Below are 54692 nucleotides of genomic sequence, written 5' to 3' on the forward strand. Positions count from 1 at the left end.
GGCCATCCAGACGAACATGTAGATGCACAGTTCCTGGGCCCAGCTGGTATTGATTTGAATCAGGAAGTCCTGCACGACCGGTATCGGCAAGCCTGCCAGGTAGCGGTGCACGACCGCGACGAAGATGATGAAGGTGGCTGCGCCCATCAGGGACGCGATCAGCCACTCTTCCAGGTGATCCAGAAATTTCATGGTGGACTTTCAAAGAATGCGGGTACGCTGGCACCCGCGCAGGACGCGCAGGTGCCGTTGCTACAGAAAGACAGGATGTCCCTGACAGCCGCGCCGGGTGGCGTGGCCAGCGCGATTACTTCGCGCTTTCCTTGTTGATGGCCGAGATCAGATCCTTGCCGATGCGCCCTTCCATGGCCTTTTGCACGGGCGCCAGCGCACGGCGCCACTCGGCTTGTTCCTGCACCGTCAAGGTATAGATCTGCGTCTTGCCCGCTTTCTTGATGGCCTCGAGGGCCTGGTCGTTGTCACGCTGGGCGATGGCTTTTTCAAACGTGGTCGCTTCGCGCATGGCTTTTTCCAGCTGGCCGCGGATATCGGGCGGCAAGCCATCCCAGAATTTCTTGTTGACGATGACGGCATAGCCCAGGTAACCGTGGTTCGACACGGTCACGTGCTTTTGCACTTCATGCATCTTTTGCGTGTACATATTCGATGGCGGATTTTCGGTGCCGTCGACCACGCCCGTCTGCAGCGCCTGATACACTTCCGAGAAGGCCAGCACCTGCGGATTGGCGCCCAGCGCGCGCATTTGCGCGTCGAGCACCTTGGACGACTGGATGCGCATCTTCAAGCCCTTGAAGTCGGCCGGGTTGTGCAGCGGCTTGTTGGCCGACATCACCTTGAAGCCATTGTCCCAGTAGGCCAGACCCGTGATACCCTTGGGTTCCAGTTTCTTCAGCAGGCTCTTGCCGATTTCGCCTTCGGTGACGTTGTACAGCGCCGTCTTGGTGGGGAAGATGTAGGGCAAGTCGAAGGCTTCGAATTCTTTCACGCCCAGCGGGCCGAACTTGGCCAGCGACGGCGCCAGCATCTGGACGGCGCCCAGCTGCAGCGCTTCGAGTTCTTCCTTGTCCTTGTATAGCTGGCTGTTCGGGTACAGTTCGACCTTGACCTTGCCATTCGTGGCTTTTTCAGCCAGCTGCTTGAAGCGCTCGGCGGCCTGGCCTTTCGGCGTGTCGGTCGCCACGACGTGGCTGAACTTGATGACGATGGGGGCTTGCGCGTAAGCGTGGGCGCCGGCGGTGGCGCCGATGGCCGCGCACAGCGCGACGAACATGGTTTTCATCTGCATTCTTGTCTCCTGGATGGTTTTTGAAAAAACTTTATTATTTGTCTACTTCAATATTGTGCCAAAGAAACTGCCCCGGCTATTGTGGTTAACCACAATAGCCAGCTCCCGATAAGCCGCTACCCTGCCAGCCATGCCGACTCCCCCCACCCTTGCACGCCGCTTCAAGCTATCGAGCCCAATGCGCTGGCTGCTGCCCGTCATCCTGCTGCTGCTGTTCCTGTCCATCCTGTTCTGGCTGCCCTGGCAGGCGCGCCAGATGGAAAGCAACGAACGCCAGGAGCAGCTGATCGCCGACACCCTGTGGGTAGAGCAAACCATCCGCTTCCAGCTGGCGCGCAACGAGGAAAGCCTGTTCAACCTGGGCGTGGACATCGCCAACGCCTCGCTGGGCGCGGAAAAAGTGCACGAACGGCTGCAGCAGATGTTGCGCAATGGCCGCGAACTGCAGCGCGTGCTGTGGCTCGACACCAGCGGCAAGGTGCTGGCCAGCAGCGACAACAGCCTGCCGCATGCGCTGTCGTTTTCACCGGCCTCGCTGACGGCGGCCGACAATGCGCGCCGTCTGCACCGGGGCCAATACGCCCAGCCTTCGCAGCAAAGCGGTTTTCCCGACGCGCCGCCGGGCGCCATGCTGATGGATTACCACCAGCCCCTGTTCGACGGCCAGCGCTACGTGGGCAGCCTGGTGGCCACTTACCAGATCAGCAGCCTGCTCGATGAAATGGTACCGTGGTGGTTCGCCCAGGATAACCAGATTTCGCTGATCGACCGCGACGACAAGGTGCTGGCGCGGCGCGCCGCCGCCGGTCCCGGCCACGGCGTGTACACGCACAAGCGCGCGCTCGACGTGCCCGGCGCCACCATCATCCTGTTTACCGACAGCGTGAAAAGCCAGCCCAAGCTGCTGCCCAATTTGCTGGTCGGCTCCGTCATCGCCCTGTCGCTGGGTTTGCTGTGGAGCTTGCTGGCCCTGTGGCGGCATATTTCGCGCCGCCTGGTGGCCGAAGGGGCGTTGCGCCAGCAGATGCTGTTTCGCACGGCGATGGAAAACTCGCTGGTGACGGGCATGCGCGCGCGCGACCTGGAAGGCCGCGTCACGTATGTGAATCCAGCCTTCTGCCAGATCGTCGGCTATCCGGCCGAGGAAATCCTGGGCCGTTTGCCACCCATGCCCTACTGGGTGCCGGAAGCACTGGAGGAGTACCAGCAGCGCTTCGTCAAGGCGCTGGCCGGCAATCCCACGCCGCAGTTCGAAACCTATTTCCAACGCCCCGACGGCACGCGCGTGGCCGTGCTGATCTTCGAAGCGCCGCTGGTGGACAAGAACGGCAAGCAGACAGGCTGGATGGGCTCCGTGCTCGACATCTCGGACCGCAAACGGGTCGAGGAACTGAATCGCCAGCAGCAGGAAAAACTGCAAACCAGTTCGCGCCTGGCCACCATGGGCGAGCTGGCCTCGATGCTGGCGCATGAACTGAACCAGCCGCTGGCGGCCATCTCCAGCTACACGACAGGGGCCTTGAATTTGATCCGCCGCGCCATCGAGCATGGCGCGCCCGTCGATCCGAACACCCTGAGGCCGGCGCTGGAGCAGGCCGGTGCACAAGCGCAGCGGGCCGGCCAGATCATCCGCAGCGTGCATGATTTCGTGCGCAAGAGCGAACCGCAGCGCCAGGATATCGCCATCCGCACCGTGATCGACGGCATCCGCGCGCTGATCGACCTGCAGGCACGCAAATACTATGTCACCATCCAGGAAGAGCTGCCGCCGGACCTGCCGCTGCTGCGCGCCGACCCCGTGATGATCGAACAAGTCCTGCTGAACCTGACTCGCAACGCCATCGAGGCGATGCAGGACGCGGCGCCCGGACGGCGTATCATGCGCCTGCGGGCCAGCCACGACGCGCAGCAGGGCATGGTGACGGTGGACGTGATCGACCATGGCCACGGCATTGCGCAAGACGTGGCCGAGCGGCTGTTTTCGCCGTTTTTCTCGACCAAGTCCGAAGGCATGGGCATGGGCCTGAACATCTGCCGCACCGCGATTGAATTTCACGGCGGCGCGCTGACCTTCGGCGCCAACCCCGCTGGCGGTACGATCTTTACATTCAGCGTGCCGGCCGCGCCGCGCACTAAGCACCAAGCACCAAGCACTAACCAATAACCAATAACGACGAGCCGGAGACACCATGCTACATATCATCGACGACGAAGAGGTCGTACGCGACTCGCTGTCCTGGCTGGCCGCCTCGCGCAGCATCGACGCGCGCATCTACGCCAGCGCGCAGCAATTCCTCGATAGCCTCGACGGCAACTTCGACGCCGCCGGCGACTGCGTGCTGCTCGACGTGCGCATGCCCGACATGAACGGCATCGCCCTGTTCGACCAGCTGGTCAAGCGCGACCTGACGGCGCGCCTGCCGGTGATTTTCCTCACCGGCCACGGCGACGTGCCGATGGCCGTCGACAGCCTGAAACGGGGCGCCTTCGATTTCTTTGAAAAGCCGTTCAACGACAACGACCTGATGGACCGCGTGCAACAGGGCCTGGCCAATTCGCGCCAGGCGGGCGAACTGGCTGCCGTGCACGCGCGCCTGGCGACCCTGTCGACGCGCGAACGCGAAGTGCTGGACCTGATTTTGGCGGGCAAGATGAACAAGGTGGTGGCCGACAAGCTGGGCATCAGCATGCGCACCGTGGAAGTCCACCGCGCGCATATCTTCGACAAAATGCAGGTCAAGACGGCGGTGGAGCTGGCGGGGTTGTTGAAGTGATGCTGCGGGTGATGTCGGATTACGCTGCGCTAATCCGACCTACGATCTCATTCGCAGCGTAGGTCGGGTTAGCGCGCAGCGCGTAACCCGACACCATCACTCATCATGATGCTCGTGATGCTCCGCCGCCCCATGCTTCCAGTAACTGGCCACATGCAGGTGCTGCTTCGGCACACCGGCGTCAATAAAGTGCCCGCGCAAGCCCTGCACCTGCGCATGCTCGCACGCCACCCACACGTAACCGTCGCCATCCTGCGGCAAGGCGACCTGCGCCAACGCTTCCAATAGCAGCGGCCCCTTGCGGCCATTGCGCGCCACCCAGCGCACGTCCAGCTGCGCCGCGCACTCGAGCGCGATCTGTTCGCCGTCTTCGACGATTTCGATCACGGCCATCGCCCGCGCCGTGGCCGGCAGCTGCTCCAGGCGGCGGGCAATCGCCGGCAAGGCCGTCTGGTCACCCACCAGCACATACCAGTCGAAATCAAGCGGCACCAGCATCGAGCCGCGCGGTCCGCCCACGCCCAGGGTCTGGCCAGGCGCGGCTTGCGCCGCCCACAGCGATGCGGGGCCATCACCATGCAGTACAAAGTCGATTTCCAGCTCGCGCCGTTCGGCGTCATAACGGCGCGGCGTGTAGTTGCGGGCGATGGGGCGCGCGCCTGGCGCGTACTGGATCGGGTTGGCGCCATTGCCCAGCACGGGAAACACGGGGCTAGCCTGCCCCGGGGCGGGGAAGAACAGTTTCACGTGATCGTCGTGCGCCGGCGAGACAAAGCCGTCCAGGTCGTCGCCGGCCAGGGTGATGCGGCGCATGTGCGGCGTCAGTTGCTCGGTGCGCACGACGGTGAGCACGCGCAGTTTCAAGTCATGCCGCACGCGCTCGATAGCGTGCGGACGTGGTGCGGCAGGTGAGGCAGTAGTCATTGCTTGTCCTTGTAAAGTGGGCTCAGTGGCCATCGACGATGGCGTTCGCCGCCTGTTCCAGCACGGCGGAGACGCGCTCGGCTTCGGCCTCGCTCCAGCTGCTCTTGTTCAGCAACAGCGCATGCTTGAGCGTGTGCATGGCCTGGTGCACGCGCTCGGGCAAGGCCTTGCGCGCCTGGACGCGGGCGAACATGTCGAGGCGGGCCAGGATGCCGTCCACCTGGGCGCGGTTCTCGTCGAGATAGGCGCGCCCCAGCTCCGTGATCGTATAGAGCTTCTTGCCGCTGGCGCTTTCGGAGGACGTCACATGGTCCTGCTCTTCCAGCAGGGTCAGGGTCGGATACACGGCGCCCGGGCTGGGGGCGTAGGCGCCGCCGCAACGCTCTTCGATGGCCTTGATGATTTCATAGCCGTGGCGGGGGCTGATTTCGATCAGCGCCAGCACGATCAACGGCAGGTCGCCGCGGCCGAAGACGCGCTCGGCCCGCTCACCGCGCCCTCGTCCACCTGGGCCACCGGGGCCGCCATGGCCCATGCCGTCGCCGCGCTCGTCGAAGCCGCGCGGACCACGGCCATGCATGAAGTATTCGTGGCGATGTTCGTCGCGATGCTCGCCATGATGGTGGTGGTGATGTTGGCCGCAATGGCCGTGTTCTGCGTGATGTGAGTTTCTCATGTTTTCTCTTTAAAGATATATCGTTAGTAGGTATCGCCATTTTATAACGATATATCGATAAGTCAAGGAGAAATTTGTTATGCTCTTCTTTTCCCACTCCATACGCCCATGCCATGCCTGACAAAACCGCCTTTGAGAAGATGTATGTAAAAAATGCCAAGGCCCTGGCCGTACTCAATGACGGCAGCGAGCATGGGCAATTGCTGGCGCAGTTGCCTGCGGAGCGGCTGGTACGGGACGGTGAAAATGCCGACTGGCTATTGCTGTTCGCGCGCAGCCGCGCGGAACTGGAGCAGTATCTGCCGCTGGCGCAGGCGCGCCTGGCGCCCGGCGGCGCGGTCTGGGTGGCGTACCGCAAGGGTGGCGCGAAGGCGGGCAGCGACATCCACCGCGACGATATCCGCGGTTTTGCGCAAACAATAGGGCTCGACAGCGTGGCGATGGTCGCCATCGACGCCGACTGGTCGGCGCTGCGCCTGAAACAAGGCTAAACGAAGGTCAGGCGACGCCGTGCAGCGCCAGCGCCCATTCGACGTGCTCACGCACGATGGCAGACGGGTGCTCGCGGCGCGACAGCAGGGCCGCGACGATGTCGGCCTGACCCTTGGCCTTGGCGGCCGCGTTGCCCATGCCGACGGCCAGGTTGCGCAGCCAGCGTTCGTGGCCGATGCGGCGGATCGCGCTGCCTTCCATGCGGCGGTTGAATTCCTCTTCCGTCCAGGCGAACAGCTGCACCATGCCGGCGCTGCCCAGGCTGTGGCGCTCGTCGAAGTCGGGTACCACGGCGCGCTGGGCGAACTTGTTCCACGGGCAGACGGTCTGGCAATCGTCGCAGCCGTACACCTTGTTGCCGATCAAGGGGCGCATCTCGACGGGAATGGAACCCTTCAATTCGATGGTCAGGTAGGAAATGCAGCGGCGCGCGTCGAGCTGGTACGGCCCCAGGATGGCTTGCGTCGGGCACACCGTGATGCACGCCGAGCACTGGCCGCAGCGCGGAGTCTCCGGCGGATCGACGGGCAGCGGCACGTCGATGAGGATCTCGCCGAGAAAAAAGAAGGAGCCGCCCTGGCGGTTGATCAGCAAGGTGTGCTTGCCGCGCCAGCCCAGCCCTCCCTTTTGCGCCAGCTCGACTTCCATCACGGGCGCCGAATCGCTGAAGACGCGGTAGCCGAAGTCGCCGATCTCGCCGCGGATAAGTTCGGCCAGCTGCTGCAGGCGCGAACGCATGACCTTGTGGTAGTCGCGGCCCCGCGCATACACGGAGATCACGGCCGCCGACGGATCGGCGTCGCGCGCCGCCTCGTGCGTGCGCCAGTCTGGACCCAGCGCCGGCGGCAGATAATTCATGCGCGCGCTGATGGCGCGCACCGTGCCCGGCACCAGTTCGGCCGGGCGCGCGCGCTTCATGCCGTGGCTGGCCATGTAATCCATTTCGCCGTGATACCCTGCATCGAGCCAGGCTTGCAAGGGCGCTTCCATGTGCGACAAGTCCACGTCGGCGATGCGCACCTCGGCAAAACCGAGCTCGCGCCCCCATTCTTTAATGGTGCGTGCCAGGACGGCGAGATCGGTGACGGTGGCGGACATAGGGGACTTTACGGAAAACGGCAGGCGCGCGGGCGGTTACAATGACAGCAGCCTCCATTTTATGCGATACCGAAGATCATGACCGAACACTTCAAAGCCCACCTCCACGATGAAGCCGGCACCGCCGCGCTGGGCGCCGCGCTGGCGCGCGCGCTGGCGCCCGGCCTGGCGATCTACCTGCACGGCGACCTGGGTGCCGGCAAGACGGCCCTCACGCGCGCCCTGCTGCACGCGGCCGGCCATGCGGGCCACGTGAAAAGCCCCACTTACACCTTGTCCGAACCGTACACGGTGCAGCTCGATGGCCAGAGCGTCAACGTCATCCACTTCGACCTGTACCGCATGGGCAGTGCCGAGGAATTTCTCGATGCCGGTTTTCGCGAAGACTTCGACGGCCGCAATATCTGCATCGTCGAATGGCCCGAGAAAGCCGAACCGGTGCTGCCACCGGCCGACCTGAATATTTATTTGAACGTTGCGGGTACAGGACGTGATGTAGAATTGCAAGCGTCTTCTGAATTGGGTCTGTCATGCCTTCACCGTCTCAAATTCGCCCCGAACCTTTGATCTCCTCGCCCATCACCCGGCGCACGGTACTCAAGGCCGGCGGCACCCTGCTGTTGTCCGTGTTCGCGCCCATGTCGGCGATGGCAGCGCAAATTCTCGCCGTGCGCGTCTGGCCGGCCGAGGACTACACGCGCGTCACCCTGGAAAACGACAGCATCCTGAAGGCGACCCACTTCATCGTCAAGGACCCGGAACGGCTGGTGGTCGACATCGAAGGACTGGAGCTCAATCCCACCTTGAAAGGCCTGGTGGCGAAGATCCAGTCGAACGACCCGTACATCAAGCAGGTGCGCGTGGGCCAGAACCGGCCCAACGTGGTGCGCCTGGTCTTCGACCTGAAGGAAGAAGTCACGCCGCAGCTGTTTACCCTGCCGCCGGCCGGCTCCTACAACCACCGTTTGATCTTCGATCTGTATCCCGTGCACGAGCCGGACCTGATCGCGCAGATGATCGAAAAGGGCGACTGGTCGAGCGACCCGGCCAAGCCCTTGATGTCCGACACGCATACGCCGCCACCCGCGCTGCCCCTGCCCGACAGCGGCAAGCCGCCCGTGGCCGTCGCGCCGCCGGTGGCGTCCATCGTGCCGCCCGTGCCCGATATCCGCCCGGAACAGCGCCCCGAAGCGCGCCCGCTGCCGGGCCAGAAAGTGGTGCGCATGATTACCATCGCGCTCGACCCCGGCCACGGCGGCGAAGACCCGGGCGCCATGGGCAGCCGCGGCAGCCGCGAAAAAGACGTGGTGCTGGCCATCGCCAAGCGCCTGAAAACCAAGCTGGAACTGCAACCGAACATGCGCGTCATGCTCACGCGCGACGCCGATTTCTTCGTCCCGCTGGGCATGCGCGTGGAAAAGGCGCGCAAGGTGCAGGCCGACCTGTTCGTCTCGATCCATGCCGATGCATTCATCCAGCCGACGGCGCGCGGCTCGTCCGTCTTCGTGCTGTCCGAAAAGGGTGCCACCTCGACGGCTGCGCGCTGGCTGGCCAACAAGGAAAACCAGGCCGACCTGATCGGCGGCGTGAACGTAAAGAACCACGACAAGCAGCTGGCCAGCGTGCTGCTCGACCTGTCGACGACGGCGCAGATCAATGACAGCATGAAGCTGGGCAAGGCCGTGCTGCGCGAAATCGGCGGCATCAACCGCCTGCACAAGGGCTCCGTCGAGCAGGCCGGCTTCGCCGTGCTGAAAGCGCCGGATATCCCCTCCATCCTGATCGAGACGGCCTTCATTTCGAATCCGGAAGAAGAAGCCAAGCTGACCGACAACGGCTACCAGGACCAGATGGCCGACGCCATCGTCACGGGCATCAAGAATTACTTTGCCAAGAATCCGCCGCTGGCGAAAAGCCGATTGACCTGACATGGACACCCGCATGAACAAGAGTACTTTCGGCGAGTTGCCTGCCGTGACCATCCGCGCCGCCGATGGCGCGCAGGCTACCGTCACCCTGTATGGCGGCCACCTGGTCGCGTGGCAGACCAGCGATGGCCAGGAGCGCCTGTTCTGCAGCCGCGATTCCGCCCTCGACGGCAGCCGCGCCATCCGTGGCGGCGTACCCGTGATCTTCCCCCAATTCGGCGCGCGCGGCACGGGCATGCGCCACGGCTTTGCGCGCGTGGCGACCTGGCAGCTGGAATCGACCGGCGACGCCGATGGCGCCGCATGGGCGCAATTCATCCTGCAGCACACGGACCTGCCGGATGCAATCGCCACCACCTGGCCCTGGGCCTTCACCCTGCGCCTGCGCGTGGCGGTGCAAGGCCTATCGCTGGAACTGCAGCTGTCCGTGCACAACACGGGCGAGCAGGCATTTCCGTTCTCGGCCGCCCTGCACAGCTATTTTGCGATCGATCAATTGGGCGAGGCGCGCATAGGCGGCCTGCAGCGCGTGCGCTATTCGGACGAGACGCCGCAGGATGCCTTGCAGGCGGAAGAGCTGTTGCAATTCGCGGACAAGCTCGATCGCATCTACTACCAGCTGCCGGGCGCCTTGACCCTGCAGTCTGGCAGCCACACCCTGCGCCTGGAGCAGCAGGGCTTTACGGATGCCGTCGTATGGAACCCGGGCGCGCAAGACGCGGCCGCCCTGCCCGACCTGGCCGACGACGAATACCAGCGCTTCATCTGCATCGAGCCGGCCCTGATCCAGCCCGATACGCTCGCGGCTGGGGCGCAATGGACCGGCCGCCAGCACCTCGAATTTATTTAATTCGACTCTTTGATGATGCGTCCGTTGGCTGGTTGAATCGGCCGCGCATTCAAGGGATACAAGCGGCTGAACAGCGCCATCTGCGCTGGCGACGCCTGCACCGGCTGCTTCATCACCAGCCACAGTACGCCCTCGCTGCACGGCGGCGAAGTCATCGATCCCATGTAGGTGTAGTAATCGCGCCGCGCCGGCAGCATCTCGGCCGGATCGAGCAGGATGGTCGGCTGCATGGTCTCGAATTTTTCCAGCGGCAGGTTATTCCACACCGTCTGGATGGTCGCTTGCGGCGCACCGCGTTCCAGCAGCAGGGCCAGCACGGCCAGCCGGCCTTCCGCATCGCGGTGTACCAGGTGCACCACCATTTCAAACGCCTTGCCATTGATGCGCTCTTCGGACGGGCGGTGGAAATGGAATTGCTGCAGCTCGAACATGCGGTTCTGCACCGTGATGTAATTGCCGCCACTCACGCCCACCTGTACCGTGTGGCCATTGTCGACCACATTGAACGATGACGGGTGGTAGTCAAAGCTGATCTGCTCGAGTTCCACTTTCATGCCATCACGGATATCGATCGGCGACTGGCGGCTGCCATTGCCGCACTTGGCCCAGTCGACATTAATCTTGCTCCAGCTGGCCGGGCCGCTGTCGCCCTCGTACGACCAGTGCGTGCCGCGCGCCACGGGAGGTGGCGGCGGTGGCGCCGCTTTCACCACTGCGGCGCGCTTGGCGCGGGCGGCGGCGCGGGCCGCCTGGGTGGCGCGCATTTCCGCCAGGCGCGCCGCGATACGTTCGGACAGGTCGACTTCAGCCGCTTCTTCCTTCTCGCGCGCCGTGGGCGCGACGACGACAGGCGCCTTGACCTCCTTCTTGCCCTCCTTGCCCTTCACCGATTCGGTCAGGGTTTTCATGGCGGCCGCGCGCGCCGACGCCGACATGGGCGCGGATGTGCTGGCGCTCGCCGCAGCGGGGGCATCTTTGGCGCTTGCCATGACCGCCATCGCGGCAAGGCTGCAAGCTAACAGGGCGCTCAAATGTCGCATGGAAATCCAGAAAGTGAGAACACCCTCTGGTTTACGGCTGGAAAGCAACAAAACTTGAATCAGCGGGGGAGTAAAACAGAAATGCGCAGAAATGCGGAGAAGAAAGCTAATCCAAGGCCAGCTGCGGACGGCGCCGCAGCGTGCTTGCCCTGGATCAACGCAGCATCAAGCCGACTTGCCGACCATGCGCTTGTAGAGTTTCCACATGCCGCCCAGTACCACCGGCACCACGGCGGCGCCGACACCGATCAGCACGATCAAGGTCAGGTGGTCGCGGATCCACGGGATATTGCCGAAGAAATAGCCTGCCGTCACCAGACCGACCACCCACAACAGGGCACCCGTCACGTTGTACATCTGGAAGCGCGCATGCGTCATGTCGGAAATGCCGGCCACGAACGGCGCGAAGGTGCGCACCACCGGCACGAAACGGGCCAGGATGATGGTCTTGCCACCGTGCTTTTCAAAGAATTCATGCGTGCGGCGCATGGCATCCTTGTTAATCCAGCGGTAATCGTGGGTGAACACCCTTTGCCCGATGGCCTCGCCTATCCAGTAATTGAGCGTGTTGCCCGTGACCGCAGCCGTCACCAGCAAGGCAATCAGCAAGCCCAGGTGCATCTGTCCCGTCGCGCAAAACGCGCCGGCGATAAAGAGTAAAGTATCCCCAGGGAAGAAGAACAGCACCACGAGGCCTGTCTCGCAAAAAATAATGGCAAACAGCACTGCATACACGAGGGTACCGTACTGCTCGATCAAGAGACCCAGCGTCTTGTCGACATGCACGATCATGTCGAGGAATTGCACAAAATCCATATATTTTTCCCTAAAGGTAGCGGCGGAATCATACACCACCCGGCCAGCGCAACGGCAGTCCCCTGCCCGATATTTGAGGATTAATTATGTGCAGCCCTTGCGCGCGAGGCATTTTAAGTAAAGGTTAAGGAAACGCCGCCTCGGCAGGCCACTATCAGTATTGCTATCTGCAATGTTTTTCCAACGAAATATTGCCATTCCGGTATACACTTTCTGACCGGCGCAATCCGCGCCGACCAGGAGAGAATATGTATCTGCATTCACTGAGCGGCCTGAGCATGGCCACCGTGCTGGGCCTTGCCCAGTTGTCCGCCCACGCGGCGCCGGTCCAGATCAAGGCGCCCGCCGAACTGCCCGCCAAGGCGACCTTGGCCGACGTGATCAAGGCCTCGCAGCCGTCCGACTGGCGTGTGCTGGACCCGGACAACACGCTGTACATGGACATTCCCGCCGGCCGCGTGGTGATCGAACTGGCGCCCGACTTCGCGCCCAAGCACGTGGCCAATATCAAGGCCCTGGTCGCCGAACAGTATTACGACGGCCTGGCCATCACGCGCGCGCAGGACAACTGGGTGGCGCAGTGGGGCGATCCGAACGAGAAAAATCCCAAGCCGATCCAGCATGCCCGGCGCACCCTGCCCGGCGAATTCACGGTCCCTTTGACAAACATCAAGAGCTTCACGCGCCTGCCGGACCTTGACGGCTATGCGCCGCAAGTGGGCCATTCGAACGGATTCCCGTCCGCACGCGATCCGAAAAGCGGCACGGCCTGGCTCACGCATTGCTATGCCACCGTGGGCGTGGGCCGCGACACTGCCAGCGACAGCGGCGGCGGCACCGAGCTGTACGCCGTCATCGGCCAGTCGCCGCGCCACCTGGACCGCGACATCACCGTCGTCGGCAGGGTCGTCGCCGGCATGCCATTGCTGTCGACCCTGCCGCGCGGCACGGCGCCCATGGGCTTTTATGACAGCCCCGAGAAAAACGTGCCGATCAAGGCCATCCGCCTGGCCGCCAGCGTGCCTTTGGCACAGCGCGCGCACCTGGAAGTGATGCGCACCGACAGCGCCGCCTACCAGGCCGTACTGGAAGCCCAGCGCCACCGCGGCGGCCCGTGGAGCAAGGTCACGGCCGGCCACGTTGACCTGTGCAATGCACCGATACCGGTGCGGGAGGTGGGGAAGTAGGCCAACTTTTAGCCCAAGAACAAGGGCTGGGGTCAGACCCGACGGGTCTGACCCCGGTATAATTACCGCATGAACGCTCCCATCACGCCCCACCGCCCGATCCAGGCCCTGCCTGACCAGTTGATTTCGCAAATCGCCGCTGGCGAGGTGGTCGAGCGGCCATCGGCCGTGGTCAAGGAGTTGCTGGAAAACGCGCTCGACTCGGGCGCCACGCAGATCACCGTGCGCCTGGAAGAGGGGGGCGTGAAACGCATTGCGATTACCGACAACGGGCGCGGCATCGATAAAGAGCAGTTGCCGCTGGCCCTGGCGCGCCACGCCACCTCGAAGATCGCCTCCCTGCACGACCTGGAAAACGTGGGCACCCTGGGCTTTCGCGGCGAGGCGCTGGCCTCGATCGCCTCGGTGGCCGCCGTCACCGTGACCTCGCGCACGGCGGACGCCGCCCATGCGTGGGAAATCGTCGGCTCGCATAATGGCAGCGTTTCGCCGTCGTCGGGCGCGCACGGCACCACGGTCGACGTGCAAGACCTGTATTTCAACACGCCCGCGCGGCGCAAATTCCTCAAATCGGAGCAGACGGAATACGGTCACTGCGCCGAAGTCGTGCGCCGCATCGCCCTGGCGCGCCCCGACGTGTCGTTCTCGCTGTCACACAACGGGCGCACCATCGACCAGTGGAATATCAGCGAACTGGCCAAGCGCAGCGCCCACATCCTGGGCAATGACTTCGCCGAAGCGCGCCTGGCGCTGGACGAGTCGGCCGGCACGCTGCGCATCCACGGCTTTGCCGGCTTGCCGACGGCATCGAAGGCGCGCGCCGATGGCCAGTTCTTTTATGTCAACGGGCGCTTCGTGCGCGACAAGCTGCTGGTGCATGCCGTGCGCATGGCCTACCAGGACGTGCTGCATGGCGACCGCTTCCCATCGTACGTGCTGGCACTCGACCTCGACCCGGCGCTGGTCGACGTCAACGTGCACCCGTCGAAGATCGAAGTGCGCTTCCGCGACAGCCGCTCCGTGCACCAGTTCGTCTTCCATGCGGTGCAGCGCGCGCTGGCACAAACGTCGGCCACGGCGTTTGGCAGCGTGCCGGCGCCCCTGCCGGCCGCCTCCAGCCTTGGTGTCAACGACGGCACCCAGGGCGCGGGCGGTCCAGGCATCTGGCGCCGCGAGCAGACGCAGACATCGTTCGGCGCGCAATTCACGAATACCTTTGCACCGGCCTCGCCCGGCGCGGCCCGCCCCTTCTTTGCCGAGGCGCCAGGCGTGGGGCAAGACACGGCGGCCTACGGCGCCCTGTTCGGCGGCGCCGCCGCCAGTTCGCCGGTCACGCAGGTCGAGCCCTACATCGCCTCGCCCGAAGCGATGGCGCGCGAAGAATATCCGCTGGGCTTTGCCCTGGCCCAGCTGCACGGCATTTATATATTGGCGCAAAACACCAAGGGCCTGGTGCTGGTCGACATGCACGCCGCGCACGAGCGCATCCTGTACGAGCAGCTGAAAAACGCGCTGCAGGCGCAAGTGTCGGGCCAGGACATGCAGGTGCAATCCTTGCTGATACCCGTGACGTTCTACGCGGACGCCATCGAAGTGTCGACGGCGAATGAAAACCAGGACACCTTGAAAGCGCTGGGCTTCGACATCGCAGCCCTGTCGCCCACGACGCTGGCCGTGCGCTCCGTGCCGACCCTGCTCAAAAACGCCGACGCGCAAACCCTGGCGCGCGACGTGCTGCGCGACGTGCGCGAATATGGCGGCTCGCGCGTGCTGATCGAGCGCCAGAACGAATTGCTGGGCACCCTGGCCTGCCACACGGCCGTGCGCGCCAACCGCATTCTGTCGGTGCAGGAAATGAACGCCCTCTTGCGCCAGATGGAGAGCACGGAGCGCGCCGACCAGTGCAACCATGGCCGGCCCACGTGGGTGCAGGTCGAAATCAACGCGCTCGATAAACTGTTCCTGCGCGGCCAGTAGATCGGATTAGCGCAAGCGTAATCCGACACTGCAGCGGCGGCATCACGTCGGCTTACGCTTGCGCTAAGCCGACCTACGCACCACCTTACACGAGTCAACATGCACAATACCCCACACCTCCCCCTGGCCGTCGCCATCATGGGCCCCACGGCCAGCGGCAAGACGGCCAGTGCGCTGGCCATCGCGCAAGCCATCCCGTCCGAGATCATTTCCGTCGATTCCGCCCTCGTTTACCGGGGCATGGATATTGGCACGGCCAAGCCGTCGCAAGAAGAACTGGCCCAGGTACCGCATCATCTGATCGACATCATCGACCCGCTCGATGCGTATTCCGTGGCGCAGTTCCGCAACGATACGCTGCGCCTGGTGAGCGAAATCTGCGCGCGCGGCAAGCTGCCACTGCTGGTCGGCGGCACCATGCTGTACTTCAAGGGACTCGCCGATGGCCTCGACGACTTGCCCGGCGCCGATCCTGCCTTGCGCGCCCAATTGGAGGAAGATGCAGCCGCCATCGGCTGGCCCGCCATGCATGCGCGTCTGGCGCAGCAAGACCCCATCACGGCCGCGCGCCTGGCGCCGCAGGACGCGCAGCGCATCGGCCGCGCGCTGGAAATCATCGCGCTGTCCGGCCAGCCCATGTCGGCCCTGCTGGCCCGGCGCGAAAAAACCGTGCTGCCATTTCAATTGCAATCGTTCGCGCTGGAACCGTCGGACCGCGCCGTGCTGCATGCGCGCATCGCCGCGCGCTTCGACCTCATGCTGAAAGACGACGCCCTGCTCGATGAAGTGGAAGGGTTGCGCCGGCGCGGCGACCTGCATCCGGGCCTGCCCTCGATGCGCTGCGTGGGCTACCGCCAGGCGTGGGAGTATCTCGATGGCCGCATCGACCGCGCCACCTTGCGCGAGACGGGCATCATCGCCACGCGCCAGCTGGCCAAACGGCAGCTGACCTGGCTGCGCGCCATGCCGGAACGCAGCGTCATCGATTGCCTGGGCGCTGATCCGGCCTCATCCATGCTGGCGCAGATCCAGCCGTTAATGAAATAATCATGAACGCTGTCGCACACAAAAAATCCACAGATTTTTCATGGCCGGCATTGACAAGGAAATGGGAAGACTGGATAATGCTCGGCTGTTGGGTGATATAGCTCAGTTGGTTAGAGCACAGCATTCATAATGCTGGGGTCGGTGGTTCAAGTCCACCTATCACCACCAAAGAACATCGATCAGGTTTTTTACTGATCAAAACCAGCATCCGGTCTGACCGGTCTGTTTGGTGATATAGCTCAGTTGGTTAGAGCACAGCATTCATAATGCTGGGGTCGGTGGTTCAAGTCCACCTATCACCACCAAGAATTTGCAGTCTGAAAAACCCGCCCCTGCCCCGTGCAGCGGCGGGTTTTTTCATTTCCGGCACCGCCGCGCATGCGGCCTGCGTGCAACACCTGCCCGATCCACAAGCATTGGGGATTGTGGCAAGCCGCCACTGGCGCTTACAATGAGAATAATTCTCATTCATGCCATTGACTAAGCTTATGCCCATCGCCCAGCCCAGCCTGCAACAGCAAGTGCAGTCACTCTACAGCGAGCATCACGGCTGGCTGCTCGGCTGGCTGCGCAAAAAACTCAGCTGCCCGCATGGCGCGGCCGATGTGGCGCAAGATACGTTTGTGCGCATCATCGCCTCGCGCGACGCGCTGTTCGGCATGCGCGAACCGCGCGCCTACTTGTCCACCACGGCAAAGCGCTTGCTGCTCGACCGCGCGCGCCGGCAAATACTCGAGCGTAGCTACCTGGCGGAACTGGCCCTGCTGGCCGACAGCCTGCCCGGCGCGCCATCGCCGGACGAGATCCTGATGGCCGTGCAGGCGCTCGGGCAGATCGCCACGGCGCTGGACGGATTGTCCAGCAAGGCACGCGAAGCCTTTCTGCTGCACTACCTGGAAGAGCAATCGCAGGCCACCGTGGCGGCGCAACTGAACGTCTCCACGCGCATGGTGCAAAAATACCTGGTGCAAGCCTTGCTGGCCTGCCGCCACGCCTGCCCGGCCATGGCGGCATGAATAGCACGCGCCCCGATGTGGCAGCCGAACAGGCCGCCCGCTGGATCGTGCGCCTGAGCGCCGACGACCCGGCCGAGCGCGACACCGCACAGGCCGGCTTCGCCGCGTGGAAGGCGGCCGACCCGCTGCACGCGAGCGCGGCCGCCGGCATGGAAAACCTGCTGCGCCAATTGAGCGCCGTGCGCGAGCCGGCTGGCGGCGACCATCGACCGGCGCGCGCCGCCCTGGCCGCCATCGCGCCAAAGCGTCCCCGCCAGCGTCTGCGCCAGCTGGCCGCCGCCAGCGCCGTGGCCGTGCTGCTGCTGACCGGTGCGCTGCTCATCGGCGAGCGCCCCGCCTACCTGCTGGCCGACCTGCGCAGCCCCACCGGGCAATGGTCCACGCATACCCTGGCCGATGGCAGCCGCCTCACCCTGGCCGGCGGCAGCGCCGTCAACGTGCGTTTCAATGCGGGCGAGCGGCATGTGGAGCTGGTGCGCGGCGACATCCTTGTCGACGTGGCCAAGGATGCGCAGCGCCCCTTCATCGTCGACAGCAAGCAGGCGGCGATCCGCGCGCTGGGTACGCGTTTTAGCGTGCGCAGCGAAGACGGTGCCACCATCCTGAGCATGCTGGAATCCAAGGTGCTGGCGCAGGTGCCGCACCATCCGGCCGTCGTGGTGCAGGCGGGCCAGCGCACGCGCATCACGGACAATGGCGTCGGACCGCTAACAACCATCGATGCGACCAGCGTGCGGGATGCCTGGCGCGCGCGCCAGCTGGTGGTCGACGACTTGCCGCTGGCCGAAGTGCTCGATGAGCTGGCGCGTCACCGCCCCGGCCAGCTGTTTTATGACCGCGCGCAGCTCGCGGGCATCCGCGTGGCCGCAGTGCTGCCGCTGGACGACACGGACAAGGCGCTGCAGCTACTCATCGACAATTTCCCGCAGTTGCGCATGCGCATGCTGACGCGCTACCTGGTGATGGTCGACGCTCCGGCCAAAAAATAAAGGCTATGTCACCGTCAGATGTGGAAATGCTCCCAGCGTTGCTTTCAATAACGTTTCTGGTGAACGGATGCGCCCGGCGTCGAGTATCCAGCGCCATCCCAGGTAGTTCGGCAGGTAACGCGTCGCCACGCCGTGAAAGGGCCGTAGCCAGTCCCGCAGGCGGCGATGATACGCATTGACGTTCTGCACATGGGCCGCGCCCCGCACGCGGATGCCGGCGCGCAAGTTGACGGCCTGATGGCTGATACCCGCCTCCCTGGCGAAGGCCCGGTAGGCGGCATGGCCATCGGTCACCAGCAAAACATCCTTGTCGATGACGGGCAACAAACAATGGTGTAACTGCGCCTTCGTCAGCGCCCCTTTGCCCGTGACAAAATCGAGGGTTTGTCCCGTGCGGTCGCGCGCCACCAGGATACAGACCTGTTCATTGGAAATGCCGCGTTGGGGGGCATGGCCGCCCCGGCGGCGGGCTGGACGCGTCATTCGCCTGGCTCCCTTTTCCGATTCCAGCAGATATGTCAGACAGCACTGTCAAAGGAAGATTCCGGCATTTACCCTACTTACCGATGACAGAGCCAAAAATAATGCGCATTATTTCGCGTGCGTGGTTCCACTTTGCGCATCTCGTGCGTCAAGGCAGCTGAGATCAATCAAAAAAGGCTGTCACCATGTCCGCTCGAATCGTTAACGTTTCCTCACCGCGCGCGCTGCGCACGCGGCTGCATCCATTCGCCCTGGCTGCCCTGCTGCTGGCCGGCGCCGGCCTGCACACCCAGGTGCTGGCCCAGGCCGCGCCGGCGGTCGCCAGCTACGCCATCCCCGCCGGTCCACTGGCCGGCGCCCTGAACCGCTATGCGCAGCAGGCAGGCGTGTCCATCGTTATCGACTCGGCCAAGGTGCAGGGGCTGCACACGGCCGGCCTGCAGGGCCGCCACGCCATCGAGGACGGCTTTGCCGTGCTGCTGCGCGGCAGCGGCTACGCCATCGGCAAGACGGCGACCGGCTATGTACTGGTGGCCGCGCCGGCGTCGGCCCCCACGGCGGCGGCCAGCGCCGCCTCGGCGGCCGAGCGCACCATGCCCTCGATTACCATCGTCGGCCAGGCCGAGCAAGGCGCCACCACGGAAGGCAGCGGCTCCTACACGGCGCGAAAAATCACCCTCGGCAAGGGCGAGCAAGCGATGAAGGAGATGCCGCAATCGGTCAGCGTGCTGACGCGCCAGCGCCTGGACGACCAGGGCATCACGGACTTGCGCGAGGCCGTCAACAACGTCACCGGCGTGGTGGGCGTGCATGGCGTGGGCCCGGGCGTGGTCATCACGGCGCGCGGCTTCCAGATCGACCAGTGGCAGTACGACGGCGTGCCGATCGACCGCAATACCTATGCGCTGGGTAACTGGGGCCAGGAAAACATGGTCATCTACGACCGCCTGGAAGTGCTGCGCGGCGCTTCCAGCCTGCTCGAAGGTACAGGCAGCCCTGGCGGCTCCGTCAACCTGGTGCGCAAGCGTCCGCTGGCCACGCGCCAGGTCGCGTTCACGGCCCGCGCCGGCTCGTGGGACCATTACGGCGCCCAGCTTGACGTCAGCACGCCGCTGAATGCGGACGGCAGCCTGCGCGGACGCGCCATCGTCGATGAAGACGACAGCCACTCCTTCATCGACCAGGTCTGGAGCAGGAACCGCACCGTGTATGCGGCGCTCGACTACGACCTCGGTCCCGCTACCACCCTGGGCCTGGCTGTGAGCAACGTCAACGGGCGTGGCCGCCCGATGTTCGTCGGCCTGGCGCGCTACGCCGACGGCAGCGAACTGGGACTGCCTCGTTCGACCTATACGGGCGCCGACTGGAACCGCAGCAAGGTGGAACAGACCACTGTCAACCTGGACCTGGAGCACCACTTCAACAGCCAGTGGACCTTCAAGACGGCCGCGCTGGGCGTCAATGAAAGCACCAATTCGACCCACCAGCGCATGGCCGGCACCATCAAGGCCGATGGCAGCGGTTCCATGTACGGCGACTTCTCCACCGATTTCAAGAACCAGAAGCGCGGCATCGACGCCTTTGTGCGCGGCAAATTCGATGGCCTGGGCATCGCGCAGGAAGTCGTCGTGGGCGCCAGCTATGTGAAGTTCCATTCCGACGACCGCTATGCGCGCGCCTGGACACAAGGCGCGCAGATCTTCAATATCGATCATCACCGCCCATGGCAGGATTTCGACACCATCGCCGCGCGCGGCGTGAGCTCCAGCAGCACCTACGACATGCGCCAGAAAGGCCTGTACGGCACCTGGAACGGCCAGCTGACAAGCCATCTGAAAGCCCTGCTGGGCGGGCGTTTCAGCTGGTATGACTTCGTGTATGCCCCAATGGGTGGCACAGCGGACACCACCAGCGTCACGGCCAAGTTCACGCCATCGGCAGCCCTGATGTATGCGCTGACGCCGCAATGGTCCACCTACGCCAGCTATGCGGGCGTGTTCCAGCCGCAGACGAACCGCAACGCGGCGGGCCAGATCCTCAAGCCGATCACGGGCGACAGCTACGAAGCGGGCGTCAAGGGCGAACTGCTGGACGGTAAAGTCAATACCTCGCTGGCCATCTTCCGCTACGAGCACAAGGACCGCGCCGTCAACGATTACGCGGCCGGTTTCGCCTGCGACGGCTGGTACTGCTCGCGCGCCTCGGGCAAGGTGCGCAGCCAGGGCCTGGAAGCGGAAGTGGCCGGCGAGGTGGCGCGCGGCCTGCAGCTGTCGGCCGGCTATGCCTATACGACGACGACCTATCTCGACGATCCCGACAACAAAGGCGAGGTCTTCTCGACCTGGACGCCAAAGCACATGCTGCGCCTGTGGTCCGGCTATACCCTGCCAGGTGAGTGGAACAAGTTCAGCGTCGGCGCCGGCGTGAACATGCAAAGCCATACGCTGGACTTCGGCCGCTCGTTCGACGTGGCCGGCTTCTCGCTGTGGAACGCGCGCCTGGCCTGGCAAGCCACGCCGCAGCTGTCGCTGGCCGTCAACGTCAACAACCTGTTCGACAAGCGCTATGTGATCCCGTCCTATAACGACACGGGCGGCAATAACCACTTTGGCGACCCGCGCAACGTGCAACTCACCCTGAAGTACACGCCGAAGTGGTAAACGGATCAGGAGGCTGAGGGCCGGGATTAGCGGCCAGGATGATGGCGCTGCGGAGGCGCCATAAAAAAACCCCGGAAGCTGGATGCCAGCTTCCGGGGTTTTTTACATAGGGGGATTCAGCTAGCGCGGGCGTTTATTCCCACGCTTCCTTGCCTGCCCTCGGCTTGCCCACCATCAGCAGCGCGCCCAGGGTCAGCACGGCGGCCAGCGACAGGTAATAGCCCACATATTGCAAGCCATGGTTGGTGGCCAGCCAGGTGGCGATGTACGGCGCCAGCGAGGCGCCCAAAATGCCCGCCAGGTTGAACGTCAGCGAGGCGCCCGTGTAGCGCACTTCGGGCGGGAACAGCTCGGACAGCATGGTGCCCAGCGGTCCGTAGGTCATGCCCATCAGGCCCAGGCCGACAGCCATGAAGAGCGTCACTTCCCAGGTCACGCCCGAGCCGAACATGGGTGCCAGCACCAGGCCGAAGATGGCGATGGCGACGGAAACCCAGATCATGGTGGCGCGGCGGCCGCGGCGGTCGGCCAGCACGGCCGAAAACGGAATCGTCAAGGCAAAGAACAGCACGGCAAACAGCTGCACGACAAGGAATTCCTTGCGCGTGAAGCCCAGCTTGGTCGTACCCCAGCTCAAGGCAAACACCGTCATCAGGTAGAACAGCACGAAGGTGGCCAGGGCAATGATGGTACCCAGGAACAGCATGCGGCCATGCTGGCGGAACACGGTGGCGACCGGCAGTTTGACGACTTCGTTCTTCTCGATGACTTTCTGGAAGTCCGGTGTTTCCGTGATCTTCAGACGCACATACAGGCCGACGATGACCAGCAGCGCGCTGGCCAGGAAGGGGATGCGCCAGCCATAGCTGAAGAATTGCTCATCGGTCAGGGTTTCGCTGAGCAGCAGGAAGATGCCGCCCGACAGGAAGAAGCCGATCGGCGCGCCCAGTTGCGGGAACATGCCGTACCAGGCGCGTTTGCCCGGTGGCGCGTTTTCCGTGGCCAGCAGCACCGCGCCGCCCCATTCTCCGCCCAGGCCCAGGCCCTGGCCGAAACGGCACAGCGCCAGCAGCAACGGCGCCAGGGTGCCGATGGCGGCATACGTCGGCAGCAAGCCGATGATGACGGTTGAAATACCCATGGTCAGCAAGGCCGCCACGAGAGTGGCCTTGCGGCCGATGCGGTCGCCGAAGTGGCCGAACACGGCCGAGCCGATGGGGCGCGCGAAGAAGGCGATGGCGAACGTGGCCAGCGACTGCAGCACGGCGGCCGACGGGTCGCCGGCTGGGAAGAACAGTTTCGGGAACACCAGCACGGCAGCGGTGGCGTAGATATAAAAGTCAAAGAACTCGATGGTGGTGCCGATCAGGCTGGCGAACAGCACCGTGCCGGGGGAATTTTTCTTGGGGGGGGTGCTCATTTACTGCGCTCCTTGGGGAGGGTGTCTAAAGGCCATTCTCTGGATGTTTTTTCAGGCAGCAGCACAGCACGTTGTCTCCGTGTCGTTCGCATATCATAGCCGTGCACGCACGCATTTGCCGCGCATTTGCTATTAAATTTGCAAACAAAAACAACGGTTTTTGTTGCCGTAGCGAACTACCGGCAACGCGCGCTATCGCGCCGTGATCAGTGCTGATTCAGAGAAACAACGGTCGTGCGCCATCCGGTTACCCGGGGCACGGCAGGAAAAGCGTCAGGGGATGGGCGACGTGTATCAGGCCCGGCGTATCGCCAGGCATTCCGTACCAGACCCGCGCGTCGGCATCGCGGCATCGGTCATTTGTGATGAATCCTTGCCTGCGGCCCCTCCGGGTGGAGCGGGCCGGCGATGATCGCGCTGCATCACGAAAGATGCGGTTGATCTTGCTGTAAGCGGCTTATCATACGCGCAGTGGTGCAGTGCGGCAAGAAGTTGTGTTAGAGCATGCAGTGCGGTGGTGTCGGCTTACGCTGCGCTAAGCCGACCTACGCCGACCTATGCATCAATCAATGCAAAACTCCGCTCAATTTCACTGCTGTCGAGCGGACGCACGAGGCGCGCCACTTCCTGGCCATCTTTCAAAAAGATCAGGGTCGGCCACAGTTTCACCCGGAATGAACGCCCCAGCGCGCGGCCAGGGCCGTCTTCGACGCGGATATGCGGCACCCCGGGGTGCTGCGCAAACGCGGCGGCCAGCGGCGCCTGGGTGGCACGGCAGTGGCCGCACCAGCCCGTGCCAAATTCCAGCAGGGCCGGCCCCGCCAGGGCGTCGATCTCGGCGCGCCTGGGTTGCGCTACAGAATACGTGTCGTTCATCATGCCGCTCTCCTTGATGGCTTAGACCACTTTCATGCGCAAGGTGCCCAGGCCATCGATGGCCCCCACCAGCTCGTCGCCGCGCTGCACGGCTGCCACGCCGGCCGGCGTGCCCGTGTAGATCAGGTCGCCTGGCTGCAGGGTGAAATAGGTCGACAGGTCGGCGATGGTCTCGGCCACGTTCCAGATCAGCATGTCGACGCTGCTGCTTTGACGCAGTTCACCGTTCACGTGCAGGGTGATGGCGGCATGCTGGACGTCGCCCGCCAGCGCGGCCGGGGTGATGGGGCCGATGGGGGCCGAGTGCTCGAAGGCCTTGCCCGTCTCCCACGGACGGCCCTGCTTTTTCGCCGCACCCTGCACGTCGCGGCGCGTCATGTCCAGGCCGATCGCATAACCCCACACATGGCTCAGCGCATCGGCCACGCCGATGTCGCTGCCGCCCTTGCCGATGGCCACCACCAGTTCCATCTCGTGCTGGAAATCCTGCGTTTGCGCCGGATAAGGCAACTCGCCCGTCGTGCCGGCTGGCACGGGCAGCACGGCGTCGTGTGGTTTCATGAAGAAAAACGGCGCCTCGCGGCCCGTGTGTCCCATTTCCTTGGCGTGGTCGACATAGTTGCGGCCCACGCAATAGATACGGTGGACCGGGAAAGTATCAACGCTGCCGGTGACGGGAACGCTGGGCTGGATGGCGGCGGGAATGACATACGACATGAAGACTCCTGATCGGCACGATAAAAGGCGGTGATGAAAAAGGGGACACCGCAGTGTCCCCCATTTTACGACAACGTTACTTCAGCAGTCCCGAGCGGCTCGGGTCCGGCATGCGGATGGCGACGATGAAGGAAATCAGGCACATGACGGTCACGTACCAGTAGAAGTAGTCTTCCACATGCCAGGCCTTGAACTGCAGCGCCACGTATTCGGCCGAACCGCCGAACAGGGCGTTGGCGACCGCGTACGACAGGCCCACGCCCAGCGCGCGCACTTCGACGGGGAACATTTCCGCCTTGATCAAGCCGCTGATCGACGTGTAGAAGCTGATGATCGCCAGCGCGATGATGATCAGGCCAAACGCCGCGTACGGGCTGCTGATGTCTTTCAAGGCATGCATGATCGGCAGCACGCAGAGCGTGGCCAGGCCACCGAAGAACAGCATCGAGGTGCGGCGGCCGATACGGTCGGACAGGGCGCCGAACACCGGTTGCAAAATCATGTAGACGAGCAAGGCGCAGGTCATGACGGCGCTGGCCGTCTTGGTATCCATGCCGGCCGTGTTGACCAGGTATTTCTGCATGTAAGTGGTAAACGTGTAGAACACCAGCGAGCCGCCGGCCGTAAAGCCCAGCACGGTAATGAAGGCGCGCTTGTGCTTGAGCAAGCCGCGCAGGCTGCCCGCATCCTTGTCCTTGCGCTCGCTGGCGGTGGTTGTTTCCGTCAGGGATTTACGCAGGTTCAGCGACACCAGGGCCGCCAGGGCGCCAAACACAAACGGGATGCGCCAGCCCCAGGCACGCAATTCTTCCAGGCTCAAGAGTTGCTGCAAGACCACCAACACCAGCAGCGCCAGCAACTGGCCGCCGATCAGGGTCACGTACTGGAACGAGGCGAAGAAGCCGCGCTTGCCCGATTCCGACACTTCGCTCATGTAGGTGGCGCTGGTGCCGTATTCGCCGCCCACGGACAGGCCCTGGAACAGGCGCGCCACCAGCAGCAGGAACGGCGCGAAGGCGCCGATGGTTTCATACGTGGGCAGCACGGCGATCATCAAGGAACCGCCGCACATCATCAGCACGGAAATCATCATCGACTGGCGGCGGCCGTATTTGTCGGCGATGCGGCCGAACAGCCAGCCGCCCACGGGACGCATGAGGAAGCCGGCGGCAAAGATGCCGGCCGTCTGCAGCAGTTGCGTGGTCGGGTTACCGGAAGGGAAGAAGGCGTGCGAGAAGTACAGCGCGCAGAACGAGTAAATGTAGAAGTCGAACCATTCGACCAGGTTACCGGAGGAAGCGCCAATGATGGCCTTGATGCGCTGCTGGGAAGTCAGCTGCGCAACGTCATGCGGAGTATCGTGGGATGTCATATCAGTCTTCTTGTTCGTGTAAAAAAGCCAGCGCCAGCCAGGTTGCCCGGGCTGGTTTTGCATCATACGCCCTTGCTCCGGGTCAAAAAGCCGCCCGGCATACGCGTTAATACGTAGCGCCGGCCACTTTTTTCGCCTATGGGCGCGCAGTATCTAGACGCGTTCCAGCACCAGCGCGATGCCCTGCCCCACGCCGATGCACATGGTACAGAGCGCATAGCGCCCGCCCGTGCGGTGCAGCTGGTTGACGGCCGTCATGGCCAGACGCGCGCCCGAGGCGCCCAGCGGATGGCCGAGGGCGATGGCGCCGCCGTTCGGGTTGACGCGGACATCATCATCCTGCAAGCCCAGCTGGCGCAGCACGGCCAGGCCTTGTGCGGCAAACGCTTCGTTCAGTTCGATGACGTCGAAGTCGGCCAGGCTCAAACCCGTCATGGCCAGCACTTTCAGGGTGGCGGGCGCGGGGCCGATGCCCATGATGCGCGGCGCCACGCCGGCCGTCGCCATGGCCACGACGCGGGCGCGCGGCGTCAGGCCAAAGCGGACCGCGTTCGCCTCGTCGGCCAACAGCAGCGCCGCCGCGCCATCGTTGACGCCGGACGCGTTGCCGGCCGTGATCGTGCCATCGGCGCGCACGACGGGTTTCAACTTGGCCAGGGTGTCCAGCGTGGTGGCGCGCGGATGCTCGTCGCGGGAGACGACGATGGGCTCGCCCTTCTTTTGTGCGATGCTGACGGGGCAAATTTCGCTGTCGAACACGCCCGCCTGCTGCGCCGCCAGGGCCTTGACCTGGCTGGCCAGCGCGAACGCATCCTGGTCCGCGCGGCTGATGCCAAAATCGCTGGCCACGTTTTCCGCCGTTTCCGGCATCGAATCGACGCCATACTGCGCCTTCATCAAGGGGTTGATGAAGCGCCAGCCGATGGTCGTGTCTTCCATTTTCATGCCGCGCGCAAAGGCGCTGTCCGCCTTGCCCATGACAAACGGTGCGCGGCTCATGCTTTCCACGCCGCCGGCGATCAGCAAGCCCGCCTCGCCGCTCTTGATGAAACGCGCGGCGCTGCCGATGGCGTCCAGGCCCGAGCCGCACAAACGGTTCAGGGTGGCGCCCGGCACGCTGTCGGGCAAGCCGGCCAGCAGGGCCGCCATGCGCGCCACGTTGCGGTTGTCCTCGCCCGCCTGGTTGGCACAGCCGTACAGCACGTCTGTAACAAAAGTCCAGTCCACGTTCGGATTGCGCGCCATCAAGGCACGGATGGGCACGGCGCCCAGGTCGTCAGCGCGCACGCCGGACAGGCTGCCGCCGTAGCGGCCGAATGGCGTGCGCTGGGCGTCGCAAATGTATGCGTGGGTCATGTTCTTTCCTCCAAGAAAGTGGTTTGATGTTGGATTAGCGGGCATCCGTCAGCGGCACGGCCGTCAACGCTTGCAGTTGCGCAAAACTCAAGCCATCGGCCAGCTCGACGACGGTGGCGCCGTTTGGTCCCAGGTCGAGCACGGCCAGGTCGCTGTAGATGCGGCTGACGCAGGCGATGCCCGTAAGCGGATAGCTGCAGGCCAGCACCAGCTTGCTTTCACCGGTCTTGGTCAGCAATTCCATCATGACCCAGGTCTTTTTCGCGCCGATGGCCAGGTCCATGGCCCCGCCCACGGCGGGAATGGCATCCGGCGCGCCCGTGTGCCAGTTGGCCAGGTCGCCCGTGGCAGAGACTTGAAACGCACCCAGCACGCAGATGTCCAGGTGGCCGCCGCGCATCATGGCGAAGCTGTCGGCATGGTGGAAATAGCTGCCGCCCGCCAGCAGCGTGACGGGCTGCTTGCCGGCATTGATCAGGTCGTAGTCTTCCTCGCCCGGCGCCGGCGCGGGGCCCATGCCGATCACGCCGTTTTCGCTGTGCAGGATGATCTCCGCGCCGGCCGGCAAGTGATTCGCCACCAGGGTCGGCAAGCCGATGCCCAGGTTCACGACACTGCCTTCATGGATGTCGGCCGCCACCCTGGCCGCCATTTGATCTCGATTCCATTTATTCACTTGATACTCCTCAGGCAGCTTTAAAGCCGGCGGGGCCGGTGGCCGTGCGCGGCACTTGCACGATGCGCTGCACGAACAGGCCCGGCGTGATGACGTGTTCGGGGTCGATGCTGCCCAAGTCAAGCACCTCGTGCACGGAAGCAATGCTGACCTTCGCGGCCATGGCCATGATGGGGCCGAAGTTGCGCGCCGTCTTGCGGTAAGTCAGGTTGCCCCAGCGGTCGCCCTGCTCCGCCTTGATCAGGGCGAAATCGGCGTGGATGGGCGACTCGAACACATACATGCGGCCATCGATCTCGCGCGTTTCCTTGCCCTTGGCCAGGTCCGTGCCATAGCCGGTGGGCGTGAAAAAGCCGCCGATGCCGGCGCCGGCGGCGCGGATGCGCTCGGCCAGGTTGCCCTGCGGCACCAATTCGAGCTCCAGCTTGCCGGCGCGGTACAGCGCGTCGAAGACGTGGGAATCGGCCTGGCGCGGAAACGAGCAGATGATCTTGCGCACTTGCCCATTTTTCAGCAGGGCGGCCAGGCCCGTATCGCCATTACCCGCATTGTTGTTGACGATGACGAGGTCGCGCGCGCCCTGGGCGATCAAGCCGTCGATCAGCTCGGCCGGCTGGCCCGCGCCGCCGAAGCCGCCAATCATGACGGTGGCGCCATCGTGGATATCGGCCAGCGCATCAAGCACGCTGGAACGCAGTTTGTCGATCATTGCCTGTCTCCTCCAAATCAAACCCACAGTTCATTTGTTCGTATTGCGAACATATATTCGCATTTAGAACTTATTCATGAGAATATGCCTGTTCGGCGCGCTTGTCAATTTGCCGTTTTCGCCAGTGCCATGGCTATAATTGCCACCTTGACCCATTGGAATTGCCATGACCGCACCCCGCAGCACGCCCCTTTCAGCCGAAGACACCCTTGACGCCGACGGCGCGCCGCGTCCTGGCGACAGCTATGTGCAATCGTTCGCGCGCGGCCTGGCCGTGCTGCGCAGCTTTGGCGCAGAGGCGCCGCAACAGACCCTGAGCGAAGTGGCGGAACGCGCGCAGCTGACGCGCGCAGGCGCGCGGCGCATCCTGCTCACCTTGCTGCATCTCGGTTATGTGGAAGCGGACGGGCGGCTGTTCCGTTTGACGCCCAAGGTGCTCGACCTCGGTTATGCCTATCTGTCGTCCTTGCCCGTGTGGACGCAGGCGCAGCCGCTGCTGGAAGAATTGATGCAGACCTTGCGCCAGTCATGCTCGGCCACCGTGCTCGACGGCGACGACATCGTCTACGTCGTGCGCCTGTCCGCGCACCGCACCATGTCGATCAACCTGGGCATCGGCAGCCGCCTGCCCGCCTACTGCACCTCGATGGGACGTGTCTTGCTGTCGGGCCTGGCGCCCGAGGTGCTGCGCCAACGGCTGTCGGCAATGGCGCTGCTGAAAGTCACGCCGGCAACCAAGGTCGATATCGAGGTCTTGATGGAAGAGATTGCGCAAGTGCGGCGCCAGGGCTGGTGCCTGGTGCAGGAAGAGCTGGAACAGGGCTTGATCGCCCTGGCCGCACCCGTGTTCGACCGGGCCGGCAAGGTGGTGGCGGCGATCAATGTCAGCGGCCAGACGGCAGGGCCGTCCGTGGCGCATTTGCTGGAACACAGCTTGCCGAAACTGCTCGATACGGCCAGCCGGGTCAGCGCCCTGGTGCGGGTGCAGCAGTGATTATTTTTTAAACTTCGCGCACGGGTCCGGGCGCGGCTGCGCCGGCATCGTTTGCGTCAAGTCGAACGTGCCCTTGTAGCCGCTGCCGCCCTGCTCCAGGTAGCCGATGCTGCGCACGTTCAGTTGCGGGTCAGCCAGCTTCAGCCAGCGGGGCACGCCGATATCCTTGCGCACATGGTCATTGCCGGCGATCAGCACCACGTCGCGCGGCGCCTGGTCACGGATCAGCTTGGCCATCCAGATATCGCGCGCCACCTGGGCGTTGACGACACCCTTGATCATCATCTCAGGCAGCATATTGCAGCGGGCCGCCTGGACTTCCTTCTGTTGCCCTTCCAAAATATCGGCCGGCACGGGTGCGGCCAGGTAAGTGGCCACCATGGCGGGCGGCATGGCCCATTGGATGCCGTCGCGCACGATGCGCGAAGCATCGGCCGGCGACAGATTGCCGGCGACCAGGGTCAATTGATAGCTGATGACCAGGTCCAGCACGGGCCGGTACAAGCTCCAGTCCCAGCGCGGCTGTTCCATCACGCGGATGATGCAATCGGGGTCGGCGCAATCGCGCGCGGCGCGCGTCAGCAAGGCCTGGTTTTCGCGGTCGAACTGTTCCATGACAATCACGGGACGCCAGCCAGCCGCCAGGCGGCGCTGCAATTCGGCGACGCGCAGGCGCTGGCCTTGCGCATTGTCATGCACTTCCCCCAGCAGCAGCACTTGCGGATTGGGCAAGGTGTCGGCCGCGGGTGCGGGCGCGGGCGGGGCTTCCTTCTTCAGCAAGCTGCCGCAGGCGGCCAGCGCCAGCATGCTGCACAGCAGGGCAGCGCGCGCGCCGGCGCGGAAAATCACGGTTGTCATGTAAGCGGTATCCAAAGTGGCGATGCGCCAGATTGTACCGTCTCAGGCCGGCGCGGGTAGCTTGCGGCGCTCCAGCACTTCAAACAGAAGCATGCCCGCCAGCATCGCACCGGTAAAGATCCAGGCCTTCGGCTGGCCCGCCAGCAGGGAGACGAGGGCGGGACCGGGACAGAAACCGGCAATGCCCCAGCCTGCGCCAAAGGCCAGGCTGCCCAGCAGCAAGCGCCGGTCGATGCGGCGCGACGCCGGCAATTGCATGGGCTCGCCCAGCAGCGCCGTGCTGCGCCGGCGCGCCAGCCAGAAGGCAGGCATGGCCACGGCGATGGCGCCGCCCATCACCAGCGCCAGGGACGGATCCCAGGCGCCGGCCAGGTCGAGGAAACCGAGCACCTTGGCCGGGTTGCTCATGCCGGAGACGATCAGGCCCAGGCCAAAGACGAGGCCGCTCAACAGGGAAAGGAGTAGCTTGCTCATAGGTGGCGCAACAAATAGACGGTGAGGAAACCGGCCGCCATGAAGGCCATGGTGGCCGCCAGCGAACGCGGTGACAGGCGCGACAGGCCGCACACGCCGTGACCGCTGGTGCAGCCGGCGCCATAGCGCACGCCCACGCCCACCAGCAAGCCCGCCACGGTCAGGGCCAACGTGCCCGCCTCGATCTGCACGGGCGGCAAGGTTTGCCACAACTGCCACAGCAGGGGCGTGCCGATCAGCCCGGCAAGAAAGGCGATGCGCCAGCCCAGGTCACCCTGGCGCGGGCGCAGCAAGCCGCCGAGAATGCCGCTGATGCCGGCGATACGCCCATTGAACAGGATCAATAGCGCAGCCGCCAGGCCGATCAGCATGCCGCCGGCCAGCGAAGCCCACGGCGTGAAGTGCTGCCAAGCAATAGTCATGGTCGGCCTCAGTCCGCTTCGTCGTTGAATGGCAGACGCGGCGCGCAGAACTGCGCGTACAGCACTTGCAGCACGGCCAGCACGGGCGCGCTGGCGACGCGATAATAAATCTGCTTGCCATCGCGCCGCGTGGCCACCAGCATCTCTTCGCGCAGCACGCCCAGCTGCTGCGACAGCGTCGGCTGGCCGATGCCCACTTTTTGTTCGAGGTCGCTGACGCAATGTTCGCCCTGCGATAGCTGGCACAGCAGCATCAAACGGTCGGCATTGCCCATGGCCTTGAGCAGCGAGCTGGCCTTATAGGCCGAGCCACGCATGGCGTCGAGGTTGTATTCGGCGTGTTGTGTTGCAACTGTCTCCATCTTGCCCTCCCACAGGCGGTCATATTCATCATCATGCGATAAACAATATACTAATCAATATATTGTTTTCCTGCTGGCGATTCGCACAAAAAAACAACAGTATTTTTCAGCGATAGCGTGCTCATGCAAAGTGTGAGGCAGCGATAGCCAGCACGCTATCAAAATGATAAATATTCGTAATTTAAAGCAAATATGCGTAGCAAAATTGCCACGACTTGTGCTGTAATAAGACCTCATCATAAAAATTGTGATACGCCCCCGCACAGGCGCATTATCCGTCCAGGCGCAGGCCGGTTTCGGCCACGCCGCACGGTGAACCAGGGAGTCAACGATGAAGATTTTTCAGCCGCTATGCGTGGCCGTGCTGGTGCTGTCGGCGTATGCCGGCAATGTGGCCGCCAGCGCGCCTGCCGTGAGCGACGACAGTCTCGCTTTCAGCAACATGACGGACAATCCCGCCTGGGAAACGCCGGACTTGCCGTATGCTCGCCTGCTGACGCAGCACACGACGCTCAATGCGACCCCGCGCTGGCTCAACGCCGGTACGCGCCAAAGCGCACTGGCGCCCCCCACCACCGCCGCCACCACTCCTGCCGTACAACAGCCGAACGTGCCGCCGCCCGTGCCCGAAGCGAGCATGGTCTCGATGCTGCTGGTAGGACTGGGTTTGCTGGCCTTGAGCATGCACGGTGAAAAACAGGAAAAATTCGATGGCTGAGCCCATTCCGGCGGCCAATGCCCTTGCATTAAAAAAATTCCGCCTTGCGCGGAATTTTTTTTACTTGTCCAGCAAGCGGCACACCCTTTCGATATTGCCCACCGGAATACCCGACTTCAGGGCGCGCGCGATGCAGCCCGCCTTGTCCGGCCCCGAGGCGGACATGAGCACGAAGGCCGTGCCCAGGGCGCTGACGGCGAGCAGCAGGATCAGCACGCCCTTGACGATATCCCAGTTCATGGCGTCTCGATGGCCGGCATCAGTGCTCCTTGGAAAATGAGGAGGTGGCTGCCGCCTCGGGCCCGTTCAGCAGCGCATGTAATTTTTGCATGGTGGCCCAGTTGCGCGAGGTGACGCCATCGCCCAGCAGTACACCCAGTGACGCCACCACCTTGCTGGCCAGCACGCCATCGGGACACCAGGCATACGCGGCCCATCGTCCCAGCGCCAGCGCTTCCGGCTGCCACGGCCGCTGCAACAGCGGCGCCAGGCGCTGCACGTCGGCCGGATTGTTCAGCACCAGGGTCAGCAGACGGGCCGCATCGGCCGCCGGCGCCAAGGTGTTTTGTTCGATCAGTTCGGCAAACTGGCCGGCCGACAGCACCGTCACCCGCGCCGCAACGCCCAGTTTCAGCACCAGCGCTTCCTCGATGCGGGCAGCGGCCTCGGCCGGTGCCGCCGCGCCCCCGTCATACACGACGTTGCCGCTGTTGAGTACTGTGCGTACCTGCGCAAAACCCAGGTCGCCCAGCAGCTTGCGCAGGTCGGCCATGGCCACGCGCTTGGCGCGTCCCACATTGATCCCGCGCAAAAGCGCCACTTGCTGACTGTTTTCTGGCTGTGCCATGTCTCTTCTCCTTGCCTATGCCGGGCTGCTGGTACTGTCCGGCAACGGCGTCACCGTGGGCAGGCGCAGCAGGAATGTTGCGCCCTGTCCCAGCGTGCTGCTGACCGTGATGGTGCCGCCAAACTGCTTGGCAATCAAGTTGAACACGATATTCAAGCCCAGGCCCGTGCCGCCCTGTCCCCGCCGCGTGGTGACAAACGGGTCAAACACGCGGTCGAGCATGTCGGGCGCGATACCACGGCCGTTATCGCGCACCTGCATGGCGATCCATTCGCCGTCGCGGCGCACGCCGATATGGATGTTGCCGGCCGTGTCCACATCGAAGGCGTGCTCGACACAGTTCAAGACCAGGTTGGTCAGCACCTGCGCCAGCGCACCCGGATAGCTGTCGAGCATGATGTCAGGCGGGCAATCGATATCGATGCGGATGCGCGTCTTTTTCAGGGTCGGCTGCAGGCTCGAGATCACTTCCCCGATATAGTCGCGCAATTCGAACAAACGGCGCGCCTCACTAACCTGGTCGACGGCGATCTGCTTGAAGCTGTGGATCAGGTGCGCGGCGCGATAGGCATTGTTCATGATCAGCCGTGCGCTCTCGCCGGCCGTTTCCAGGTAGCGCACGATATCGGTTTTCTTCACGCTGCCGCCGGCCACCGCTGCGCTGATGTGATCGGTGGCTTCCTTCAGCACCGAGGCACTGGTCAGCGCGATGCCGACCGGCGTATTGATTTCGTGTGCCACGCCGGCGACCAGGCTGCCCAGCGAAGCCAGGCGCTCCGACTGCAGCAACGATTCCTGCGCGCGGCGCAACTCGTCCATCGCCTGCGCCGTCTCCTGCTGCGAACGACGCGCCATATCTTCCGCCTCGCGGCTGCCCTCGATGATGGACTTGAGCTTGCGCTGCACGGCATTGAAGCCGCGGATTACGTCGCCCAGTTCGTCGCGCCGGTTTTCCGGCAATTCTTCGACCTCGTCGCTGCCGCGCGTGGCCAGGTCGATCAAGCCGTCGCGCAACTGTTTCAAGGGGCCGAAGACGATGCGCAGGCTCAGCGCCAGGGCACCCACCAGGATGATGTCAAGCAGTAATACTTCCAGCACCTTGCGCCACACTTCGCCGCGCAGGGCCGCATCGATCTGCGCGCGGCTGAAATTGACGATGACTTTGCCGACGATCACCGGCTTGCCGCCCGAGGCCAGAGCCACGGCGTCGCGGAACACCAGCGGCGCCTCGACGGGCGTGCCGCCCATGGCCACGTCGGAGGTCAAAGGCACCAGGGTGCCGGCCGCGTCGCGCACTTCACCGGCAAACAGCCCCACGGAAGCGTCGTAGACGCGGATGCCGACCAGCTCCGGCGGCAGCATTTCGGCAGCGACAATGCTGTCGACCTTGGATTTGTCGAGATCCCACAGGGCCGAAGGCAAGCTGGTCTGCAAGCGCGTGAGCACGCCGCTGCGCAGGCGCGCGCTGCCCGATTCAAGTTCCTGGCTCAGTGTATATTGGGTATAGCTGCCAGAAATACCCAGCACCAGGGTGACGATCACGACAAAAAGCAAGGTCAGCCGGACTTGGATACTCACCATCGATCAACACTCCCCGGGCCAGGCCAGCCGCCGGCCCGCGGCGCGGGCGCAGATACGTCAGCAATGCAACTGCCTGTATCAAATGTACGGTATGACATGCTGATTGGCAAGATTTACAGCGACCCCGTTTTCGACAGGGGCATTGATACAGGTTGAGACATTGCGCCATGGCAATGGTAATATCTTGCAATCATCTAAGGAGTCGTCATGACGGTCATGCATCAACATCTCCCCTTGGAACAAGTGCGTCCTGGCATGGTCTTGTCGGATGTCTTGCTCGACGCGCATGGACAAGTGCTGTTGCCGCAAGGCGCGGTACTGACGGAAAACATGCTGTCCCTGATGCCACGCCACGGCATCGCCATGCTGCCGATCCAGGCGCCGCCCCCTTCGCCAGAGGAAGTGGCCGCGCAGCAGGCGGCCGATAGCGCGCGGCTGGCCTACCTGTTCCGCAAGCATGATCCGGACGATCCCGAGGACACCGCCACGACCTTGCTGCGCAACTATGTCACGGCGTATCGCCTGGATACGGGAGAGCCAGCATGAGCACCCAGCTGACGCTCGACGATATCGTCGCCCACCTCGATGACCTGCCTTCCTTGCCTGCCGTCGTCATGGAGTTACTCAACAGCATAGACCAGGAAGACGTCGATATTTCCGTGCTGGCGAAAAAAGTCTCCTACGACCAGGCGCTGACGGCGAAAACCCTGCGCCTGGCCAACTCCTCGCAATATGGCTTGCAGGTCAAGGCCACCACCATCCAGCAGGCGATCACCTACCTGGGTTTCCAGACCACGCGCAGCCTGATCACCTCGGCCGCCATCACGGGCTGCTTCCCGGAAGGGCGCTGCCCCGGCTTCGACGACAAGGCCTTCTGGCGCCATTCGGTCGCGACGGCCGGCTGCGCCAAGGTGCTGGCGCGGCAGATCCGCTTCAACCAGGATTACGCCTTCACGGCCGGCTTGCTGCATAACATCGGTCGCCTGGTGCTGGTCAGCAGCTTTCCCGCACACTACGCGCAAGTCATCGTGTACCAGGCAGCGCACGATTGCAGCCTGCTCGAAGCGGAGCAGGCCGTGCTGGGCGTGGACCACGTGCAGGCGGGCGTGGCACTGGCCGAACACTGGAATTTTTCCGACACCATGCGCCTGGCGCTAGCCAACTACCTGCAGCCGGAAACGCCGGGCGCAGGTTTCCTGGCAGCGCTGATCCACGTCGCCAATGCCATCGTCTGTGCGCTCGACCTGGCGCAGGCGGGCGACGACATGGTGCCGCGCGTCTCGCCGGTGGCCTGGGATGCGCTGGGCCTGAGCGAAGAGACGTATCTGCAACTGTTCCGCGAAACGGAGCTGCGCTACGACGAAATTACCTCGGCGCTGCTGAGCTAAACGCCGCGCCACATGCCAACGGCTCTCGCCGCGAAGCGAAAGCCGTTATGGGTACTGCGGTGTATCCATGCTGCCCGGTCCACACCAGCCTGTTGCCGCCAGCAGTGACGCAAGCGGCACAGTCAGCGTGCAACCGCCACATCAGTGCGCGTAATTCGATTCTTGCGCATCGCCGCGGTCTTCCGCTTTTGGACGGCCCTGGGCGTCGGACAGACGGTATTTGGTGCGGCGGTCGCCCATCAAATCGCGCAGGTCACGGATGCTCATGCCCGTCACCTCGTGCATGCGGATCAGCAGCGAGGCGCCGACCGGCAAGCGGTGATGGCGGATCTTGCTGATGACGGGTGGCGCCACTTCGAGCAAGCGCGACAGGGCTGCGTCGTTTTTCAGCTGCATCTTGCTCAGCAGAATATCCAGCAGGTGATTCGGGTTGTAACTCTCTTGCGATGCTAATGCATGATGTGCCATGATTTTTCCTCGTCTAGTGAATGTTCAAAGAATGCCGATACGAACTTAAGGCTGGCTTAGAGTGTTTAAATAAACGTCTTTCCATCGGACTCAGCCTCCCCTCCGCCTTCCCTCCTTGTCGCACTGCCTGCACAGGACTCGCACAGCCAACGTGCGCAGCTTGCCGCGTGAGTAAATGCACTGCAACCCACTGAAATGAATTGCATATAAAGCAATATACTAGTCCAAACAGGCCGCATCTGCGCCTCGCGCAAACTTCCTGATTGTTAAATATCAATCAAGCTGCTAGTTGGCTTGCCAACGATGCCATTTCAACACATTAGGATGCCAGCGGCCGCACACAAGGCTTTGCAGCAACTTGTTACAAATCAATGGTGTCGCACGGCAATAAATGCTTTACGGCATCGCCGTGCCGGGCGCCGTATTCACGCTGCAATCTTGTCGGCATGCTCAGCACAACATGGCCCGTCCCGGCGATTTACGCTAAACTATGGCCTGAACTTGCAGCGAGCCTGCCAGCGGGCAGCCAGAGGCGCCCGGCCGGTGATCCACCGCCTCCCGCCCCGAGCGGCGCACGGCGCAAGCCCCCTGCCCGGCTTACTTGCCGCCACACTCGTTTGCCCCACTTATTTGTCCCACTTACTTGCCGCCACATTTACCGATAAGCATCCGACTCCATGCAGAAAAAAGTATTCATTAAAACCTTCGGCTGCCAGATGAACGAGTACGACTCGGACAAGATGGCCGACGTACTGGGCGCTTCCGACGGCCTGGTGCGCACCGACACGCCGGAAGATGCCGATGTGATCCTGCTCAACACTTGCTCCGTGCGCGAAAAGGCGCAGGAAAAAGTGTTTTCCGACCTGGGCCGTCTGCGCGAGCTGAAACTGGCCAAGCCGCACCTGCTGATCGGCGTGGGCGGCTGCGTGGCCTCGCAGGAAGGCGACGCCATCGTCAAGCGCGCGCCGTATGTCGACATGGTCTTCGGCCCGCAAACCCTGCACCGCTTGCCGCAAATGATTGAGTTGCGCCGCTCCAGCGGCGCTTCGCAGGTCGACATCAGCTTCCCGGAAATCGAAAAGTTTGACCACATGCCGCCGGCCAAGGTGGACGGCGCATCGGCATTTGTTTCCATCATGGAAGGCTGCAGCAAATATTGCAGCTATTGCGTCGTGCCCTACACGCGCGGCGAGGAAGTGTCGCGCCGCTTCGAAGACGTGCTGACGGAAGTGGCGGGCCTGGCCGCCCAGGGCGTCAAGGAAATCACCCTGCTGGGGCAGAACGTGAACGCCTACCGTGGCGCGATGGAAGGCGGAGACATTGCCGACTTCGCCCTGCTGCTCGAATACGTGGCCGACATTCCCGGCATCGCGCGCATGCGCTTCGTCACCAGCCACCCGAAGGAATTCACGCAACGCCTGATCGACGCCTATGCGAAGATCCCGCAGCTGGTCGACCATCTGTACCTGCCGGCGCAGCACGGTTCCGACAAGATCCTGGGCGCCATGAAACGCGGCTACACGGGCCTAGAATACAAGTCCATCATCCGCCGCATCCGCGCCGTGCGCCCGAACATGGCCATTTCGTCCGACTTCATCGTCGGCTTTCCCGGCGAGACGCAGGCCGACTTCGACGCCATGATGAAGCTGATCGCCGACGTGGGGTTTGACAACAGCTACAGCTTCATCTTCAGCAAGCGCCCCGGCACGCCGGCCGCCAGCCTGGCAGACGATACGCCGCATGAAGTCAAGCTGGCCCGTTTGCAGCAGCTGCAGGCGGCCATCGACGCCAACACGCGCAAGTACAGCCTGGCCATGGTGGGCAGCGTGCAAACCATCCTCGTCGAAGGCCGTTCGAAGAAGGACACCGATGACAGTGAACTGCAAGGCCGCACGGAAAACAACCGCGTCGTCAATTTCGACGCCGGCCCGGACGGCTTGCAACTGATCGGCCAGCTGGTCGACGTGCGCATCACCGAAAGCCACTCCTACACCCTGCGCGGCGAACTCGTCGCCGGCGCTTCCGCATTGAAAAGAGCCAGTTGAAAACCAAAGCCCCGATACAGCCGCATTACTTCATCCCCGAGCCGCTGGACAACACGCGCCTGGCGCATCTGTGCGGGCCGCTCGATGAAAACCTGCGCCAGATTTCCGCTGCCCTCGACGTGACGATCTTCCGCCGCGGCGAGAAATTCATCGTCGGCGGCAGCAATGCCGAACGGGCCGTGGAAATCCTCGACCAGTTCTACGCCATCGCCAACAAGGTCGTGCCGCTGGAAGAAGTGCAACTGGCCCTGGTGGAGCAGCGCGCGGGACTGTCCGCCGCTTCGGAACACCACGTCAACGCGCCTGCCAGCACCTTCGTCGAGCCGGACATCGCCAGCCCCGTGCTGAAAACGCGGCGCAGCGACCTGCGCGGGCGCACGCCGCACCAGATCGCCTACCTGCGCGACATCCTCGAACACGACATCAGCTTCGGCGTGGGTCCGGCCGGCACCGGTAAAACCTATCTGGCCGTCGCCTGCGCCGTCGACGCGCTCGAACGCGACGCCGTCAAGCGCATCATCCTGACGCGCCCCGCCGTCGAAGCGGGCGAGCGCCTGGGCTTCCTGCCGGGCGACCTGGCGCAAAAGGTCGATCCGTATCTGCGGCCCCTGTACGACGCGCTGTACGATTTGCTGGGCTTTGACCGCACGCAAAAACTGTTTGAAAAACAGGTGATCGAGATCGCCCCGCTGGCCTACATGCGCGGACGCACCCTGAACCACGCCTTCGTCATCCTCGATGAAGCGCAGAACACCACCGTCGAACAGATGAAGATGTTTTTGACGCGCATCGGCTTTGGCAGCAAGGCCGTGGTGACGGGCGACGTGACGCAAGTCGACCTGCACAAGAGCCAGACAAGCGGCCTGATCGACGCCGTGCACGTGCTGAAAGACGTGCGCGGCATCGGCTTTACGCAATTTAACAGCAGCGACGTGGTGCGCCACCCGCTCGTCGCGCGCATCGTCGATGCGTATGAAACGGCGCAAGCGGCCGGCGCCAGCGCCGCCCAGTTACTTCCTTTATTGACACCAGCTGCCGCCAAAAATGTCCGAAAAAAATAAACTGTCCTTGTCCGTGCAATACCCGGACGCCCGCCTGGAAACCCTGATCACGCGGCCCAAAGTGCGCCGCTGGGTCAAGGCGGCCCTGTTCGCGCCCGCCGAATTGACCATCCGCTTCGTCGACGCGGAGGAAGGCCGCACCTTGAACCGCGACTACCGCGAAAAAGATTACGCCACCAATGTGCTGACCTTTGCCTACAACGAAGGCGAAGAGTTAAGCGACGACGAGCCGACGCGCGCCGACATCATCCTGTGCACGGACGTGCTGGAAAAGGAAGCGGCGGAACAAAAGAAAAGCGTGGAAGAGCACACGGCCCACCTGATCGTGCATGGCGTGCTGCATGCGCAGGGCTACGACCACATGGATGACGAGGAAGCGGCCGAGATGGAGGGCCTGGAAACGGAGATCCTCGCGAAACTCGGCATCAGCGATCCCTACGCGGACCAAAAATAAGCCGCGCAGCTCGGGTAGGTCGGGGTAGGTCGGGGTAGGTCGGGTTAGCCCGCAGGGCGTAACCCGACAGCCACAATAGCGCCATCAACCACACACGTAACAAGGACACACTATGGGCACTTGGGCCACCGACGCCTTCGGCAACGACTACGCCATGGATTGGGCGCAGGACTTGCACGAATATAAAACCCTGGAACTGGTCGAGACCACGCTCGACAACGTCATCGACAGCCAGGAAGCGGAACTCGAAGCGCCGTTTGCCGCCGAAGCGCTGGCCGCGCTGGAAGTGATCGCGCGCCTGCAAGGCAAGCCCGGAGAAAACGACCCGGCCACGGCGGAAGTGGACGAATGGGTGGCCGCCTGCAAGAAGAAAGTCACGCCGCCGCTGCTGGAAAAGGCACGCCTGGCGTTCGAGCGCATCTTGGCCGAGTCGTCGGAACTGCGCCAGCTGTGGCAGGACAGCGAGCATTTTACGGACTGGCAGGCGGACGTGGCGGCCTTGCGCGCGCGTGTGCTGGGTCAGGACGCCTGAAACGTCGGGCAACGGCGCACTTCGACGTATTAAATTTGCATCAAAAGCGGGGAAATCCGGTATTCCCCCACTTTTGGTGTATCCTATATCCCTTCGCAACAACGGCTCACGCCTCCTATGCCCGAGCACCCTAGTGGCGTCAGAACTGACGTCAAGCCCCACCGGTCACTGTTTGAACGCCTGACCGCACTCATATCCCCCGAGCCAGAGAACCGTGCAGAATTGCTCGATGTTCTACACGATGCGCATGAACGCAAGCTGATCGACGCCGACGCCCTGTCGATGATCGAAGGCGTGTTTCAGGTATCGGATCTCTGTGCGCGCGACATCATGATTCCCCGTTCGCAAATGGATGTCATCGACATCAGCAAGCCGATCGAGGAATGGATGCCGGAAGTCCTGTCCACCGCCCACTCGCGCTTCCCCGCGATCGAAGGCGAGCGCGACAAGGTCATCGGCATCCTGCTGGCGAAAGACTTGCTGCGTTATTACGCAGAAGAAACTTTCGACGTGCGCGACATGCTGCGCCCCGCCATCTTCATCCCCGAATCGAAACGCCTGAATGTGCTGCTGCGCGATTTCCGCGCCAACCACAATCACATGGCCATCGTCGTCGATGAATACAGCGGCGTCGCCGGCCTGATCACCATCGAAGACGTGCTGGAACAGATCGTCGGCGATATCGAGGACGAATACGACTTCGACGAAGCCGAGGACAACATCCTCTCGCTCAAGGAAGGCCAGTTCGGCCCCCGCTGGCGGGTCAAGGCACTGACCGAGATCGAACAGTTCAACGAAGAAGTGGGCAGCCACCTGGTGGACGACGATGTCGACACCATCGGCGGCCTGGTCTCGAAGTACCTGGGCCGCATGGCGCACAAGGGCGACATCTTCGACCTGGGCAATCTGCGCTTCGAGGTGCTGCGCGCCGATGCGCGCCAGGTGCACGTGCTGCTCGTCGAGCGCCTGCCCAATGTGCCGGAACTGGAACTCTGACATGCGCGTGCTGTAAATGCGTTTCAGACGCTTGGATCCCAACGCCCCCGCCAAACCGCCCCGCAGCACGTGGGCGCGCATGCTGACTGCCGCCATCGCCGGCGCCGTCGCCGTGCTGGCATTCGCCCCGTTCGGCTACTGGCCATTGCAAATCCTCAGCCTGGGCATGCTGTTCTACCAGGTGCTGCGCGCGGCAAACGTCAAGGCCGGCGCGCTGATCGGCTGGGCCTACGGCTTCGGCTGGTGCGCGGCCGGCACGCACTGGCTGTATATCTCCATGCACCGCTATGGCGACATGGCCGCACCGATCGCCGCCATCGCCGTGGCCTTGCTGGCCCTCTTGATGGCCATTTACGTGGCCCTGGCCATGGGCGCGGCGGCCTGGCTGCGCCAGCGCTGGGTACTCTCGCTGCCCGCCATGACCCTGCTGGTGCTGCCCGCTACCTGGACGCTGTTCGAATGGACGCGCGGCTGGCTGTTTACGGGTTTCCCGTGGCTGGCCACCGGCTATGCCCACAATACCAGCCCGCTGGGCGGCTTTGCGCCCATCGTCGGATCGTATGGCCTGGGCTGGCTGGCGGCGCTGTCGGCCGGCGCCCTGCTCTTGCTAGTCCACCCCCTGCACCGCACGCGCTGGAGCGCGCTGGCTGGCCTGGTCGCGCTGTATGCGGCCGGCGTTGGCCTGCAGTACGTGAACTGGACCCATCCTGTCGGGCGCCCCATCACGGTGCGCCTGTTGCAGGGCAATGTGCCGCAGCAGCAGAAATTCGACCCCGGCTTCGTGCTGGGCGCCCTGCAGATGTACCAGAATGCCATCACCAGCGCGCCGGCCGACCTGATCGCCACGCCGGAAACGGCCGTCACCGTGCTGCCGCACCAGCTGCCGCCCGGCTATCTGGATAGCCTGGCGACGTATTCGCAGCAGACGGGCAGCACGATTTTGCTCGGCATGCCCGTGCTCGACGAACAGCAGCGCTTCTACAATGCCGCTGTGGGCATCACGCCCAACGGCACGCCGGGTCCGTACTACCAGTACCGCAAGCACCATCTGGTACCGTTCGGAGAATTCGTGCCGCCCGGCCTGCACTGGTTTGTCGCCATGATGGCCATCCCGCTGGGCGACATGGGCCGCGGCGCCGAGGTGCAAGCGCCTTTGGCCGTGCGCGACCAGCTGGTGCTGCCGAATATCTGCTACGAAGACCTGTTTGGCGAAGAAATCGCGGGACAGCTGGCCAGCGCGCACCGCCATGGCAAGCAGTCGGCCTCGGTGCTGTTGAATATCTCGAACCTGGCCTGGTTTGGCGACTCGATCGCCATCCCGCAACATCTGCAAATTTCGCAGATGCGCAGCCTGGAAACGGGCCGCCCCATGCTGCGCTCGACGAACACGGGCGCCACCGCCGTCATCGACGGCAAGGGCGTGGTGCAAAGCCTGCTGCCGCCGGAGCAGCAAGCCACGCTGGCGGCCAAGGTGCAAGGCATGGGCGGCATGACGCCATACATTCTGTATGGCAATAAACTGGTGCTGGCCCTGGCCGCGCTGGCCCTGCTGACGGCCTTCCTGCTGTCGCGCGCCGCCCGCCGTGGCCGCGCTGCGCAGGAATAGTCGGCCGATATTGTCCGAAGAGTCACAGTGGGCCGGCAAAAACCGCTAAAATTAGCAAAACCCCGACCCGGACGCGCTTGTTAGCAGCGTGCGGGCTTCAAGCAAACCTTAACAAAGCGCAGCCTCCCGCGCGGCGAACTCATACGATGCTTACATTTCAACAAATTATCCTGACCTTGCAAACCTATTGGGACAAGCAAGGTTGCGCCCTGCTCCAGCCCTACGACATGGAAGTCGGCGCCGGCACTTTCCACACCGGCACCTTCCTGCGCGCGATCGGCCCGGAACCCTGGCGCGCCGCGTATGTGCAGCCGTCGCGCCGTCCGAAGGATGGCCGCTATGGCGAAAATCCGAACCGCATGCAGCACTACTACCAGTACCAGGTGGTCTTGAAGCCCGCGCCGGAAAACATCCTCGACCTGTATCTGGGTTCGCTGGCCGCCCTGGGCCTGGACTTGCAGCAGAATGACGTGCGCTTCGTCGAAGACGACTGGGAAAGCCCGACCCTGGGCGCCTGGGGCCTGGGCTGGGAAGTCTGGCTGAACGGCATGGAAGTGACCCAATTTACCTACTTCCAGCAAGTGGGCGGCCTCGATTGCAAGCCCGTGCTGGGCGAGATCACCTACGGCATCGAACGCCTGGCCATGTATTTGCAGGGCGTGGAAAACGTGTATGACCTGGTGTGGACCGAGTGGGAAGAAAACGGTGTCACGAAAAAACTGACTTACGGCGACGTCTTCCACCAGAACGAGGTGGAGCAATCGACCTACAACTTCGAGCACGCGAACACGGACCTGCTGTTCGAACAGTTCGGCAACTACGAAGCGGAAGCGAAGCGCCTGATCGAGCTGCAACTGACCCTGCCCGCCTACGAGAAGATCATGAAGGCTTCGCACAGCTTCAATATGCTCGACGCGCGTGGCGCCATCTCGGTGACGGAACGCGCCGCCTATATCGGCCGCGTGCGCACCCTGTCGCGCCTGGTGGCGCAAGCGTATTACGACTCGCGCGAGCGCCTCGGTTTCCCGATGCTGCCCGCCGCAGACCAAACCGCCGCTTGATCGCCTAGCTCATACACCGCCGTACCGGACAAGAACACCATGAACCAAACACTGCTCATCGAACTGCTGACCGAAGAACTGCCGCCGAAAGCGCTGGCCAAACTGGGCGCCGCCTTCACCGCCGGCATCGTCAACGGCCTGAAGGCGCGCGACTTCCTGGAAGCCGACAGCGTCGCCACCAGCTACGCCTCGCCGCGCCGCCTGGCCGTCTCCATCACCAACGTACGCGAAGTCTCGCCCGATAAATCCATCCGTGAAAAAGTCTTGCCCGTCTCCGTGGCACTGGACGCGAACGGCAACGGCACGCCGCCGCTGGCCAAGAAACTGGCCGCGCTGGGCTTCCCCGACCTGACGGTAGCGGACCTGGAACGCGCCGTCGACGGCAAGGCTGAAAGCTTCTTCTACACTTATACGGCGCCGGGCAGCCAGCTCGCCGCTGGCGCGCAGGCGGCATTGACGGAATCGGCCGCCAAGCTGCCGATTCCAAAACTGATGAGCTATCAGCGCCCGGACGGCACCACCGTGCAATTCGTGCGCCCGGCCCACAGCCTGATCGCCCTGCACGGCATCAACGTGCTGCCTTTGACCCTGCTGGGATTGACGGCCGGCCGCACCACCCTGGGCCACCGTTTCCTCACCGACGGCAAGCCTATCACCATCGCGCACGCGGAAAACTATGCGGCCTCGCTGATCCTCAACGCCAGCGTCATCGCCAGCAACGAGGAACGCAAGGAGCGCATCCGCGCCCAGCTGCTGGACAAGGCCGGTGCCGACCAGGTGCTGATGCCCGAAGCGCTGCTCGATGAAGTGACCGCCCTGGTCGAATGGCCGGTCGTGTATGAATGCCACTTCGAGGAAGAATTCCTGGCCGTGCCGCAGGAATGCCTGATCCTCACCATGCAGACGAACCAGAAATACTTCGCCCTGACCGACAGCGAAGGCAAGCTGCGCTCGCGCTTCCTGATCGTCTCCAACATCGAGACGGACACGCCAGAACACATCATCGGCGGCAACGAGCGCGTCGTGCGCCCGCGCCTGTCCGACGCCAAGTTCTTCTTCGAGCAAGACAAGAAGAAGACCCTGGCATCGCGCTTGCCGCTGCTGGCCAACGTCGTTTACCACAACAAGCTGGGCACGCAAGCTGCCCGCACAGAAAGAGTAAAAGCATTAGCCGGCGCCATCGCCGCCAAATTGGCCTACGACGTGGCCCTGGCCGAACGCGGCGCCCTGCTGGCCAAGGCCGATCTGCTGACCGACATGGTCGGTGAATTCCCCGAACTGCAAGGCATCATGGGCACGTATTACGCGCGCCATGACGGCGAGCCGGAAGAAGTGGCGCTGGCCGCCTCCGAGCACTACCAGCCGCGCTTTGCCGGCGACAGCCTGCCATCGACCGCCACCGGCACCGCCGTGGCCCTGGCAGACAAACTTGAAACCCTGGTCGGCATCTGGGCCATCGGCCTGGCGCCGACGGGCGACAAGGACCCGTTCGCGCTGCGCCGCCATGCGCTGGGCGTGCTGCGCATGCTGCTGGAAAAACGTTTGCCTTTGTCGATCCGGGGCTTGCTGGCGGACGCCGCCGCGCAATTCGCAGCCGTGCCCGGCTTCAAGGACCCGGTCGCGGACGTCACCACCTTCATGCTCGATCGCCTGCGCGGCATCCTGCGCGAACGCGGTTTCTCGCCGAATGAAATCGAAGCCGTCGTGGCGCAAAACCCGGACCGCCTGGACGACATCGTGCAGCGCCTGGAAGCCGTGCAGGCGTTTGCCGCCCTGCCGGAAAGCGCCTCGCTGGCCGCCGCCAACAAGCGCATCACCAACATCCTGAAAAAGAACGAGGAAGCGCTCAAGCTGGTTGCCGACAGTGGCGTCAACGTGGCCCTGCTGCAGGACGAAGCGGAGAAAAAACTCGCCGCCGCCGTCTCGCGCGTACAGCCGGAAGTCGACGCGGCCTTCGCCAAGGGCGACTTCACCAGCACCCTGCAAACACTGGCGCAGCTGCGCGACGACGTCGACGGTTTCTTCAACGACGTGATGGTGATGGCCGAGGATGTCGCCCTGCGCAACAACCGCCTGGCCTTGTTGTCGTCGCTGCACGGCATGATGAACCGCGTGGCCGACATTTCCAAGCTGGCGGCATAATGGGCACGCCGGCGCTGAAACTGATTATTCTCGACCGCGACGGCGTCATTAATCATGACTCGCCGGACTTCATCAAGTCGCCGGCCGAATGGCTGCCGATTCCCGGTTCGCTCGAAGCGATCGCCCGCCTGAACCAGGCTGGCTATCGCGTCATCGTCGCCTCGAACCAGTCGGGCATCGCGCGCGAGTACTTCGACATGACGGTGCTGAACGCGATCCACCAGAAGATGCACACCCTGGCGCAGCAGGTGGGCGCCGACATCGACGCCATCTTCTTTTGCCCGCACGCGGGCGCGGACAATTGCGACTGCCGCAAGCCGAAACCGGGCATGTTCCATGAAATCGCGAAGCGCTACAACACCAGCCTGAAAGGCGTGCCCACCGTTGGCGATTCGCTGCGCGACCTGCAGGCAGGTTTCATCAGCGGCTGCGTGCCCTACCTGGTCTTGACGGGCAAGGGTGAAAAAACCAACGAAACGGGCGGCCTGCCGCCCGGTACCCAGGTCTTCCCCGACCTGGCTGCCGTGGTCAGCCACCTGCTCAAGGCGCCAGCAGCGCCAGCGCCCACCGTGGCATTCAGTATCTAATTTTCGGAGAACCGCATTGCGTAATATTTCCCTGTTCCTGCGATCCCTGCTGTTCATGACCATCATGATCGTGGCCACCATCGTCTGGGCCTGCGTGTGCTTTTTTGCCGCGCCATTGAGCTACAACAAGCGCTATTGGGTCACCTCGCGCTGGAACGTGTTTATCCTGTGGTGCGCCAAGGTCATTTGCGGCATCCGCTATGAAGTCAAGGGCGCCGAGAACTTCCCGGATGCGCCGGCCATCGTGCTGTCGAAGCACCAGTCGGCCTGGGAAACCATCTTCCTGCTGCCCAGCCTGCCTCGTCCGCTGGTGTATGTGTTCAAGAAGGAGATCCTGTACATCCCGTTCTTTGGCTGGGCCATGGCTCTGCTGCGCATGATTCCCATCGACCGCAAACAGGGCAAGCATGCCTTCAAGAGCGTGGTCGCGCATGGCAAACGCCGCCTGGCCGATGGCCAATGGATTATCATGTTCCCCGAAGGCACCCGCATCCCCGTGGGCCAGGCGGGCAAGTACAAGAGCGGTGGCACGCGCCTGGCCATTGCCACCGGCGCCGTGGTGGTGCCGATTGCGCATAATTCAGGCGAATGCTGGCCCAAGCAGTCATTCCTCAAACGCCCGGGACTGATCACCGTCTCGATAGGCAAACCGATTTCGCCGGAAGGGCACACCCCGGACAGCATGATGCAACAGGTGGAAAATTGGATAGAATCAGAAATGCGCGTCATTTCGCCTCACGCCTACAACGCTGGCTAGACGGCATCAGCGCGGTCATCCAGGAGCCGACACTGCGCCAGCAGATGAAGACCATCAAGGTCGGCGACCAGCAACTGGATCTGTTCGCGCATGACGTCTCGACCAGCACGCCCCCGGCGGTGCGCCCCACGGCACCGCCAGCGCCGCCCGTGGCACCACCGCTAGTGGCACCCGCGCCACCCATCGTTCGCCCCGTCCCGTCGCCCCTGCCTTCCCCGCCACGCCCTGCCGATGGCCCTCCGCTGCGCCAGCTGCAGCTGGGCAGTCACCTGGTCGAATTCGCCCTGCGCCGTTCCACGCGCCGCTCCATCGGCTTCATGATCGACGATAACGGCTTGCGCGTGACCGCACCCAAGCGCGTCACCCTGGCCGAAATTGACAATGCCATCCGCGCCAAGCAGGGCTGGATCGTCTCGAAGCTGCTGGAACGGGGCGAGCGCAAGGTGCAGCGCCAGCAGCGTCCGCCCGTGGCATGGGTCGATGGCGCCGCGCTGCCCTACCTCGGTGGCGAAATCACCTTGCGATTGCACCAGGCACCGCGCCACCGCGCCAGCTTCCAGCGCGAGACGAATGAACTGCACGTATGGGTCACGCCCACGGGCAGCGAGCAGCAATTGAAGGAAAAAGTGAAGGGCTGGTTCCAGCATGAAGCGCGCCAGCTGTTCGAAGCGCGCCTGGACCTGTATGCGGACAAGCTGGGCGTAAGTTACGACTCGCTGTCACTATCGTCGGCCGGCACACGCTGGGGCAGCTGCACCATCGAGCGCAAGATCCGCCTGAACTGGCGCCTGATCCACTTCGCCCTGCCGCTGATCGACTACGTGGTGGCGCACGAGCTGTCGCACCTGTTGGAAATGAACCACAGCCCTCGCTTCTGGGCCACCGTGGAATCGATCTATCCCGATTACGATGGCGCCAAGCAGGCGCTGAGAAAACGCTCGCAGGAGCTTCCCGTTTTGTTCGCGTAAACAATATTGTTGGCGGCTGTCGGATTACGCTCTGCGAGCTAATCCGACCTACACCCATCACGACAGCAAAGGCTTGATAGCCGCGATGGTGCGCGGCGTGGCGCCCCGGTGCTGCGCCGCGAAAGCCAGCGCCTTTTCTCCCATCGACGATAAACGCAGCGGATCCTGCAGCAAGGCCGACGCTTGCGCCATCAGCGCGTCGGCGTCCGCCACCCGCGCGGCACCGCCGGCGGTGATCGCCTGTTCGGTCACCAGCGCGAAATTGAAGGTGTGCGGGCCGATCAGCACGGGTTTACCCAGGGCCGCCGGCTCGATCAGGTTTTGCCCGCCCAGTGGCAGCAAGCTGCCGCCGACAAAGGCGCAATCGCAGGCCGCGTAGTACGCAAACATCTCGCCCATCGAGTCGCCCAGCAGCACCTGCGTGTCCGCCGCCACAAAATCGTCCTGCGCCAGGCCGGACCTGCGCTGCACGCTCAAGCCGTGCGTCAGCACCAGCTTTTCCACCTCGTCGAAGCGCTGCGGATGGCGCGGCACGATCAGCAGCAGCACGTCAGGCGGCAGGCTGGCACGCGCCAGCGCTTCGAGGAGCAGCTGCTCTTCGCCCTCGCGCGTGCTGGCGCACAGCAGCACGGGACGCGCACCGATGGCGGCGCGCAGCGCCGCCCCCGTCGCCAGGGCCGCCGCGGGCACGACGACGTCGAACTTGATGCTGCCCGTGACGACCACGTCCCGCACGCCCAGCACGCGCACGCGCTCGGCGTCGTCTTGCGTCTGCGCCGCCACCAGGGTGATGCCGCGCGCCGCATCGGTGATGAGCTTGCCCAGGCGCTGCGCCTTGCCCAGCGAACGCTGCGACAAGCGCGCGTTGGCCAGCACCACCGGCACTTTGTAGCGATTGCATTGATGGATCAGATTTGGCCACACTTCCGTCTCCATCAGGATGCAGATACGCGGCGCAAAGTGACGGATGAAACGGGCCGGCATGGCGCCCGTGTCGTACGGCAGGTAGCTTTGCACGAGGCGCGCGCCATGTTTGGCGAACAGGGTTTTACCGGTCGCGCGCCCTGTGGGCGTCATGTGCGTGAGGACGATGCGGGAATCGGGCCATGCGGCCAGCAGCGCATCGATCAGCGGCTCGGCCGCGCGCGTCTCGCCGACGGAGACGGCGTGCAGCCAGAGCGTGGCTGGTGCAGGTGCCAGCTGGCGAGGGTAAAAACCCAGGCGCTCGCCCCAGTGCTGGCGGTAGCCGGGTTCCTGGCGTCCGCGCAGCCACAGCCGCGCCAGTACCAGGGGCAAGGCCAGCCACCAGGCAAGGGTATAAAGAAGTCGCATGATTGTTTAATGTTGAAGTCAGGCGGTTGACGTCAGGCGGGAGGATAGTCGGCCAGCAGGCGCTGTGCCGCGGCCAGCACTTCCGGCACGCCGGGCGGCGCGCCCTTGTCGCCCAGGTTGATGATTTTCGGCGACCAGTTGCCTTCCGTTTTCCACAGCGGCGAATCGGCATAGATTTCCACCGTCGGACGCACAAAGGCGGCGGCGATATGCGTCAGGCCCGTATCGACGCCGACCACCAGCGCCGCGTGGCGCGCCAGCAGGGTGGCATCGCCCATCGACAGCTTCGGCAGCACGCGCGCATTCGGCAGGCCGGCCGCCAGCACTTCTGCTTCGGCCTTTTCCTTGGGCGAACCCCAGGGCAGCAAAATCGGCATGGGCGCGAGCGCATGGCCCAGGGCGATCCAGTTTTCCGGCGCCCATTTCTTGGCGTCCCGCGCCGTGCCGTGGAAATATACGCAATACGGTGCCGCGCCCATCCAGTCCGGGCGCGGCTCGCTGGCTGACACTTCCGGCAAGCCGAAATCGGCCGGCGTATCGAGCGTGTAGCCGAGTGCCGCGGCGGCCACCAGGCGGCCGCGCGCTACCGCATGCGTGCGTGGGTCGAGCGGAATGCTTTTCGTGTGAAAGATGCGCGAGATACCTTCGTAGCCCGAGCCTTCGCTGCCATTCGCCAGGCCGACCTTCTGTCCGCCCGGCGCCAGGCGCGCGGCGCCCATGATGATGCCCGTCTTGAGCAAGCCCTGGGTATCGAACACATAATCGTAGCGCGTCTGGCGCAGGCTGCGGAAGAAGGCGGCGATTTCCGCGCGCGTCTCTTTTTTGCCCAGGCTCTTGCGCCAGCGCCGTAGCGCAAACGGGAAGATCGTCCCCACGCGCGGGTTCAGGCGCACCAGGCTGGTGTAGCCCTCCTCGACCACCCAATCGATGGTCGAGTTCGGGAAATGGCGGGCGATGTCCGCCACCATCGGCAGGTTATGCAGCACGTCGCCCAGAGAAGATACCCGCACCAGCAGGATTTTCAAGGGCGCCTGTGCGCCAGGTTGACCGGCCATGCTGTCAGAACGGCAGAACGGCGTCAGGCTTGGCTGCCAGGATCACGCTCTTGAACTGTCCCTGGATACGCGCCAGGGCTGCCGGCGTTTCCGCCTCGAAGCGCATGACGATCACCGGCGTGGTGTTCGACGAACGGGCCAGGCCGAAGCCGTCCGCGTATTCCACGCGCAAGCCATCGATGGTGATGATCTGTTCATTGCCGGGGAAGACGGCGTCGCGGCGCAGCATGTCCATCAGCGCGACGTTCTCGCCTTCCTGCAGTTCCAGGTGCAGTTCCGGCGTGCTGTCGGACTGCGGCAGAGAGTTCAACAGGGCCGAAGGATCTGCTTCGCGTGTCAGGATTTCCAGCAGGCGCGCAGCCGAATACATGCCGTCGTCGAAACCGTACCAGCGGTCCTTGAAGAAGATATGGCCGCTCATTTCGCCACCCAGCGGCGCACCCGTCTCGCGCAGCTTGGCTTTCACCAGCGAGTGACCCGTCTTGTACATCAACGGCACGCCGCCATGCTTGCTGATCCACGGCGCCAGGTGGCGCGTGCATTTCACGTCGTACAGGATTTGCGCGCCCGGATGGCGGGTCAGCACGTCGGCGGCAAACAGCATCATCTGGCGGTCAGGGTAGATGATCTGCCCATCCTTGGTGACCACGCCCAGGCGGTCGCCATCGCCATCGAAGGCGATGCCGATTTCCGCATCCGTCTCGGCCAGGCAGCGGATCAGGTCTTGCAGGTTTTCCGGATGCGCCGGGTCCGGATGGTGGTTGGGGAAATTGCCATCGACGTCGCAGAACAGTTCGATGACCTCGCAGCCCATGCCGCGGAACAGGTCGCCGGCAAATGCGCCGGCCACGCCATTGCCGCAGTCAACGGCGATCTTGATCGGGCGCGCCAGCTTGACGTCGCCCAGGATGCGCTGCAGGTAGGAGGCGCGGATATCATGGGTGGTGTAGCGTCCCGGCGTGGTACTGGCGCTGCCATCGTGGGCGACGATGCTGTGGTACAGCGCCTGGATCGCTTCGCCGTGGATCGCTTCGCCCGCCAGCACCATCTTGAAGCCGTTGTAATCGGGTGGATTGTGGCTGCCCGTGACCATGATGCCGGAACGCGTGTCGAGCACATTCGTGCCGAAGTAGACCATCGGCGTGGCCACCACGCCCAGGTCGATCACATCGACGCCTGCCGCTTGCAAGCCCTGCGCCAGCGCCGCCGTCAGTTCAGGCCCCGACAGGCGGCCATCGCGGCCGATCACGACCCGCTGCTCACCCTTGGCCAGGGCGGCCTGGCCAAATGCCTGACCGATCTTGTAAGCCACGCTGGCATCGAGGGTTTTGGCGATGATGCCGCGAATATCGTAGGCCTTGAAGATCGTTCTGGACAATGGAAGCATGGTGTGCGCGCTATAAAGTAAGGGTATCGATAAGGTGCCTGGCAAGGTACAGCGCGTGGCTGGCAGCTTGCCACTGCGCCAGGAGTATACCGAATTATACGCGCAGCAGATCGATGGACTTGCCCGATTCCACCCACTGCCTGACCCACAGCGGCTGGCGACCACGGCCTGTCCATTGTTGAGTAGCATTGTCAGGATGGCGGTATCGTACCGCGACTTTGCCCGTGCGCGGGTGCAAGCCGTCGAGTATCAGCTGTTTCAGCGGAATGCCCGCTTGCTGCGCGATGGCCATGATCTGTTCGCGCGCCTTGTTCAAATCTTCACGCTCGCGGCTGTTCAATTCCTGCTTCACATTATCTTCCAGCTTGCGCAATTCCAGCATCGTCATCGTTGACAGATCCATCCCGTATATCCTTTATATTCAATTAAATAATAAAATCACGTGAAATATACTACATTGCATAAAAATCCGCGCACCGTAACGTAATTCCTCGTCGCCTGAATGACGGACCGCGATGTATTTACCGGCTCAACATTAAGATTAAATGAAGAATATGTCGAAACCAATCGTGAAAACATGAATAAAAATGCATAAAATGACATTCCAGCTGGCATGGCATGATCATCGATTCCAGAAAATATGCGAGGCAATTATTATCGCGATAAAGCAGAAAAATATTCAGCTGAAGTAAATGCCCATACAAAATAATCGCGTCCGGCCTTTCCCTTCCGGCCGGCCATTCGCGCAATCCGGCATCAGCCAGAAATGCTCCCGACGACCAAGGGCAGCCATGCTTATAATGCATGCGCGTAGTTCACTTCACCCTGACACATATGAAAACTTACTTTATCGGCGATCTGCAAGGCTGCCATGCACAAACCGTCGAACTGATCGAACGGATCCAGGCGGCAGCGGATGGCCCGTACCGCCTGCTGTTCGCGGGCGACCTGATCAATCGCGGCCCGGCCTCGCTGACCACCCTGCGCCACGTGCACGCGCTGGCGCAGCAAGGCCTGGCCGACAGTGTCCTGGGCAACCATGACTTGCATTTGCTGGCCGTGGCCAACGGCATCCGGCCCGAGCATGCGTCCGATACGCTGACCGAGATCCTCGACGCGCCCGATCGCGACGAGTTGATCACCTGGCTGCGCCAGCGCCCGCTCGCCTTGCAGCGCCAGGGGCATGTGCTCGTGCATGCGGGCTTGCTGCCGCAATGGAGCGCGACCCAGGCTTTGTCCCTGAGCGAGGAAGTGTCGACCATGCTGCGCAGCGATGGCTGGGTGGCATTCCTGCGCAACATGTACGGCAACGAGCCGGCCGCCTGGCGTGACGACCTGCAGGGCGCCGACCGACTGCGCTGTATCGTCAACGCCATGACGCGGCTGCGCTTTTGTACGCCGGACGGTGTGATGGACTTCAAGATGAAGGAGAGCGGCAGCGCGCCGCCAGGCTCCGGTCTGCTGCCGTGGTTCGACGTGCCGGGCCGGCGCAGCGCGGGCGACACTGTCGTCTTCGGCCACTGGTCGGCGCTGGGATTGCAGTTGCGACCCGAGCTGATCGGCCTTGATAGCGGCTGCGTCTGGGGCGGAAAACTGTCGGCCGTGTGCCTGGAAGATCGCTCGCTGCTGCAAGTCGACTGTCCCGCCTTCCAGCGGCACAGTGGAAAACAGTAAGCACTACGGCGCGCATATGCTTAATCGCAATCGGTCGTTGGCCCTGGCGCGCCTGCGCCGTATGATGCAGCTTTTGCCTGTGCCATCCCATGCATCCTGATACCGACAGACTGGCGCGCTGGCTGCTCGGCAGCCTGGAACTCGACACCGCCGTCCTGCATGTGGGCCAGTACTGTGGCCGCTGGCGCGCTTCCACGGCGGGCCGGGAACTGGGCAGCTTTCACCTGGTGCTCGATGGCCACTGCTATTTGCACCTCGATGGCGCGGCGCCGATAGCGCTCGGCCCGCGCGATGGCGTCTTCCTGCTGCGCGACTTGCCGCATTTCCTCAGCCCGCACAGCGATCCGTTGCAGGCGGCAAGCGCGCAAGCCATGCTGCCGCTGCAAACACCCACGCAGCAGCCGGCGACGGCACTGGCCTGCGGCTTCTTTCAATTTCGCGGCGCCCTCTCCGCACTGATCGTCGACTCCTTCCCGCCATATCTGCTGATACGCGGCGACGCGCCCGCCTTCAGCGCCGCCGCTGCGCTGTTCG

56 protein-coding genes, 2 tRNA genes and 1 pseudogene (2 of these 59 cut by a window edge) are annotated in these 54692 nt (G+C 63.5%); 32 read left to right on the forward strand and 27 right to left on the reverse strand.

Translation table 11 applies throughout. The features are described from left to right. Together FJQ89_RS14215 and FJQ89_RS14220 are read right to left on the reverse strand one after the other, a co-directional pair. Positions 1 to 192, reverse strand: partial view of a TRAP transporter small permease gene (locus FJQ89_RS14215; protein ID WP_141170652.1) — the beginning only. 381 nt of this gene lie to the left of the window's left edge; 192 of the gene's 573 nt are visible here — the first part of the coding sequence; the start codon lies at positions 190 to 192; its stop codon lies beyond the left edge, outside the window. Positions 193 to 307: 115 nt separating this feature from the next. Next, positions 308 to 1300 (reverse strand): TRAP transporter substrate-binding protein, encoded by a 993-nt coding sequence (locus tag FJQ89_RS14220; protein WP_423245215.1) that lies wholly within the window; start codon positions 1298 to 1300, stop codon positions 308 to 310. A 136-nt stretch (positions 1301 to 1436) separates the two neighbouring features. Between FJQ89_RS14220 and FJQ89_RS14225 the strand changes: the two genes are divergently transcribed. Both FJQ89_RS14225 and FJQ89_RS14230 read left to right on the forward strand, forming a co-directional pair. Further along, on the forward strand, positions 1437 to 3470 hold the full coding sequence (locus tag FJQ89_RS14225; RefSeq protein WP_243136054.1) for a sensor histidine kinase: 2034 nt from the start codon (positions 1437 to 1439) through the stop codon (positions 3468 to 3470). A gap of 25 nt (positions 3471 to 3495) precedes the next feature. Beyond that, positions 3496 to 4080 (forward strand): response regulator transcription factor, encoded by a 585-nt coding sequence (locus tag FJQ89_RS14230; RefSeq protein WP_141170654.1) that lies wholly within the window; start codon positions 3496 to 3498, stop codon positions 4078 to 4080. Between the two features lie 96 nt (positions 4081 to 4176). Here the strand turns inward: FJQ89_RS14230 and FJQ89_RS14235 are convergent, their stop codons facing one another. Then, the gene (locus FJQ89_RS14235) at positions 4177 to 5004 is read right to left on the reverse strand and encodes a siderophore-interacting protein (RefSeq protein ID WP_141170655.1); all 828 of its coding nucleotides are present in this window, start codon (positions 5002 to 5004) and stop codon (positions 4177 to 4179) included. 22 nt (positions 5005 to 5026) lie between these two features. After that, entirely contained in the window at positions 5027 to 5584 is a 558-nt protein-coding gene (locus FJQ89_RS14240; protein ID WP_243136055.1) for a PadR family transcriptional regulator, read from the reverse strand. A 209-nt stretch (positions 5585 to 5793) separates the two neighbouring features. On the opposite strand from FJQ89_RS14240, the gene FJQ89_RS14245 reads away from it, so the two are divergent. Then, the gene (locus tag FJQ89_RS14245; protein WP_141170657.1) at positions 5794 to 6171 is read left to right on the forward strand and encodes a DUF3052 family protein; all 378 of its coding nucleotides are present in this window, start codon (positions 5794 to 5796) and stop codon (positions 6169 to 6171) included. Positions 6172 to 6178: 7 nt separating this feature from the next. Here the strand turns inward: FJQ89_RS14245 and queG are convergent, their stop codons facing one another. Continuing rightward, positions 6179 to 7270, reverse strand: a complete 1092-nt coding sequence (gene queG, locus FJQ89_RS14250; RefSeq protein ID WP_141170658.1) for a tRNA epoxyqueuosine(34) reductase QueG — start codon at positions 7268 to 7270, stop codon at positions 6179 to 6181. A 78-nt stretch (positions 7271 to 7348) separates the two neighbouring features. Between queG and tsaE the strand changes: the two genes are divergently transcribed. Genes tsaE through FJQ89_RS14265 form a run of 3 tightly spaced genes read left to right on the forward strand, consistent with a single transcriptional unit; the run spans position 7349 to position 10048 of the window. Continuing rightward, entirely contained in the window at positions 7349 to 7837 is a 489-nt protein-coding gene (gene tsaE / locus FJQ89_RS14255; RefSeq protein WP_034780043.1) for a tRNA (adenosine(37)-N6)-threonylcarbamoyltransferase complex ATPase subunit type 1 TsaE, read from the forward strand. After that, the gene (locus FJQ89_RS14260) at positions 7801 to 9198 is read left to right on the forward strand and encodes an N-acetylmuramoyl-L-alanine amidase (protein ID WP_141170659.1); all 1398 of its coding nucleotides are present in this window, start codon (positions 7801 to 7803) and stop codon (positions 9196 to 9198) included. Before tsaE ends, FJQ89_RS14260 begins: the two co-directional genes overlap by 37 nt. Positions 9199 to 9211: 13 nt before the next feature. Then, on the forward strand, positions 9212 to 10048 hold the full coding sequence (locus FJQ89_RS14265) for a D-hexose-6-phosphate mutarotase (protein WP_243136056.1): 837 nt from the start codon (positions 9212 to 9214) through the stop codon (positions 10046 to 10048). Here FJQ89_RS14265 and FJQ89_RS14270 read toward each other — a convergent pair. Then, complete coding sequence (locus tag FJQ89_RS14270; protein ID WP_423245162.1) at positions 10045 to 10956, reverse strand: carbonic anhydrase; 912 nt, start codon at positions 10954 to 10956, stop codon at positions 10045 to 10047. The genes FJQ89_RS14265 and FJQ89_RS14270 overlap by 4 nt on opposite strands. On the opposite strand from FJQ89_RS14270, the gene FJQ89_RS28455 reads away from it, so the two are divergent. After that, entirely contained in the window at positions 10955 to 11146 is a 192-nt protein-coding gene (locus tag FJQ89_RS28455; RefSeq protein WP_243136608.1) for a hypothetical protein, read from the forward strand. The genes FJQ89_RS14270 and FJQ89_RS28455 overlap by 2 nt on opposite strands. Before the next feature lie 107 nt (positions 11147 to 11253). Here FJQ89_RS28455 and FJQ89_RS14275 read toward each other — a convergent pair whose 3' ends face one another. Next, entirely contained in the window at positions 11254 to 11904 is a 651-nt protein-coding gene (locus FJQ89_RS14275) for a VTT domain-containing protein (RefSeq protein ID WP_071075583.1), read from the reverse strand. A gap of 248 nt (positions 11905 to 12152) precedes the next feature. On the opposite strand from FJQ89_RS14275, the gene FJQ89_RS14280 reads away from it, so the two are divergent. From FJQ89_RS14280 to FJQ89_RS14310, 7 genes are all read left to right on the forward strand, one after another. Further along, a complete protein-coding gene (locus tag FJQ89_RS14280) occupies positions 12153 to 13091 on the forward strand; it encodes a peptidylprolyl isomerase (protein ID WP_141170661.1) in 939 nt (312 codons plus the stop codon). Between the two features lie 69 nt (positions 13092 to 13160). Beyond that, positions 13161 to 15068 (forward strand): DNA mismatch repair endonuclease MutL, encoded by a 1908-nt coding sequence (gene mutL / locus FJQ89_RS14285; RefSeq protein ID WP_141170662.1) that lies wholly within the window; start codon positions 13161 to 13163, stop codon positions 15066 to 15068. A gap of 99 nt (positions 15069 to 15167) precedes the next feature. After that, the gene (gene miaA, locus FJQ89_RS14290; RefSeq protein ID WP_141170663.1) at positions 15168 to 16115 is read left to right on the forward strand and encodes a tRNA (adenosine(37)-N6)-dimethylallyltransferase MiaA; all 948 of its coding nucleotides are present in this window, start codon (positions 15168 to 15170) and stop codon (positions 16113 to 16115) included. A 91-nt stretch (positions 16116 to 16206) separates the two neighbouring features. Continuing rightward, positions 16207 to 16283, forward strand: a tRNA-Met gene (locus tag FJQ89_RS14295). A 60-nt stretch (positions 16284 to 16343) separates the two neighbouring features. Beyond that, a tRNA-Met gene (locus tag FJQ89_RS14300) sits at positions 16344 to 16420 on the forward strand. Positions 16421 to 16585: 165 nt separating this feature from the next. Beyond that, positions 16586 to 17131, forward strand: a complete 546-nt coding sequence (locus FJQ89_RS14305; RefSeq protein WP_243136058.1) for a sigma-70 family RNA polymerase sigma factor — start codon at positions 16586 to 16588, stop codon at positions 17129 to 17131. Then, positions 17128 to 18120, forward strand: a complete 993-nt coding sequence (locus FJQ89_RS14310; RefSeq protein WP_141170664.1) for a FecR family protein — start codon at positions 17128 to 17130, stop codon at positions 18118 to 18120. The genes FJQ89_RS14305 and FJQ89_RS14310 overlap by 4 nt, the downstream gene beginning before the upstream one ends. Before the next feature lie 3 nt (positions 18121 to 18123). Here the strand turns inward: FJQ89_RS14310 and FJQ89_RS14315 are convergent. Then, positions 18124 to 18639: pseudogene (locus tag FJQ89_RS14315) on the reverse strand (IS1595 family transposase); the annotation flags it as partial. A gap of 149 nt (positions 18640 to 18788) precedes the next feature. Between FJQ89_RS14315 and FJQ89_RS14320 the strand changes: the two are divergent. Further along, positions 18789 to 21263: a TonB-dependent siderophore receptor gene (locus FJQ89_RS14320; RefSeq protein ID WP_141170665.1), complete on the forward strand. Its 2475-nt coding sequence runs from the start codon at positions 18789 to 18791 to the stop codon at positions 21261 to 21263. Positions 21264 to 21396: 133 nt separating this feature from the next. On the opposite strand, the gene FJQ89_RS14325 is transcribed toward FJQ89_RS14320, so the two are convergent. The 7 genes from FJQ89_RS14325 to FJQ89_RS14355 all read right to left on the reverse strand — a co-directional run bounded on the left by FJQ89_RS14325 (position 21397) and on the right by FJQ89_RS14355 (position 28389). Next, a complete protein-coding gene (locus FJQ89_RS14325) occupies positions 21397 to 22683 on the reverse strand; it encodes an MFS transporter (RefSeq protein WP_141170666.1) in 1287 nt (428 codons plus the stop codon). Positions 22684 to 23238: 555 nt separating this feature from the next. Then, positions 23239 to 23559 (reverse strand): thioredoxin family protein, encoded by a 321-nt coding sequence (locus tag FJQ89_RS14330; protein WP_168208575.1) that lies wholly within the window; start codon positions 23557 to 23559, stop codon positions 23239 to 23241. Between the two features lie 21 nt (positions 23560 to 23580). Further along, positions 23581 to 24276 (reverse strand): fumarylacetoacetate hydrolase family protein, encoded by a 696-nt coding sequence (locus tag FJQ89_RS14335; protein WP_141170668.1) that lies wholly within the window; start codon positions 24274 to 24276, stop codon positions 23581 to 23583. A 76-nt stretch (positions 24277 to 24352) separates the two neighbouring features. After that, entirely contained in the window at positions 24353 to 25648 is a 1296-nt protein-coding gene (locus FJQ89_RS14340) for an MFS family transporter (protein ID WP_141170669.1), read from the reverse strand. 153 nt (positions 25649 to 25801) lie between these two features. Beyond that, positions 25802 to 27004 carry a 3-oxoadipyl-CoA thiolase gene (gene pcaF / locus FJQ89_RS14345; RefSeq protein ID WP_141170670.1) on the reverse strand — a complete coding sequence of 401 codons (1203 nt, stop codon included), beginning with the start codon at positions 27002 to 27004 and terminating at the stop codon, positions 25802 to 25804. A 34-nt stretch (positions 27005 to 27038) separates the two neighbouring features. Then, on the reverse strand, positions 27039 to 27656 hold the full coding sequence (locus FJQ89_RS14350) for a 3-oxoacid CoA-transferase subunit B (RefSeq protein WP_205704648.1): 618 nt from the start codon (positions 27654 to 27656) through the stop codon (positions 27039 to 27041). 34 nt (positions 27657 to 27690) lie between these two features. Beyond that, positions 27691 to 28389 carry a 3-oxoacid CoA-transferase subunit A gene (locus tag FJQ89_RS14355; RefSeq protein WP_034746807.1) on the reverse strand — a complete coding sequence of 233 codons (699 nt, stop codon included), beginning with the start codon at positions 28387 to 28389 and terminating at the stop codon, positions 27691 to 27693. A gap of 166 nt (positions 28390 to 28555) precedes the next feature. On the opposite strand from FJQ89_RS14355, the gene FJQ89_RS14360 reads away from it, so the two are divergent. Then, positions 28556 to 29383: an IclR family transcriptional regulator domain-containing protein gene (locus FJQ89_RS14360; protein WP_141170672.1), complete on the forward strand. Its 828-nt coding sequence runs from the start codon at positions 28556 to 28558 to the stop codon at positions 29381 to 29383. Here the strand turns inward: FJQ89_RS14360 and FJQ89_RS14365 are convergent, their stop codons facing one another. Genes FJQ89_RS14365 through FJQ89_RS14380 form a run of 4 tightly spaced genes read right to left on the reverse strand, consistent with a single transcriptional unit; the run spans position 29384 to position 31499 of the window. Next, entirely contained in the window at positions 29384 to 30241 is an 858-nt protein-coding gene (locus tag FJQ89_RS14365) for a ChaN family lipoprotein (protein ID WP_141170673.1), read from the reverse strand. A gap of 42 nt (positions 30242 to 30283) precedes the next feature. Then, positions 30284 to 30715 carry a DUF6691 family protein gene (locus FJQ89_RS14370; RefSeq protein WP_141170674.1) on the reverse strand — a complete coding sequence of 144 codons (432 nt, stop codon included), beginning with the start codon at positions 30713 to 30715 and terminating at the stop codon, positions 30284 to 30286. Further along, entirely contained in the window at positions 30712 to 31137 is a 426-nt protein-coding gene (locus FJQ89_RS14375; protein ID WP_141170675.1) for a YeeE/YedE family protein, read from the reverse strand. The genes FJQ89_RS14370 and FJQ89_RS14375 overlap by 4 nt, the downstream gene beginning before the upstream one ends. Before the next feature lie 8 nt (positions 31138 to 31145). Further along, on the reverse strand, positions 31146 to 31499 hold the full coding sequence (locus FJQ89_RS14380; RefSeq protein WP_071075569.1) for an ArsR/SmtB family transcription factor: 354 nt from the start codon (positions 31497 to 31499) through the stop codon (positions 31146 to 31148). Between the two features lie 331 nt (positions 31500 to 31830). Here FJQ89_RS14380 and FJQ89_RS14385 point away from each other — a divergent pair, with 331 nt between their 5' ends. Then, positions 31831 to 32217 (forward strand): hypothetical protein, encoded by a 387-nt coding sequence (locus tag FJQ89_RS14385; protein WP_141170676.1) that lies wholly within the window; start codon positions 31831 to 31833, stop codon positions 32215 to 32217. A gap of 60 nt (positions 32218 to 32277) precedes the next feature. Here the strand turns inward: FJQ89_RS14385 and FJQ89_RS14390 are convergent, their stop codons facing one another. Genes FJQ89_RS14390 through FJQ89_RS14400 form a run of 3 tightly spaced genes read right to left on the reverse strand, consistent with a single transcriptional unit; the run spans position 32278 to position 34645 of the window. Beyond that, positions 32278 to 32457, reverse strand: coding sequence for a hypothetical protein (locus FJQ89_RS14390; RefSeq protein ID WP_099762197.1), 180 nt, complete (start codon positions 32455 to 32457; stop codon positions 32278 to 32280). Positions 32458 to 32476: 19 nt separating this feature from the next. Further along, entirely contained in the window at positions 32477 to 33064 is a 588-nt protein-coding gene (locus tag FJQ89_RS14395) for a DUF1697 domain-containing protein (RefSeq protein ID WP_141170677.1), read from the reverse strand. Between the two features lie 15 nt (positions 33065 to 33079). Then, positions 33080 to 34645, reverse strand: a complete 1566-nt coding sequence (locus tag FJQ89_RS14400; protein WP_141170678.1) for a sensor histidine kinase — start codon at positions 34643 to 34645, stop codon at positions 33080 to 33082. A 216-nt stretch (positions 34646 to 34861) separates the two neighbouring features. On the opposite strand from FJQ89_RS14400, the gene FJQ89_RS14405 reads away from it, so the two are divergent. Together FJQ89_RS14405 and FJQ89_RS14410 are read left to right on the forward strand one after the other, a co-directional pair. Further along, entirely contained in the window at positions 34862 to 35191 is a 330-nt protein-coding gene (locus FJQ89_RS14405; protein WP_341474462.1) for a hypothetical protein, read from the forward strand. Then, positions 35188 to 36033, forward strand: a complete 846-nt coding sequence (locus FJQ89_RS14410) for an HDOD domain-containing protein (protein ID WP_071075563.1) — start codon at positions 35188 to 35190, stop codon at positions 36031 to 36033. Before FJQ89_RS14405 ends, FJQ89_RS14410 begins: the two co-directional genes overlap by 4 nt. 141 nt (positions 36034 to 36174) lie before the next feature. On the opposite strand, the gene FJQ89_RS14415 is transcribed toward FJQ89_RS14410, so the two are convergent. Next, positions 36175 to 36501 carry a hypothetical protein gene (locus FJQ89_RS14415; RefSeq protein WP_034746769.1) on the reverse strand — a complete coding sequence of 109 codons (327 nt, stop codon included), beginning with the start codon at positions 36499 to 36501 and terminating at the stop codon, positions 36175 to 36177. Positions 36502 to 37178: 677 nt separating this feature from the next. Between FJQ89_RS14415 and miaB the strand changes: the two genes are divergently transcribed. The 11 genes from miaB (at position 37179) to FJQ89_RS14470 (ending at position 48710) form a co-directional block, all read left to right on the forward strand. Further along, positions 37179 to 38546 (forward strand): tRNA (N6-isopentenyl adenosine(37)-C2)-methylthiotransferase MiaB, encoded by a 1368-nt coding sequence (gene miaB / locus FJQ89_RS14420; protein WP_116745517.1) that lies wholly within the window; start codon positions 37179 to 37181, stop codon positions 38544 to 38546. Further along, positions 38543 to 39607 carry a PhoH family protein gene (locus tag FJQ89_RS14425; RefSeq protein WP_096237787.1) on the forward strand — a complete coding sequence of 355 codons (1065 nt, stop codon included), beginning with the start codon at positions 38543 to 38545 and terminating at the stop codon, positions 39605 to 39607. Before miaB ends, FJQ89_RS14425 begins: the two co-directional genes overlap by 4 nt. Continuing rightward, positions 39591 to 40061, forward strand: coding sequence for an rRNA maturation RNase YbeY (ybeY, locus tag FJQ89_RS14430; protein WP_141170679.1), 471 nt, complete (start codon positions 39591 to 39593; stop codon positions 40059 to 40061). The genes FJQ89_RS14425 and ybeY overlap by 17 nt, the downstream gene beginning before the upstream one ends. A gap of 112 nt (positions 40062 to 40173) precedes the next feature. Then, the gene (locus FJQ89_RS14435; protein WP_141170680.1) at positions 40174 to 40593 is read left to right on the forward strand and encodes a DUF4259 domain-containing protein; all 420 of its coding nucleotides are present in this window, start codon (positions 40174 to 40176) and stop codon (positions 40591 to 40593) included. Positions 40594 to 40710: 117 nt separating this feature from the next. Then, positions 40711 to 41589 (forward strand): HlyC/CorC family transporter, encoded by an 879-nt coding sequence (locus tag FJQ89_RS14440; RefSeq protein WP_071075558.1) that lies wholly within the window; start codon positions 40711 to 40713, stop codon positions 41587 to 41589. 79 nt (positions 41590 to 41668) lie between these two features. Further along, entirely contained in the window at positions 41669 to 43195 is a 1527-nt protein-coding gene (gene lnt, locus FJQ89_RS14445) for an apolipoprotein N-acyltransferase (protein ID WP_141172805.1), read from the forward strand. A 146-nt stretch (positions 43196 to 43341) separates the two neighbouring features. After that, positions 43342 to 44256, forward strand: coding sequence for a glycine--tRNA ligase subunit alpha (gene glyQ, locus FJQ89_RS14450; RefSeq protein WP_141170681.1), 915 nt, complete (start codon positions 43342 to 43344; stop codon positions 44254 to 44256). 39 nt (positions 44257 to 44295) lie between these two features. Beyond that, a complete protein-coding gene (glyS, locus tag FJQ89_RS14455) occupies positions 44296 to 46398 on the forward strand; it encodes a glycine--tRNA ligase subunit beta (protein WP_141170682.1) in 2103 nt (700 codons plus the stop codon). After that, on the forward strand, positions 46398 to 46985 hold the full coding sequence (gene gmhB, locus FJQ89_RS14460) for a D-glycero-beta-D-manno-heptose 1,7-bisphosphate 7-phosphatase (protein WP_141170683.1): 588 nt from the start codon (positions 46398 to 46400) through the stop codon (positions 46983 to 46985). The genes glyS and gmhB overlap by 1 nt, the downstream gene beginning before the upstream one ends. Before the next feature lie 16 nt (positions 46986 to 47001). Next, positions 47002 to 47742, forward strand: coding sequence for a lysophospholipid acyltransferase family protein (locus FJQ89_RS14465; RefSeq protein WP_096237795.1), 741 nt, complete (start codon positions 47002 to 47004; stop codon positions 47740 to 47742). Positions 47743 to 47786: 44 nt separating this feature from the next. Then, positions 47787 to 48710 carry a M48 family metallopeptidase gene (locus tag FJQ89_RS14470; protein ID WP_141172806.1) on the forward strand — a complete coding sequence of 308 codons (924 nt, stop codon included), beginning with the start codon at positions 47787 to 47789 and terminating at the stop codon, positions 48708 to 48710. Between the two features lie 57 nt (positions 48711 to 48767). Here FJQ89_RS14470 and waaA read toward each other — a convergent pair whose 3' ends face one another. From waaA to FJQ89_RS14490, 4 genes are all read right to left on the reverse strand, one after another. Continuing rightward, positions 48768 to 50042 carry a lipid IV(A) 3-deoxy-D-manno-octulosonic acid transferase gene (gene waaA, locus FJQ89_RS14475; RefSeq protein WP_141170684.1) on the reverse strand — a complete coding sequence of 425 codons (1275 nt, stop codon included), beginning with the start codon at positions 50040 to 50042 and terminating at the stop codon, positions 48768 to 48770. A 32-nt stretch (positions 50043 to 50074) separates the two neighbouring features. Beyond that, on the reverse strand, positions 50075 to 51097 hold the full coding sequence (gene waaC / locus FJQ89_RS14480) for a lipopolysaccharide heptosyltransferase I (RefSeq protein WP_141170685.1): 1023 nt from the start codon (positions 51095 to 51097) through the stop codon (positions 50075 to 50077). A 4-nt stretch (positions 51098 to 51101) separates the two neighbouring features. After that, a complete protein-coding gene (locus FJQ89_RS14485; protein WP_141170686.1) occupies positions 51102 to 52484 on the reverse strand; it encodes a phosphomannomutase/phosphoglucomutase in 1383 nt (460 codons plus the stop codon). Between the two features lie 94 nt (positions 52485 to 52578). Then, positions 52579 to 52887, reverse strand: a complete 309-nt coding sequence (locus FJQ89_RS14490; RefSeq protein WP_116745523.1) for an H-NS histone family protein — start codon at positions 52885 to 52887, stop codon at positions 52579 to 52581. A 431-nt stretch (positions 52888 to 53318) separates the two neighbouring features. On the opposite strand from FJQ89_RS14490, the gene FJQ89_RS14495 reads away from it, so the two are divergent. Both FJQ89_RS14495 and FJQ89_RS14500 read left to right on the forward strand, forming a co-directional pair. Then, positions 53319 to 54158, forward strand: coding sequence for a symmetrical bis(5'-nucleosyl)-tetraphosphatase (locus FJQ89_RS14495; RefSeq protein WP_141170687.1), 840 nt, complete (start codon positions 53319 to 53321; stop codon positions 54156 to 54158). Between the two features lie 89 nt (positions 54159 to 54247). Next, on the forward strand, positions 54248 to 54692 hold the start of the coding sequence (locus FJQ89_RS14500; protein WP_141170688.1) for an AraC family transcriptional regulator. 476 nt of this gene lie beyond the right edge of the window; the window shows 445 of its 921 coding nt (coding positions 1–445); its start codon is at positions 54248 to 54250; its stop codon lies beyond the right edge, outside the window.

The organism is Janthinobacterium tructae (assembly GCF_006517255.1).
GTDB classification, from domain to species: Bacteria; Pseudomonadota; Gammaproteobacteria; order Burkholderiales; family Burkholderiaceae_D; genus Janthinobacterium; species Janthinobacterium tructae.

Bases quoted from the DNA above. Each gene is read 5' to 3' on its own strand.
- FJQ89_RS14220 (WP_423245215.1), bottom strand. From the start codon at position 1,300: ATGAAAACCATGTTCGTCGCGCTGTGCGCGGCCATCGGCGCCACCGCC.
- FJQ89_RS14415 (WP_034746769.1), bottom strand. From the start codon at position 36,501: ATGGCACATCATGCATTAGCATCGCAAGAGAGTTACAACCCGAATCAC.
- FJQ89_RS14495 (WP_141170687.1), top strand. From the start codon at position 53,319: ATGAAAACTTACTTTATCGGCGATCTGCAAGGCTGCCATGCACAAACC.
- FJQ89_RS14260 (WP_141170659.1), top strand. From the start codon at position 7,801: ATGCCTTCACCGTCTCAAATTCGCCCCGAACCTTTGATCTCCTCGCCC.
- miaA (WP_141170663.1), top strand. From the start codon at position 15,168: ATGCACAATACCCCACACCTCCCCCTGGCCGTCGCCATCATGGGCCCC.
- FJQ89_RS14435 (WP_141170680.1), top strand. From the start codon at position 40,174: ATGGGCACTTGGGCCACCGACGCCTTCGGCAACGACTACGCCATGGAT.
- FJQ89_RS14265 (WP_243136056.1), top strand. From the start codon at position 9,212: ATGAACAAGAGTACTTTCGGCGAGTTGCCTGCCGTGACCATCCGCGCC.
- pcaF (WP_141170670.1), bottom strand. From the start codon at position 27,004: ATGACCCACGCATACATTTGCGACGCCCAGCGCACGCCATTCGGCCGC.
- FJQ89_RS14330 (WP_168208575.1), bottom strand. From the start codon at position 23,559: ATGAACGACACGTATTCTGTAGCGCAACCCAGGCGCGCCGAGATCGAC.
- miaB (WP_116745517.1), top strand. From the start codon at position 37,179: ATGCAGAAAAAAGTATTCATTAAAACCTTCGGCTGCCAGATGAACGAG.
- FJQ89_RS14225 (WP_243136054.1), top strand. From the start codon at position 1,437: ATGCCGACTCCCCCCACCCTTGCACGCCGCTTCAAGCTATCGAGCCCA.
- FJQ89_RS14240 (WP_243136055.1), bottom strand. From the start codon at position 5,584: ATGCATGGCCGTGGTCCGCGCGGCTTCGACGAGCGCGGCGACGGCATG.
- FJQ89_RS14340 (WP_141170669.1), bottom strand. From the start codon at position 25,648: ATGACATCCCACGATACTCCGCATGACGTTGCGCAGCTGACTTCCCAG.
- FJQ89_RS14355 (WP_034746807.1), bottom strand. From the start codon at position 28,389: ATGATCGACAAACTGCGTTCCAGCGTGCTTGATGCGCTGGCCGATATC.
- FJQ89_RS14350 (WP_205704648.1), bottom strand. From the start codon at position 27,656: ATGGCGGCCAGGGTGGCGGCCGACATCCATGAAGGCAGTGTCGTGAAC.
- FJQ89_RS14305 (WP_243136058.1), top strand. From the start codon at position 16,586: ATGCCATTGACTAAGCTTATGCCCATCGCCCAGCCCAGCCTGCAACAG.
- FJQ89_RS14370 (WP_141170674.1), bottom strand. From the start codon at position 30,715: ATGAGCAAGCTACTCCTTTCCCTGTTGAGCGGCCTCGTCTTTGGCCTG.
- tsaE (WP_034780043.1), top strand. From the start codon at position 7,349: ATGACCGAACACTTCAAAGCCCACCTCCACGATGAAGCCGGCACCGCC.
- FJQ89_RS14310 (WP_141170664.1), top strand. From the start codon at position 17,128: ATGAATAGCACGCGCCCCGATGTGGCAGCCGAACAGGCCGCCCGCTGG.
- FJQ89_RS14275 (WP_071075583.1), bottom strand. From the start codon at position 11,904: ATGGATTTTGTGCAATTCCTCGACATGATCGTGCATGTCGACAAGACG.
- FJQ89_RS14470 (WP_141172806.1), top strand. From the start codon at position 47,787: ATGAAGACCATCAAGGTCGGCGACCAGCAACTGGATCTGTTCGCGCAT.
- lnt (WP_141172805.1), top strand. From the start codon at position 41,669: ATGCTGACTGCCGCCATCGCCGGCGCCGTCGCCGTGCTGGCATTCGCC.
- FJQ89_RS14365 (WP_141170673.1), bottom strand. From the start codon at position 30,241: ATGACAACCGTGATTTTCCGCGCCGGCGCGCGCGCTGCCCTGCTGTGC.
- FJQ89_RS14490 (WP_116745523.1), bottom strand. From the start codon at position 52,887: ATGGATCTGTCAACGATGACGATGCTGGAATTGCGCAAGCTGGAAGAT.
- mutL (WP_141170662.1), top strand. From the start codon at position 13,161: ATGAACGCTCCCATCACGCCCCACCGCCCGATCCAGGCCCTGCCTGAC.
- gmhB (WP_141170683.1), top strand. From the start codon at position 46,398: ATGGGCACGCCGGCGCTGAAACTGATTATTCTCGACCGCGACGGCGTC.
- FJQ89_RS14320 (WP_141170665.1), top strand. From the start codon at position 18,789: ATGTCCGCTCGAATCGTTAACGTTTCCTCACCGCGCGCGCTGCGCACG.
- FJQ89_RS14385 (WP_141170676.1), top strand. From the start codon at position 31,831: ATGAAGATTTTTCAGCCGCTATGCGTGGCCGTGCTGGTGCTGTCGGCG.
- FJQ89_RS14235 (WP_141170655.1), bottom strand. From the start codon at position 5,004: ATGACTACTGCCTCACCTGCCGCACCACGTCCGCACGCTATCGAGCGC.
- FJQ89_RS28455 (WP_243136608.1), top strand. From the start codon at position 10,955: ATGGCGGCCGCGCGCGCCGACGCCGACATGGGCGCGGATGTGCTGGCG.
- FJQ89_RS14335 (WP_141170668.1), bottom strand. From the start codon at position 24,276: ATGTCGTATGTCATTCCCGCCGCCATCCAGCCCAGCGTTCCCGTCACC.
- glyS (WP_141170682.1), top strand. From the start codon at position 44,296: ATGAACCAAACACTGCTCATCGAACTGCTGACCGAAGAACTGCCGCCG.
- waaC (WP_141170685.1), bottom strand. From the start codon at position 51,097: ATGGCCGGTCAACCTGGCGCACAGGCGCCCTTGAAAATCCTGCTGGTG.
- FJQ89_RS14280 (WP_141170661.1), top strand. From the start codon at position 12,153: ATGTATCTGCATTCACTGAGCGGCCTGAGCATGGCCACCGTGCTGGGC.
- queG (WP_141170658.1), bottom strand. From the start codon at position 7,270: ATGTCCGCCACCGTCACCGATCTCGCCGTCCTGGCACGCACCATTAAA.
- FJQ89_RS14325 (WP_141170666.1), bottom strand. From the start codon at position 22,683: ATGAGCACCCCCCCCAAGAAAAATTCCCCCGGCACGGTGCTGTTCGCC.
- waaA (WP_141170684.1), bottom strand. From the start codon at position 50,042: ATGCGACTTCTTTATACCCTTGCCTGGTGGCTGGCCTTGCCCCTGGTA.
- FJQ89_RS14380 (WP_071075569.1), bottom strand. From the start codon at position 31,499: ATGGAGACAGTTGCAACACAACACGCCGAATACAACCTCGACGCCATG.
- FJQ89_RS14405 (WP_341474462.1), top strand. From the start codon at position 34,862: ATGCATCAACATCTCCCCTTGGAACAAGTGCGTCCTGGCATGGTCTTG.
- FJQ89_RS14400 (WP_141170678.1), bottom strand. From the start codon at position 34,645: ATGGTGAGTATCCAAGTCCGGCTGACCTTGCTTTTTGTCGTGATCGTC.
- FJQ89_RS14440 (WP_071075558.1), top strand. From the start codon at position 40,711: ATGCCCGAGCACCCTAGTGGCGTCAGAACTGACGTCAAGCCCCACCGG.
- FJQ89_RS14375 (WP_141170675.1), bottom strand. From the start codon at position 31,137: ATGACTATTGCTTGGCAGCACTTCACGCCGTGGGCTTCGCTGGCCGGC.
- FJQ89_RS14230 (WP_141170654.1), top strand. From the start codon at position 3,496: ATGCTACATATCATCGACGACGAAGAGGTCGTACGCGACTCGCTGTCC.
- FJQ89_RS14395 (WP_141170677.1), bottom strand. From the start codon at position 33,064: ATGGCACAGCCAGAAAACAGTCAGCAAGTGGCGCTTTTGCGCGGGATC.
- FJQ89_RS14410 (WP_071075563.1), top strand. From the start codon at position 35,188: ATGAGCACCCAGCTGACGCTCGACGATATCGTCGCCCACCTCGATGAC.
- ybeY (WP_141170679.1), top strand. From the start codon at position 39,591: ATGTCCGAAAAAAATAAACTGTCCTTGTCCGTGCAATACCCGGACGCC.
- glyQ (WP_141170681.1), top strand. From the start codon at position 43,342: ATGCTTACATTTCAACAAATTATCCTGACCTTGCAAACCTATTGGGAC.
- FJQ89_RS14245 (WP_141170657.1), top strand. From the start codon at position 5,794: ATGCCTGACAAAACCGCCTTTGAGAAGATGTATGTAAAAAATGCCAAG.
- FJQ89_RS14485 (WP_141170686.1), bottom strand. From the start codon at position 52,484: ATGCTTCCATTGTCCAGAACGATCTTCAAGGCCTACGATATTCGCGGC.
- FJQ89_RS14390 (WP_099762197.1), bottom strand. From the start codon at position 32,457: ATGAACTGGGATATCGTCAAGGGCGTGCTGATCCTGCTGCTCGCCGTC.
- FJQ89_RS14270 (WP_423245162.1), bottom strand. From the start codon at position 10,956: ATGAAAACCCTGACCGAATCGGTGAAGGGCAAGGAGGGCAAGAAGGAG.
- FJQ89_RS14360 (WP_141170672.1), top strand. From the start codon at position 28,556: ATGACCGCACCCCGCAGCACGCCCCTTTCAGCCGAAGACACCCTTGAC.